Consider the following 57,671-nt stretch of genomic DNA (forward strand, 5'->3'; position numbering starts at 1 on the left):
GGCGGAGCGCTCCTGGCGGCGCGCGGCCGACCGGCTGGACGGCCTGGGCCACGCGCGCGCCGAGGAGGTACGCGCGAAGATCAGCAGCGAAGAGGGGTGGGATCGTTGGTAGGATAACGGTATGCCCAAGGAGAAGATCTCGGCGACCGTCGACGCGAAGGTGCTGACCGACGCCGACGCCGATGCCCGCGAGCTGGGCCTGAACCGGTCGGAGCTGATCGAGCGCGCGCTGCGGAACGAGCATCTGCGGCTCGCGCTGGCGGCGTACACCGCGCGCAGCGTACCGGCGCTCGGCATCGACGACTATGCCGCGAAGGTCTACGAGGCGAACCGGACGTCCGGCCTGTGATCCGGCCCGGCGACGTCATGCCCCGGGCCGACACTCCCAGCGAGCTGATGGTGGCGGTGCTGTCCAACTCGATGCACCTGCAGGCGCGTACGGCGCGGGTCGTGTGCTGCCCTTATGTCCCCGGCACCGTCGTCGACGACACGTTGCCGCTGGTCGTCGCGGTGGCGGACCCGCCCGGGACGCTGCTTCCCGAACTCGTCCAGTGGCTTCCGGTCGCCGCGCTCGGCGATCCGTTCGGCAACGTCGGGCCGGAGGCGCTCGACCAGGCGACCGCCATCGTCGGAGCGTTGATAGCGAACTGAATCCGGCCGCACCCCTCGCGGGGTGCGGCCGGGCCGGGCTGCGTACGTGGGAGAACTCAGGCCAGGTCGAACCGGTCGAGCTCCATCACCTTCGTCCACGCCGCGACGAAGTCGGTCACGAACTTCTCCCGGGCGTCCTGGCCGGCGTACACCTCGGCGAGGGCACGCAACTGCGAGTTGGAGCCGAAGATCAGGTCGACCGGGGTGGCCGTCCACTTCACCTGGTCGGTGCTGACGTCACGGACCTCGTAGACCTGCTCGTCGGACTCCGACGCCTTCCACCGGGTGCCGGGCGACAGCAGGTTGACGAAGAAGTCGTTGGTGAGCACACCGGGCCGGTCGGTGAAGACGCCGTGCGCGCTGCCACCGAAGTTCGCGCCCAGCGTACGCAGGCCGCCCAGCAGCACGGTCATCTCCGGCGCCGTCAGGTTCAGCATGTACGCCCGGTCGATGAGCAGGACCTCCGGCATCGTCTTCTCGCCCGGCCGCAGGTAGTTGCGGAAGCCGTCGGCCCGCGGTTCGAGCACTGAGAACGACTCGACGTCGGTCTGTTCCTGGGTGGCGTCGGTGCGCCCCGGCCGGAACGGCACGGTCACGGGGACTCCGGCGTCCTTGGCCGCCTTCTCCACGGCCGCCGACCCGGCCAGCACGATCAGGTCGGCCAGCGAGATCTTCGCCCCGCCGGCCCGGTTGAACTCGTCCCGAAGTCCCTCCAACGTGGACAGCACCGGCGCGAGCTCGGCGGGCTGGTTGACCTCCCAGTTCCGCTGCGGTTCGAGTCGCAGCCGCGCGCCGTTCGCCCCGCCCCGCTTGTCGGTCGAGCGGAAGCTCGCGGCGGACGCCCACGCGGTCGAGATCAGCTGCGCGGTGGTGAGGCCGGAGTCGAGGATTTTCGCCTTGAGCGCCGCGATGTCCGCGTCGCCGACCAGCTCGTGGTCGACCGCCGGCACCGGGTCCTGCCACAGCTGCGCCTCGGGCACCCACGGGCCGAGGAAGCGGCTCACCGGGCCCATGTCCCGGTGCAACAGCTTGTACCAGGCCTTGGCGAAGGCCAGCGCGAACTCGTCCGGGTTCGCGAGGAAACGGCGGGAGATCTGCTCGTACGCCGGATCGAAGCGCAGCGACAAATCGGTGGTGAGCATCGTCGGCAAGTGCTTCTTCGCCGGGTCGTACGCGTCCGGGATGATCGCGTCGGTGGTCTTCGCGACCCACTGCTTCGCCCCGCCGGGGCTCGTCGCGGGCTCCCACTCGTACGCGAAGAGGATCTCGAAGAAGCGGTTGCTCCACTGGGTCGGCCGGTCCGTCCAGGTCACCTCGAGACCGCTGGTGATCGTGTCGGCGCCCTTGCCGGTGCCGTGCGTGCTCAGCCAGCCGAGGCCCTGGTTCGCCAGTGGTGCACCTTCCGGCTCGGGGCCGACGTGGTCGGCCGCGACTCCGGCCCCGTGGGTCTTGCCGAAGGTGTGGCCGCCCGCGATCAGGGCCACCGTCTCCTCGTCGTTCATCGCCATCCGGCGGAACGTCTCGCGGATGAACGCGGCCGCCGCGAGCGGATCGCCGTTGCCCTGCGGTCCTTCGGGGTTGACGTAGATGAGGCCCATCTCGGTCGCGCCGACGCCGCCGATCATCTCCTTCTCGGAGACGTAGCGCTCGTCGCCGAGCCAGGCGTCCTCCGGCCCCCAGAAGATCTCCTCGGGCTCCCAGACGTCCTCGCGGCCGAAGCCGAAGCCGAACGTCTGGAACCCCATCGACTCCAACGCGACGTTGCCGGCGAGCACCAACAGGTCGGCCCAGGAGATCTGCTGGCCGTACTTCTGCTTCACCGGCCACAGCAGCCGCCGGGCCTTGTCGAGGTTGGCGTTGTCCGGCCAGCTGTTCAGCGGTGCGAACCGCTGACCGCCGTCGCCGGCCCCGCCCCGGCCGTCCTGGATGCGGTACGTGCCCGCGGCGTGCCAGCTCATCCGGATCATCAGGCCGCCGTAATGGCCGAAGTCGGCCGGCCACCAGTCCTGCGACGTGGTGAGCACCTCGACGATGTCCCGCTTGAGCGCTTCGACGTCGAGCTTGGCGAACTCCTGGGCGTAACTGAAGCTCGTCCCGAGGGGGTTGCTCTTGGACGAGTGGGCGTGGAGAACCGAGAGATCGAGCTGGTTGGGCCACCAGTCACGGTTGGTACGCGGACGGCCGCCGGTCTTGGGGGTCGGCGAATCGATCGCGGGGTTCTCGCTCTCGCTGCCTTGTGCGGTCACCGAATCGGACGCGACCTTGCCGGGGCGTTGGGTGTCGCTCATTGCTTCCTCCGCGAAACGGAATTAACTGGAACAAGTCAACTTAACGCACAAAGCTCACCGGCGCGCGTACTCCACGGGACTAGCCGCTCTTCGCGTCCAGGTACTGCAGCAATTCGTGCGCGGCCAGCTCGACGTCCTTGTGCCGGAACTCCGAGGCCCGGTAGACGCACGCGATCAACCCGGTCCGGTGGAGGCGGCGGAAGTCGCCGTAGACGAAGGCGTACCGGGCCTTGGTCTCGTCGTTCGTGCCGACGGTCAGCCCGAGATGCCAGGCGGCGTACTCGTCCCAGCCGTGTTTGTCCAGGTAGGCGTTCTGCGCGTCGGCCTTCGGCTGGACTTCGCCCCAGTCGCTGTCGAGCACGTACCGGCGGGAGTCGATCAGCTCGCGGGCGAAGGTCACCGCGTCCGGATTCAGCTCGTACTTGTTGGCCATGCTGCTCCGCTTACCCGGGATCGGCCGCGCACTCACGCCGCCGCCCGCGGCAAAGATGATGATCGACAGGTCTTCGTCGGCCCGCTAGTCTGATTACGGCCAGGGCCGTAATGGCGATTCAACGCACAGATCGCCTGCGGCCGGCTCCGTACGGCAGATATCGGAAACGCCCTCAACCCGAGCCGACGGCATTGCCGACGGCCCTACCGGCAGGAAGCAGGCAGCCCCATGTCCCTCGTTCGCCGGTTCACCGCATATGTGGCGGTGGCAGCGACAGCCCTCACCCTCAGCGGCCCACCGGCCGCGCAAGCCGAAACAATGACCACTTCGGTCACCGTCGACGAACTCGGCATCCCGTTGCGCGACGTGCTGATGATCGGCGGCATCGTCGCGCCCGGCCCGGACGGACGGCCGGTGCTGTGGTCGGCGGTCTCCGGCGAACCGGCTCACCTCGCCGCGATCGATCCGGCGACCGGCAAGACCGTGTCCGTGCAGGAACTGACCGGAGCACCCGGCTCGTACGCAGTGGCGGCCACACCGGACGGCACGATCTACGTCGGCGCGTACGGCACCGGCGATCTTTACCGGCGTAAGCCCGGCAAGGACAGCCCGATCGAGAACCTCGGCCGCCCGTTGCCGTCCGAGACCTACATCTGGCGGCTGTCCGTCGACGCCGCCGGGATCGTCTATGGCGGGACCTATCCGGGTGGGCGCGTGTTCGCGTACGACCCGGCGACCGGGAACACCCGGGATTACGGCCAGGTGCTTCCGGGTGTGCAGTACGTCCGCAGCATCGCGGTCGCGAACGGCAAGATCTACGCCGGTACGCAGCCCGACGCGCATCTGTTCGAGATCGACGCGGCCACCGGCGTACGCCGGGAGCTGCCGTTGCCGGACGGGCTGAGCAGCGGCACCGGGCTGACCGTGTACGACCTCAACGCGTACGACGGCCGGGTGTACGCCCGGTACGGCTCGGCCATCAACGGCAAGCTGGGCGTCTACGACACGGTCGCCGGGCGTTGGACCGATCTCATCGCCGACGTCGCCGGGCTCGACGTGTCTCAGCCGGGTCCGAAGGGGATGGTCTACCTCACCCGGGCCGGTCACCTCACCGGATACCAGCCGGAGACAAGGCAGTTCGTCGACACTGGACTGTCCTTCGCCGGCCGGGTGGTCAACAACCGCGGCATCGGCTGGGTGAGCCTGGCCGACCGGGACTGGCCGGGGCGTACGCTCGTCGGCCTGCTCTGGCGGGGCGAGATGTTCCGTTACAACCCGCTGACCGGCAAGTCGGACGTGGTGCGGACGGACGTGCCGGGCGAGCCGATCCCGCTCGCCGCCCTGAGCACGGGGGCGTCCGGCACGGTGTACGCCGGTGGCTACCTCAACGGCGGCCTGGCCAGGATCGACCCGAACTCCGGTAAAGCCGACTTCCAACGGTTCTCCCAGGTGGAAAGCGTGCTGGAGGTGGGCGACCAGGTGTATCTGGGGGCATACCCGGACTCGCGGCTCTACCGCTACGACCTCGGGAAGGCGTGGAGCAGCTCCGAATACTCGCCCGGCCCGGCCGGCACGCCGGAGAACCCGGTGAAGCTCGTCGACCTCAAGTCCTACGACCAGGTACGCGCCCGAGCGCTGACCGACGCTGGAGACAAGGTGGCGTACGGGACGATGCCGAACACCACCCTCGGCGGTGCGCTCGCCATCGTCGACAAGGCGACCGGTGCATCCACAGTGCACCGTCCAGTGGTGACCGACTCCTCGATCGTCAGTCTGGCGTACCAGTCGGGCTTGATCGTGGGTGGCACCTCGAAGGACGGTGGGTACAGCGTGCCGCCGCCCACCCAGACCGAGGCGAGGCTGTTCGGCTGGGACGTCGCGAGCGACAGCAAGGCGTTCGAGTTCGTGCCGGTGCCCGGCGCGACCGCGATCCCGGCGCTGGCCCTCGACGGCAGCGGGAAGCTGTGGGGCCTGGCGGGCGGGCAGCTGTTCGCCGTCGACGTCGCGTCGCGGACGGTCGTCCAGCGCATCCAGCTCGCACCCGGCGTGGCGGACAGCCGAGGCCGGCTCGGTTACGACGCCACCCGCAACGTCCTGTACGCCCTGGTCAACGGCCACCTGCTGGTCCAGGTGGACCTCGCCACCGGTACGCCGACCCAGCTGCTCGACCGCCGGGCGGAGTTCCTCGCCGTGCACCCGGACGGGCGGCTGTTCCTCGGTGACGGCCCGAATGTCTTCCGGGTCACCGTGAGCTGACGCGTTCCATCCGTCGGCGACGCGCTAGGCGCCAGATCAAGGAAATGCAGCCTTCCCAAGCTCGGGAAGGCTGCATTTCCCTGATCTGGCTGGAAGGACCTCAGAGCTGGATGCGGACTAGGTTCCGCCCGCGCAACGTGTACAGGGCGGAACCGTCGGGAGCGGCGGCGAGCAGAGCAGATCCGCCGTACCACTGGTTGTTCAGGCCGGTGACGAACGTGCTGACGGTCATCGTCGCCGGATCGAGCCGCCAGACGTCTTTGCCGGTGGTGCCGTAGACGACATCGCCGACCCGCACCATCCGCCCCTGCCCGGCGATCACCGAAACGGTCGCGACGACCGCCCGCCGAGCCGGGTCGACGGCGAACAGGACGCCGGTCTCGGTGAGACCGATGACGCGGTCGCCCGTCGCGGTGAGGCTGACGATCTGGGTCGCGCCGGGCACCGGGACGATGTCCCAGGTCTTCGTCCGGGTGGCGAGATCGAAGCCCGCGAGGTGTGCCTGCGTCGTACGCGGTGTCGTGCCGAGTCCGTTGTTGATGCTCCCGCCCAGGTACGCCGTACCGTGTTTGACGGCGACGGAACGGATCGACTGATCGGGGATGACGTCCCGGTACGCGTCGAGCGCGCCGGTCCGTGGATCGAAGAGAGCCACCGCTCCGCCATACCGGCCGTACTCGGGTTCGGTGCCGACGACGAGGAGCTTGTCGGCGGGGGAGTAGACGGCGTCGAGCGGCCGGGTCTGGTCGTGCCCGATGGTCGCCACCCGCTCGGGATCGCCGTCGGGTGACATCTTGAACAAGTACGCCAAGGTGTAGACCGACAGCCAGATGTCCCCGCCGACGGGCGTCATCGCCTTGGCCTCACCGGGCAGGAAACGGCGCTCGGAGGTCCCGGCGACGAGGTCGTGCACCTGTACGCCGGCCTTGCCGGACACGTACACCCGCGGACCGTCCGTCGTGATCGCCATCGCCAGTTCCGGCGCGGGCGGCATACCCGCCTCGGTCAGGTCGACTCCGCTGAGCGCCCCGGTGGTCAGGTCGTAGGTGACGATCGTGTTGGTGACGACGCCCCGCAGTCGGTCGCCGGTGACGAAGATCCGGCCGAAGGCCGCGCCGTCGTAAGGAACGGCCAGCGTGCTGAGTTCGCCGGTGTCCCGGTCGTACTTGCGCAAGGTGCCCGACGGCCGGGTGCCGAAGTACACGTCGTTGCGAGCCGAGTCGATCGCGATCGCGGTGACGTAGTTGTCGTTGGTCTGCACGACTTCGTAGCGAGTCGGGTCGGCGGTGTCGATCAGGAGCATCGTGCCGGTCGCGGACAGCCCGGCGGCGAGGATGCCGTCCTTCAGTTCCAAAGTGGCGACGAACGTGCGATCGGCGTACGCGGGCGGCAGGATCTCGCGGCGGGCCCCGGTCGCCCGGTCGATCGCGATGAGGTGCGCGTGCGAGCCGACGCCCGCGTAGATCGTGGTGGCGTCCACCGCGATGCTTCGTACGTACTGCTCGCCGGGCACGGCCGCGCCGTAGTCCCGTTTCACGCCGGTGGCGGGGTCGTATTCGAAGACCCGGCCGCCCGGGTAAGTCCCGCCGTACAGCTTGCCGTCCGGCGAGGCGGCCAGCGCCCAGATGAACGAGTCGGGCGAGACACTTGCGACCTTGGTGACGGCGGTCGACACCGTGGCCGACGTCGTGTCGATGCGGTAGAGATCGCCCGGCGTGTAGGTGCCCACGTACAGGTCGGTGCCGACCGAGGCGGTCGCCCACGCGCCGCCGCCCGTCGGAAGTTCGTACCGCCGGTCGACGCGCTGATCGGCGAGGGCGTACGCACCGACGACGGTCGGGGAGACCCCGCCGGTGGCGGTGTAGATGGTGCCGTCGATGAGTTCCGCGCCGTTGACGGAGGTGACCTCAGACGCGGGCCCGAGGTCGGTGATCGTGCCAGGGGCGAGATCGTCGGCCGCCGAGGCGAGGCCGGCCGGCCAGGTCGCGGCGAGCGGAGCGGCGAGGGTGGTCAGGAGCAGGGTTCGACGTCGCAACGGGTTCTCTCCAATACGGTGAGGTAGTTTCGGGCCGATCCGTAATGAACCATAAGCTCATCACATTCAGGGACTGACGTCGAGAGGTTGAGTTTCGGGCGTACCCGTAATAGATCGTTTGACGGGCCGGCGGAACGGGGTAGGTAGCCTCGGACCGGTCTGGAGGTGATCGCATGCGGACCGGAGCCGCGGCCGGGCACACCGGGTACTTCCACGAGGCCGCCGTGTACCGGTCCGACCGGGAGTTCCTCGACATCGCGGTGCCGTTCCTCCGGGACGGGGTCGCGGCGGGAGAGCCGACCCTGGTGGCGCTCGGTGGACCGCATGCCGACCTCGTCCGGCGGGCCACGGCCGGCGACCGCGAGATCAGCTACCTGACCTCCGACTTGTACGCCCGCCCGGCCGCGGCGATCGCGGAGTACCGCCGGATCCTGACCCGTCTCGCGGAGCAGGGCGCGCAGCAGGTCCGGATCCTCGGCGAACTGGCCTCCTCGGCGTTCGGCGCGACCTGGGACTGGTGGGCCCGCTACGAATCGGCCATCAACCACGCGTACGCCGAATTTCCGTTGTGGAGCATCTGCGCGTACGGGACTCCGGCGACGCCGCCCGCCGTGCTGGCCGACGTCCGGCGTACGCACCCCCGGACCGCCGGGCCGAACGGCGAGCACACCTCGAACGACACCTATCTCGATCCGGCGACCTACTTGGCGGAACCACGCGTCGTCACGGCCGACCCGTTGCTGCGCCGGACTCCGGTGTGGACGCTGGTGGACCCGACCCCGGCGGCCGTCCGGTCGGCGGTGCGCTCCGTCGTCCCCCACGGTCTGACGTGGGCCGGAGCGAAGCTGGGTGGGTTCATGGTCGCCGTCAGCGAGGGCGTGACCAACGCGATCCGGCACGGGCGCGGGCCGGTCCGCGTACGCCTGTGGATCTCGTCACATCGCCTGGTACTGACCGTCACCGACCAGGGCGCCGGACCCGAGGACCCGTACGCCGGGCTGCTCCCGCTGCCGGACGCCGATCCCGGTGGTCTTGGCCTGTGGCTGAGCCACCAGTTGTGCGACCACGTCGCCATGGATCGGGACGCGACCGGCTACACCCTCCGGCTCACAGCGGGTGACCCCGACGCGGATCGTTGACGACGCAACCGTTCCGGAAAGGTTGACATACAGACAGCTCAATGGTCCTATGTGTCCTTACGTTGGCCGGGCGCAGTCATCCGGCCCGACGGAAGGACGCTCGGTGAAGCGGCACACCTCACCTGAACTACCCGGCGAAGGCGACACCGACTACGCGCGCTACATGCGCCTCGACACTCTGCTCAGCCTGCAGCGGCACCCCGACGACGTGGTTCACCGGGACGAGTTGCTCTTCCAAGTAGTGCATCAATCCAGCGAACTCTGGCTCAAGCTCGCGGTCGCCGAGATCGACGAGGCGGCCGTGCTGGTCGGCAAGGACGATCCGATCGGCGCGGAGCTGCTGCTCGGCCGGGCGTCCCTGGCGATCCGGCTGGTGACCGATCAGCTCGAGATGTTCCGGTTCCTCAAACCGGCCGACTTCGAGGCGATGAAACCGGCGCTGGGCAACGGCTCCGGCGCGGAGTCGCCCGGGTGGCGCGACGCGCAGAAGGCCAGCCGCCGGCTCGGTCAGGCGTTCCAGGCGTACCTCGGCCGCCAGGAGGTCGACCCGGCGACGCTGTATCCGGGCGTCGACACCGATCCGGCGTACCGGCTCGCCGAGGCGATGGTGGACTGGGACGAGCGAGTGGCCCTGTGGCGCGTACGCCACTACACGATCGCCATCCGCATCGGCGGCCACGGCATGACCGGTACGCCGAACAGCCCGGCGGACTGGCTGGCGAAGCTGATCGACTACCGCTTCTTCCCGGAACTCTGGCAGCTCCGGGTTCTCGGCGGCCACGCCGGTGCGTGAGCTCGCATCGTGGCTGTCCGGCGACCGCCGTCCGGACACGTTCCCGTACGACGCCGTCGGGGCGGAGTTCCGGCGTACCGGTAAGCACTTCGTGGCCAAAGAGCTACTGGTCCAGCTCGATCAGGCCCGGCGGACGGCATTGGCGCCGGCCCGAGCCCCGGCCGCCGACCGCTTCCTGCGGGACTTCCTGGACGTGGTGCTCGACAAGTTCGACGGGCGCTACGACTACCAGACCTATCTCGGGCTGAGCCTGCTGCGGCTGCCCGACGACGTCGACTCCGTACGCCGCCGGCACGACGAGCTGACCGTGCAGTTGATCGCCGACGCCCTCCAGTTCGAGCTGGCCGCCGCGTCCGGGGCGACCGAGCTGCTGCCCCGGCAAAGGCCCGGCCTGAAGCTCGTGACCAAGCGCTATCGGCTGGGCGTACGCGCCTTCGCCCCGGCGCTGAGCCGGCTCGGTCTGCTGACGACGGCGGCTCCCGATCCGGCGGCTGCGGCGGCTCAGCTCTCCGAAGCTGCGCTGACCCGGCAGGAAGCCACCGAACGCCGGGCGCTTTCGGCGAGCATGCTGCCGGTCGACCAGGTGCACGACGAGTACCTGTTCATCCGGGTGTTGCAGGGTTACGAGACGACGTTCGCCGCGTTGGCCGTCGAACTCGGCCAGGCCGTTGCCGACGTGACCGCCGGACGTCCGGACGAGGCGGCCGAGCGGCTCGCGTACGCCCGGAAGCTGCTCGACGGGGCGGCGCCGTTGTTCTCGTTGATGGCCACGGTGCAACCGGAGTCGTTCCGGGCGTTCCGCGTCCACACCGAAGGGGCGAGCGCCATCCAGTCCCGGTCCTACAAACGGGTCGAGTCGTTGTGCCGGCCTCCTGACCAGTCCCGGTTGGACTCCGCGGCGTACCGGTCGGTGCCGGAGGTTCGCGACACCGTACTCGCCGGGCAGCCCTCGCTGGCCGAGGCGTACCGGGCGGCGGTCCTCGGTGGAACGCAGGAACGGCTGCTGGAACGCCGGATGGCGGAGTTCAGCGCCGCGCTGCTGCAGTGGCGGCAGACCCACTATCGGATCGCCGTGCGGATGCTCGGTACGCGACCAGGCACCGGTTACACCGAAGGCACGCCGTATCTGGCCGCCGTCCGGGATCTGCCGGTGTTCAGCTCGGAACGGGAGGGCACGTGACTCTGCGTCAGGAGTTTCCGCTGCTGGCGGACTGCGTCTACCTCAACAGCAACTCGACCGGGGCGGTGCCGCGAGGGGCTCAAGCGGTGCTGGAACAGTATTGGGAGACCCTGAGCACTTGGCGCGACGACGTGTGGTTCGGCTGGCACGAGCAGCTCGACGCGTATGTGTCCACTCTGGAGCGTTTCATCGGGGCCGCACCTGGCAGCGTCGTCACCGACGCCAACCTCAGTACGCTGCTCTCCCGAGTGGCTTCGTGCCTCACCTTCCAACCGCCCCGCAATAGGGTGGTCATCACCGACCGGGAGTTCCCGACGATTCCGTTCGTCTGGCAGGCCCAGAAGCGGCTCGGGGCGGAGGTCGACATCGTCGGCGACGGCGGTCCCGCGATCGATCAGGACGAACTGGAACGACGGATCGACGAGCGGACGCTCGTGGTATGCGTACCACATGCGAGCTTCTCGTCCGGCGCGACGCTGGACCTGCCGCGGCTGATCCGCCGGGCGCGCGAGATGGGCGCGCTGGTCATCCTCGACGCGTTCCAGAGCGTCGGGGTGATGCCACTGGACGTGACCGCGCTCGGGGTGGACTTCGTGCTGGGCGGTTCGCACAAGTGGATGTGCGGGGTCGGGACCGCGTTCCTTTACGTACGCCCGGAGCTGGCCGACGGGCTGGAGCCGGCCGCGACCGGCTGGCAGGCCGGCGAGCACGCGCTGTCCTTCCGGCCCGCCACCGCCTGGGCGGCCGGGGCGCAGCGGTTCGCCGGCGGCACCCCGTTCCCGCTGACCGCCATGATTTCGCGGGTCGGCCTGGATCTACTGGCCGGCGTCGGCATCGAACAGATCCGGGCGCATTCGCTCGCCTTGACCGCCCGGATTCTGGACCGCGCGGCATCGGCGGGGATTCCGGTCGTCAGCCCGAGCGGACCGGACCGGGGCGGCGTCGTCTGCCTGGACGTCCCCGACGGGGAAGCGGTCAAACACCGGCTCGCGAAGCGGAACCTGATCTGCAGCTGGCGCGGCTACCTGCGGCTCGGCCCGCACATCTACAACACGCCCGACGAGGTCGACGAGTTCATGGACGCCCTGGAACAGGAGTGGCACCGATGACCGAGGTTTCCCCGCGCGCCCTGATGAGCCTGCTGTTCAACGGAGCCAAGGCGGTCGACGTCCTGGAGACCGCGCTGGACCTGGGATTGCTGGACGAGCTCGAACCCGGCCCGGTACGCCTGGCCGACCTCGCCGAGCGCCATGGGCTGAAACCGTTGCGGCTCTACAAGTTCCTCGACTGCCTGGAGAGCCTCGGGCTGCTCCAGCGGGCCGACGACGGTGACGACATCGCCGACACCGAGTATCGGGCGGTCCCCGGATTGCGGGACGCGGCGGTGGCCGCGCTCGGGCCGGACGCGATCGAACGGGACCGGGATCGGTACCCGTGGCGGGTGCTGCACGGACGGCTCGCCGACAGCCTGCGCGGCGAGGTCGGGATGACCGACGAGGATTTCGCCTGGCCGCCGAAGACCGACGAGCAGACCGCCTCGTTCGAGAGCAGCATGTCGCTCGGGCTCGGCCCGGTCCTCGAAGTCTTCCACCGGTACGCCGACCGCCTGTGGGACGGGCGTACACGGTTCCTCGACATCGGCGGAGGCGCGGGCACGTTGGCAGCAAGCGTCGTCGCCGACGCGCCCCACCTGCACGTCGACGTCTTCAACCTGCCCGCCGTCGGCCTGCTCGTCGAGCAGACGCGTACGCGGTGCGCCGATCCGGCGCGGCTCGGTTTCGTGGCGGGGGACTTCTTCGCCGAACCGCTGCCGGGCGGCTACGACGCGATGGCGTTCGTCCGCGTACTGCACGACTGGCCGGCCGACGTCGCCCGCCAGCTCGTGGAGTCGGCGTACGCCGCCCTCGAACCCGGCGGCCGCCTGCTGATCTGCGAGGAGTTCCGGACGCCGGACCGCCTGGCGATGCAGTTCTTCTGGTCGTACTTCCTGATCGGGGTGGACAGCTGCGTCAGCCGCCTCCGCGAGGTCTCCTTCTACACCGCGCTGCTGGAGAAGACCGGCTTCGACCAGATCGAGGTCCTGCCGTCGGCCTGGGAACTGGTGGTGGCCCGGAAACCCGGTTGAGTGCGGATCTCCGGGCCACTGCTCATCACGTCGAATAGTAGTGCTCGGCGAGATATCGGCGATACCAGTCCGCGTACGGGTGATCCGTCGCGGCGAACGTCGGCATGGGGAGCTTTGCGTCGGCTGCGGCGAAACCCCAGACGCGTACGGGCTTGCCCGAGGCGCGCATGTTCTTCACCCAGGTCCGGACCGAGTCGTCCGTGCCGGCCCTGGTGCCGAACGAGAAGCAGTAGGGCAGCAACTCGGTCCAGTCGGCGCGGCTGTCGGACCGGTCGCATTCCACCCCGGCGACCTGCGGATAGGTGACGCGCTGGACCGGTCCCGCGCCGCTGCCGACCCGTTGCAGCCGGTAGGCGAGACCTTTGCGGCTCGAGCCGTTGTCGAGCCAACCAGCGGTGACGCTGATGTGCCACGTGGCCGACGACGCGATGTGGTTGTCGAAGTAGCCGATGTCGGTGTCCGCCTCGTCGTGCCAGGTGACCGAGGTCGGCCCGATGCTGCCGAACTGCAGCTCGTACTCGGGCTTGGCGCTGTCGCGGCGATGGACCTCCGCGACCGTCGACGAGTCGAGGAGCTTCAGCGTCGGGTGGATGCCGTCGTCGAACGGCTTCTTCTGGCCCGTACGCCAGGCGACTCGCCCGTGATCATCGATCTTGCCCAGGCGGTACCAGAGTGTGTTGTGGTTCTCCGACTGATGAACTTCCAGCACGGTGTTGTCGTCGGTCAAGACGACCGCAGGGCTCTGCCCGGTGTCGTACTTGCCGTGGCTGAGCCAGGTGACCGAACCCGCGCTCTCGTCGACGCGCCCGGTCCAGTACCACAACGTGTCCTGCGGGCCTTCCTCCACCGTGATCACGAGGCCGGACTTGTTGATGCCGACTGTCGGATCAGTGGCGAGGTCGTGGGTGTAGGCAAGCCGCGCGTTCGCGTCCCCGGCGAGGATCGGAATCACTCGGCCGTACAGATCGCTGACGGGTATGCCGCCGAGGTCGCCGGTGAGCATCCGGTCGCCGAAGGCGGTATGCAGCGCCGAGTTGAGCCGGAACAGGTCGGCGGGGGAGAAGGTGGTGCGCAGATCGAGCACCAGCGTGATCGGTGCGGCGTACGCGTTGGCGGGATCGGCCATCCAGGACGCGACGACACCCAGCCAGGACGCCAGGTCGAACACCTTCGGATTTCGTCCGCTCGTGTCGACGCCCGACCCCGGCTTGCCGTTGCCGACCTTCAGCGTTCCGTTGTCGGCGACGACGTCCAATTCGAGCTGGCGTACGCCGGATTCGAGCTGGGAGCGGATGCCGTCGCGCTCGGCGCCGCCGAGGTTCCCACCGAAGCTGTCCTGGGTCGCGGCGAACAGCGTCGTCGCATACATGGGTGGGCTGGTGGGGGTGAAGGTCATGTTCGGCTCCTTCACCGCGTTGAGCCCTCCCGCGGTCATCCGCGTGCAGGTCCCGCTTCGCGGTTTGCCCTCGCCGTACGCCTGACGCAGGCAGTTGCGCAGCGCGAGCTGGCCCCAGTAGTTCGGATGCAGCGACTCCTGTTGGTGGTCGCCCCGAGCGTGGATCGCGTAGATCCATTCGAGCTGGTCCGCGCCCTTGTCGGCGGAGCCCTTGGGCAGCTTCGTGTCCTCGAACAACTTGACGGTCTTCTCGCATAGGCGGCGATCGGCGAAGGCGTGGGTGAGATCCAGCGTCCGGATGCCGGGCACCTTGGACAGGACGACCGCGCGGGCGACCGCGCCCCGGACGACGCTGAGGAAGTCGGAGGTCGCCCAGTCGGAGTCGTCGTTGTACAGGCCGCAGCCGCCGGAGTTCAACCGGCTGTAGTCCTCCTTGTACCGGTAATTCGCGGCGGCGTCGGGCGGCAACGCCTGGGGATAGTTCTGCACCATGATGGTGTAGGAGCCGGGGGCGTACCCGGCCTGCCGCATGGCGTCGCGGACGTTGCGGTACGCCGTCACGATCGCCTTGGTGACCTTGTCGACGGCATCCGCGTCGAGCTTGGCCTTCACCGACGTCTTCGCGTGGCAGTGGGGGACCCCGGGCACCAGGTAGACGAGGAAGCATGAGGTGATCACGTCGCTGAATCCGAAGTCGTTGCCACCGATGGACACCACGACCATGGTCACCTTGTGCCCGGCTGCGAACTCCTTCAGCAGCTGTGCCTGTCCTTTGTTTCCGCGACTGTCCTGGTAGAAGTCCAGACCCGGCTTGAAGAGACGACCGCTCAACAGCGAGCTGAACGCCGAGCTGGTGGTGGCACCGGAGCAGGCCAGGTTCATGCTGTTCACGGTTCGCCGAAGGGTGTCGCGGCCGAAATGGATCTCGGCGGACTTGCTGCGATGGCAACCCTCGATGAGCTCACCGGTGCCGTCGGGATTGTCGTCGTACGCGGTCTTGCCCAATGCGTCGACCTTGTCGAGGTCGACCACGGCCTTCTTGGCGGTGTTGCCGGCCCACCGGCCGGCCTCGCCGGAGATGTACGAGTCGCCGACCGAGACGACCCACGGGGCGTCCGCTGCTCGGATCGTGGGAACGGCCGCGGCCGGGAGTGTCATGGCGAGCGCCGATCCGGTGAGCGCGGCCATGGCGGTCAGGGTGACGCGTTTTCGCACACTGTCCTCCCAAGGGGTGATGAAGTGGGTGAACAGCACCGTACGGTCGGAAACGCGTTTAAAGCGCAAAACAGCCACGAAAAGGTGGAAATCGTGGTGGTCCGCTCGCCCGCCGGGTGACGCGTCTTGTCGCCCGCCGGAGTGACGAAGAGCTGGCTGCCTAGGGGCTAGCGAAACGGCTCCGGCCAGCGGAAACGCGGGTTTAACCAGTCCAGGCGGGGTACATCGCGTGATCATGCCGTCACATTGAGTGAAGGAGCGCAGGGCGATGACCCAGACAGTGGAACGGCCGTCGGCTCGGCCGGCCGAGACGGGCAAGCAGAGCACACCCGGCACCGATCGCCTCACCACCCAGGAAGGCAAGATCAGTGTGGCGCAGGGCGTAGTGCAGAAGATCGCCGGAATGGCCTGCCGCGAGGTCTCCGGGGTGTACTCCATGGGCAGCGGCGCGACGAGGGCGTTCGCGGCTCTCCGGGAACGCATTCCCGGGAGTTCCGGGCCGAACGTGTCGCAAGGCGTCGGCGTGGAGGTAGGCGAGACTCAGGCAGCGGTCGATCTCGACATCGTGGTCGACTACGGGGCGAGCATCGCTGAACTCGGCCACAGCGTGCAGCGCAACGTGAAGCAGTCGGTCGAGCGGATGACCGGGCTGGAAGTGGTCGAGGTCAACGTCAACGTGGACGACGTGCACCTGCCCGACGACGAGCAGAGTGCGCCCAACCGGGTCTCGTGATGGCGGCTCCGGCCGATCTGACCGGCGGCGTGGACGTCGACGCGATCGCGGCGGCGGTGAGCCGATGCCCGGGTGTCGTCGACCTGTACGGCGGTTCACCGGGAGAGGTGGCGACCTACCTGCCCGGCCGCCGGGTCGCGGGCGTACGCATCGGCGACACCGCGATCGAGGTGCAGATCCGGACGTCGTGGGGCAGTCCCGTGCCGGAGGTCGGTGCGGTCGTGCGAGCGGCGGTCGCCCCGTTGGCGGGCGGACGTCGGGTCGACGTGCTGGTGGCCGACCTCGTCGGCGAACCGTCGGCTGACCGTGCTGCCGACGCTGAGGCCAACGGCGACGCAGTAGGCAAGAGGCCGGCAGCCAAGGGGCCAGTGGCGAAGGGGCCAGTGGGCAAGGGGAAGGGATCATCATGACCAGAACCATCGTCGGCACGTCCGTCGGCCTGATCCTGGGTCTCGTGGTCGTCCTGGTCGGGTTCGGCCAGATGCTGATCGTGGCGCTCTTCGCGCTCGGCGGCTGGGCGGTCGCCAAGGCGCTCGGCGGCGAGCTCGATCTCGGCGCGCTGGGCAGCTTCGGGCAGCAACGGCGGAGTCCGCGGTGACGGCCGCCCTCGCGCCGGAGAAGCAAGACACGTTGAGCGAGCTGGCGGACGCGGTCCCCGTCGGCGGGGCCGTCCACATCAAAGACGACGTCGTGGCGAAGCTGGCGGCGTACTTGGCGACCGAGGTGCCCGACGTCGGTGGCCCGGCTCGGGGTTTGAGCCGCCTGCCCTTAGGCGGTCAGGGGGCGGACTTGAACCGGCGGCCGTTGGTGTCGGCCCATGTCGACGGCGGCCGGGCGTACCTCGACGTGACGGCGAGCGTCCGCTGGCCGGCATCGGTCGCCGAGGTCACCACCGAGGTACGCCGGCACCTGCGAGAACGCATCCATGAGCTGACCGGGCTCGAGGTGGGCGAGGTGCGGATCGAGGTCACCGATCTGATCACCGAGACCCCGCACGCACGAGTGTCCTAGGTGGAGGAAGCACGATGAGGAAAGCCGTCAACCGGCTGCTGGCCGTGATCGTCGCGCTGGCGCTGATCGCCCTGTCCGTGGTGGTGATCGTCGAGGTGATCGCGGCCGCCGTCGGCGCTCGCCCGGTCCTGATCGACTGGCCGGACGCGCTGGCCTGGGCACGGCGTACGCGCTGGGACGATTCGGCGCTGAAGGTCACCGGGCTGCTGCTCGCCCTGGGCGGGCTCGGGTTGCTGGTGTTCGAGTTCTGGCCGTCCCGCGTACGCCGATTGCCGGTGAGTAGCACCGACCCGAATCTGGACGTCGCCGTGACCCGGCGCGGTCTGGCACAGGACATGACGGCGGCGACCGAGGAGGTGGACGGGGTGACGCCGACTCGGGTCAAGGTCGGCCGCAACCGCATTCGGGTGCTGGCCACGGCTAGGGACGCCGCGCCGGACGCGGCCGGGTTGACCGAAGAGGTGGCCGCCTCGGCGGGTACGCATCTCGACCGGCTCCGGCTGGCCCGCCGCCCGAGGCTGTCGGTCAACGTCGCGAGGAGGGCCTGATGCACGCCGATCGAACGAACCGCACCGTCCTGACGATCCTCGGATTCCTCCTGCTCGCGACCGGCCTGAGCCTCGCGGTCACCGCCTTCGGCGGCCTCGACGATGCAAGGGCCGGGCGATTCCTGGCCGCCAACCGAGTCTGGTCGTACGCCGGTGACAACGGGCGTTGGCTGTGGCCGGTGGTGGCGGTCGTCGCGTTGATCGTGCTCATCCTCGCCGTACGCTGGCTGGTGGCGATCTTGTTCAGCACCGATCGCGTGAAGAACCTGCCGTTGCGGACCGAGGGCGGCCGGGACCGGGTGACCCTGGCCGCGCCCGCCGTCAGCGACGCGGTGGAGGCCGAAGTCGAGACCTATCGCGGCGTCCGGTCGGCTCGCGCCCGGGTGATCGGCCGCCCCGAGCGCCTCGAACTGGCGCTCCAGGTCGACACCGAACTCGACGCCGACCTGGCCGCCATTCGTGACCGGATCGAGCGCGACGCCGTGGCCCACGCCCGGCGGGCGCTCGACGCGCCGGATCTGCCGGTCCGGCTCGACCTGACCGTCAAACACCAGGCCGGCGCGAGAGTCCACTGAGAACTTCCGGGCACCCCAGGCCCGCCGACCTCAGCGGTCCTCGATTTGGCGGGCGACGCGGTCGATGCGGCGGTCGGGGACGATCCACATGATGGCGACGGCGACGAAACAGGCCAGCGCGATGACGACGCCGAGTCCGCCGTGCGGGTCGATGAGGAGCGCGCTGAAGATGCCGGCGAGGTAGAAGATCGGGGAGAGTTTGCCCTTGATGTCGCGGCCGACGGCCTTGCGTAGAGGCGACTGGGAGCCTTGGTGCCGGATGATCACCGACTGCAGTACGAAATACGCGATCGCGGCGCCGAGCAGGTTGACGCCGTAGATCACGACCGGCGTGTGGGCGAAGTCCGACTCGTCCATCCACGCCGTCGTGAACGGCAGCAGGGACAGGCAGAACAGCAGCGCCAGGTTGGCCCACAGGATCGCGCCGGTGACCCGTTGGACCAGGTGGAACATGTGATGGTGGTTGTTCCAGTAGATCCCGACGTAGACGAAGCTGAGCAGGTAGGTCAGCAGACCGACGCCGGAAGTGTGGATGAGGTCGGACAGTTCGTGCCCGGCCGGTGGCTTGAGTTCCAGCACCATGATCGTGATGATGATCGCCAGCACACCGTCGCTGAACGCCTCAAGCCGACTGGTTCGCATGTCTTGCCCTTTCCGGCGACGCCGGATGGAGTGACGCGCCTTCTTCAGCAACGACGCCGAGCGACGACCGTCACATGTCCGGCTGTCACAGAACGGGGTGCTACCTGGTCTAGAGGGTGACACGCGACGCGGCATCGTGGGAGGACCGAATGCGTACGATTCTGGTGGTCGGCGGTGGGTACGCCGGTTTCTACACCGCCTGGAAGCTGGAGAAGAAGCTCCGGCGGGACGAGGCTCGGATCGTCGTGGTCGACCCCCGGCCGTACATGACCTATCAGCCGTTCCTGCCCGAGGTGATCGCCGGTGCGGTCGAGGCCCGACACGCCGCGGTGTCCTTGCGGCGGCACCTGCGTAAGACCCGGCTCGTCGCCGGTTCGGTGACAAAGGTCGATCATGCTCACCGGACCGTCATCGTGCAGCCGGCCGACGGCGAGCCCTTCGAACTGGGTTACGACATCATCGTCGTCACGGCCGGCGCGGTGACCCGCAAGTTCGCCATTCCCGGGGTGGCCGAGCAGGCGATCGGCATGAAGCACGTCGAGGAGGCGGTCGCGATCCGGGATCGGCTGCTCACCGCGTTCGACCGGGCGTCGGTCCTGCCGCCGGGGCCGCGACGGCAGCGTCTGCTCACGGTCACGTTCGTCGGTGGCGGGTTCTCGGGAGTCGAAGGGTTCGGCGAACTGCTTTCCCTGGCCACGTCGCTGCTCAAGGCGTATCCCGAGATTGACCGGAGCGAGTTGGCCTTCCACCTGGTGGAGGCCCGCGGCCGGATTCTCCCGGAGGTCACCGATGGGCCGGGGCAGTGGGTCGTCCGCGCGCTCGAGCGGCGCGGCGGCCGGGTCCACCTGAACGCGCAGGTGCTTTCGGCGGCGGACGGACACGTGGTCCTGTCGACCGGCGAGGAGTTCGACTCGGACCTGATCGTGTGGACCGCCGGCAACGACGCGAATCCGTTGGTGCACAACCACACCGATCTGCCGGTCAATGAACGCGGCCTGCTGGTCGTGCGCGCGGACCTGCGCGTGGGCACGGACGCCGAGGCGATCCCGGACGCCTGGGGCGCGGGCGACGACGCGGCGGTTCCGGATCTGGCCATGGGCCCGGGCGCGGTCACCGTCCCCAACGCGCAACATGCGGTCCGGCAGGGCAAACTACTGGCCAAGAACATCGTCGCGAGCCTGCGCGGTGGCCGGATCAAGCCTTATGCGCACAACAGCCTGGGCACGATCGCGACCCTGGGGCTCGGCCGCGGCATCTTCCAATACCGCCGCATCGTCATCAAAGGCCTGCTGGCCTGGCTCATGCATCGCGGCTACCACGTGCTCGCCGTGCCGAGCTGGGAGCGCAAGGTCCGGGTCGCGGCGATCTGGCTGACCGCCGTTGCTTACGGCCGCGACATCGTCTCGCTCGCCTCGGTGCAGCACCCGCGCCGCGCGTTCGTCACCGGTGGTGAGCTTCAGCCGGTACGCGAAGATGCGGCGGTCTGAGTTCGCGACTCTCCGTTCGGCGGAGCCGCCATGATGGCGGTGAGCTGCTTCGGGGTAAGCGCGGGAGCGGGCAGGGGATGGGCGGCTCCCGCCCGCAGGCCGTCGAGGAAGTAGGCGAGAGTCCGCCGCCACGCCAGCGGCGCGACGCCGGTCGATTCGCGGATGACCTGTGACATGGCCCAGATGAGCGTCGCGTAGTCGGCCGCCTCGAAGTCCTCGCGGAGTTGGCCGTCCTCCTTCGCCCGGACGATGAGCCGTTCGATGTATCGGAAGGTCCGGTGGCAGGCCTCGACGATTCCGGGCGAGAGCGGTACGCGTTGCGCCAGCGCGTCATTCAGGCCGCGGTCCTCGGCGTGCAACGCGAACAGGGTCTCGGTGAAGGCGACGAACCCGGTCCAGGCGTTCGGCTCCGCGAGCGCCTGTTCCGCTCCGGTGTGCAGGACGGCGATCCGCGTCGGCATGATCGCGTCGAACAGGGCGTCGCGGGTTGGGAAGTGGTTGTAGAGCGTGCCGATGCTCACCCCGGCTCGGCGGGCGATCTCCTCCAGCGGGGCGTCCAGGCCGCGTTCGGCGAACAGATCGCTCGCGGCGGCGAGAAGCCGGTCGCGATTGCGCGCGGCGTCGGCCCGGAGCGGCTTGGTTCCCGTGGTCACGCCTACCATCCTACAAAGTTGAGGTAGCCCTCAGGTTCGTGCTACGGTCGAGCCTAACCTGAGGGTTACCTCAACTTGGGAGGAATCGTGGGAACACTCGCTGTCTTCGGTGCCGGACCCGGACTCGGGCTGTCCATCGCGCATCGCTTCGGCCGGGAAGGTCATCGCGTCGCGCTCGTGTCGCGTACGCCGGACCGGCACGCCGGCTATCGCAGCGCACTCGCCGACGCCGGCATCGAGGCGGACACGTTCGTCGCCGACGTCCGCGACCGCGCCCAGCTCGACGCCGCCGTCGATGCCATCGGCGCTCGGTTCGGGGCGATCGACATCGCCTATTACGGCCCGGGCGCGCTCGACCCGGCCGACCGGCCGAAGCCCGTCACGCAGGCCGACAGTGACTCGGTACGGACCGCCATGACCTGGGTGTACGCGGCGGTCGACCTCGTCGGCGCGGTCCTGCCCGGCATGGTCGCCCGGGGCGACGGCGGTCTCCTGTTCGCGGGCGGGCTCAGTTCGGTGGTGCCGATGCCCGCGTTGGGCAATCTCGCGCTCTCCTCGGCGGCGCTGCGGAATTACGCCGTGACCTTGAACGCCGGGCTCGCCGACCAAGGCGTGTACGCCGGCACCCTGACGATCGGCGGTCTGATCGAACGCGGCGACATCCATCGGTTCATGAGTGCCGAGTCCAACGGCGCGATTCCGGTCCTCGACCCCGACGAGCTCGCCGACGCCGCGTGGCAGCTCTATTCCAAGCGCGACCGCGCCGAAGCCGTCTTCAACGCGTTGGGCTGACCTGTCTTCGTTCTGCACGGACTTCCTTGATCGGCACCTCCTTGATCAGCGGAAGTTTCGTGGGGTTATGGCACCGCGAATCTTCCGCTGATCATGGTGCGCCATGGGGCGCCGCACGGGCGCCGCGCCCGGCGGGGCGGCCGCGTGGGCGCGGCTAGGCGAGCAGCGCGAGCTGGTCGGCGTACACCCGGCCGAGAAGCGGCTCCCCGGCGAGGAGGCGTTCGACTTCGGCGACGGCGTACTCGCCGAGGCGGCGTACCTCCCGGCCCTGGACGCCGGCCATGTGCGGAGTGATCCAGACGTTGTCGAGCTGGAAGAGCGGATGGCCGGGCGGCAGCGGCTCCGGGTCGGTGACGTCGAGGCAGGCGTCGATCCGGCCATTGGCGCATTCGCGGGCGAGCGCATCAGTGTCCACAAGTGACCCACGGGCGGTGTTGATCAGGATCGCCCCATCTGGCAGCAGCGCAAGACGGCGTTCGTCGAGGAGATGACGCGTCGAAGGCAACTGCGGTGCGTGGACGGTGACGACGTCGCACGCTTGGCACAGCTCGTCCAGTTCGGTGAGCTCGGCCCCGAGCCCGGCAGCGTCGACCACGTCGAGGTACGGGTCGGAGATGAGGACTCGATATCCGGCGGCGATCAGGCGGGTGATGACTCGGCGGCCGATCCGGGACGCGCCGATCACGCCGATGACGCGGCCGTCGTTGCCCCGGCGCTCGTCGAACGACGGAACCTTGCCCGCGGCGTACGCCTTGGCGTGCCGGAAGCCGCGCTTGCCCGCGAGCGTGATGACGGCGACGGTGAAGTCGGCGACCGGATCGGCGTTCGCGTCGGCCGCCGACGAGACCAGTACGCCGCGCGTGAAGACTTCGGGGTCGACGTGAGCCTTCACCGATCCGGCGGCGTGGACGACGGCGCGCAGTCGGGGAGCGGCGTCGAGCACCCGGGCGTCGATGCGGGGGCAGGACCAGCTGGTGAGCAGAACCTCAACGGGGGCAAGGCTTGCGAGCGTCTGGTCGTCGAATCGCTCCACCGGGTCGGTCTGAGGTAGGCGCAGTGATCGGGCGAGCCGGTCAAGCAGATCCTCGGGCAGCACGCCGGGTGCCACCTTCGGCGACATCGCGATCATTCCCACCGGTTGCACTTTATGCCTCCCGCACTTGACGTGGCCGCCGATAGAAAACGTCTCCTATGGCAGTTCCGCACGATAATCCACGGTTGTGGACGGGGCAACCGCCATAAAACGGCCAGGAGTTCATCTGCCCTTGACAGGCCAGTAGAAAAGCTTTTACTTTCTCCGCGTGGTGAAGGAAGTCCCGTCGACGAAGGCCCGTCGTTGGCGGCGCGATCGCATCTTGCTCGCGTTCGTCCTCCCCGGGCTGCTCTACTACCTGGTCTTCCAGTACGGCGCGATGTTCGGCAGTTCCCTGGCGTTCCTCGACTACGTGCCGTTCCTGGGACTCAAAGACAGCCGCTGGGTCGGGCTGGACAACTTCGAACGGCTGCTCGGCGACGCCGACTTCTGGCGCGCGACGCTGAACACCGTCGAGATCTCGTTGTTGCAGCTCGTGTTCTTCTTCCCGGCGCCGCTGGCGCTCGCGATGCTGCTGCACAGCATCATGCACGTACGCATCAAGCGGTTCGTGCAAAGCGTCGTCTACCTCCCGCACTTCATCTCGTGGGTCATCGTCGTCGCGCTGTTCCACCAGATGCTCGGCGCGACCGGCGTACTGAACGGGTTGCTCGCCGACGGCGGCCTGCACACCGTGCAGATCCTCGGCAACCCCGACGCGTTCAAACCGATGCTGGTGGCCCAGGTCATCTGGAAGGACACCGGCTGGGGCACGATCATCTTCCTGGCCGCACTGATGCAAGTGGACGAACAGCTCTACGAGGCGTCCGCGATCGACGGTGCCGGGCCGTGGCGACGCTTCTGGCACGTCACGCTGCCGGGAATCCGGACCGTCGTCGTGTTGCTGCTGGTGCTCCGGCTCGGCGAGATCCTGTCGGTCGGCTTCGAGCAGATCCTCCTGCAACGCGATTCCGTCGGGGCGAAGGCCGGCGAGATCATCGACACCTTCGTCTATTACCGCGGCGTCCAGGCCGGAGATTTCGGGTACGCCGCGGCGGCGGGCCTGTTCAAGGGAGTGGTCGGGGCGATCCTCGTCTACGCCGCGAACAAGATCTCCCATCGGCTGGGCGAGTCGGGGGTGTACCAGTGACCGCCGTCCGTCCGAAGTGGCAAGAGCCGCCCCGCCCGGTGACGAGCTTCGCCAAGGCGGTGACGGTCGTCGTCGTCCTGGCCCTGGTGACCGTGCCGTTCCTCGTGGTGGTCTCGACCAGCCTGGCCGATCCCCGGGACGTCGTCGCGAACGGCGGCTGGGTGATCTGGCCGGAGCGACCCAGTCTCGCGGCGTACCGGGAGATCCTGAACGGCGGCATCGTCGGGCGGGCGACCCTGGTCAGCCTGGCCGTGACGATCGTCGGCACCGCACTGAGCCTGACCTGCACCGTGCTGCTGGCGTACGCGCTGAGCCGTCCGGGCGTCTACGGCGGCAAGCCGTTGATGCTGCTAGTCCTGTTCACCTTCCTGTTCCCGCCCGGCATCATCCCCGCCTACCTGGTCGTCAAGGAGACGGGCCTGCTCAACGCGTACGCCGCGCTCATCGCCCCGGTCCTAGTGAACACCTTCAACCTGGTCGTGATGCGCGGGTTCTTCCAATCCCTGCCGTCGGAGCTCTACGAGGCCGCCCGCCTCGACGGAGCGTCCGAGTGGAAGATGCTGTGGCGCATCACGATCCCGTTGTCGCGGGCGGTGCTCGCCGTCATCGGCCTCTTCTACGCCGTCTCGTACTGGAACTCGTGGTTCCACGCCCTGCTCTACCTCGACGATCCGGCCAAGTGGCCACTGCAACTCGTGTTGCGTACCTATGTGCTGGCCGGCGGGCAGCTCGCCGACCCGTCGGCGGGCGAAGCCGGCCTGATGTCGGCCCCCCAGACGGTGCAGATGGCCGTCGTCGTCCTCGCCACCATCCCCATCGTGCTCGTCTACCCGTTCCTGCAGCGGTTCTTCGTCCGCGGCGTACTGGCCGGCGCGATCAAGACCTGAGCCTCAGCGAAAGGACCCCTCCCATGACCCAGTTGTCCCGGCGTGCCGTCCTGCTCGGCGCGACTGCCGCGGCCGTCTCCTCGGCGGTCGGCGCGTGCGGCGACGGAAGCCCCGGCTCCGTCGGCAACGCCGGCGCCGAGAAGGTGCCGTGGCCCACCTACGTCCCGTTCGCCGGTCCGCCGGCCGACCTGCCCGGCACCGCCGAGGGAGTGCAGCCCGGCTACACCGTCTACCCCCAGAACCTGGTCAGCGCCAGCAAGGCCAAGCCCGGCGACGGCTCGAAGGTACGCGCGGTCGCCGTCACCTACGGCACTCCGCCGACGCCGAAGGAGCAGAACAAGCTGTGGCAGGCGATCAACGACGCGCTCGGGATCGACCTGGAGCTGACGCTGATCCCCGACGCCGACTTCGACGCCAAGATGGCGACCCTGACCGCCGGTGACGACCTGCCGGACATCATCAGCATCGGCGGCGGCCACCGGCTGCCCCGGGAGCAGGACTTCGTCCTGGCCAAGTGCGCGGATCTGTCCGACTTCCTCGCCGGGGACAAGGTGAAGGCGTACCCGAACCTCGCCAATCTCCCGGCGTACGCCTGGCAGGGGATGGGCCGGGTGAAGGGGCGGCTCTACGGCATCCCGCTGGAGCGGCCGCTGCCCGGCTGGGGGATGTTCATCAACCGCGACGCGTTCACCTCGGTCGGCGCGAACGACCAGTCGTGGTCCAAGGACGACTTCGCGACCGCGGTCAAGGCCCTGAGCAAGAACAAGCAGTACGGCATGGGGGCCAACAAGGGCAACCAGTTCGGCATCCGGCAGTTCCACCTCGGCGCCTTCGGCTCGCCCAACGACTGGAAGCTCGACGGCGGCAAGTTCGTCAAAGCCGAGACGCTGCCCGAGTTCAAGGCGGCCCTCGGGTTCGCCCGCGACTTGTTCGCGGCGGGGGCGTATTACCCGGACACCATGTCCATCAGCACGGTCGACATGAAGACCTACTTTTACAACGGCACACTCAAGAGCATGACCGACGGGCTCGCCGCCTTCGCCCCCGCCGTCACCAGCGTCAAGGGTGCGTACGCCGTCGATCTGGCGCTGCCGTTCAAGGGCGGCTCGGCGGCTCCGACGATCATGGCCGGCTCCGGCGTCTTCGGGTACACCGTGCTGAAGAAGGCGTCGCCGGAGCGCGTGCAGATGTTGCTGCGGGTGCTGGACTTCCTCGCCGCGCCGTTCGGCACCAAGGAGTACGAGCTGACCCACTTCGGCGTGGAAGGCACGCACTTCACCCGGGCCGCCGACGGCACCCCCAAGCCGACCGAGCTGTGGAAGGCGGGGGAGAACGTCACCAACTTCCCGATCGGCTATCTGGCCGAGGCCCCGCGGGTGCTGTTCTTCAGCGGGGTCGACCCGGACTCGGTCAAGCGCCTGCACAAGTGGGAGACGCTCGCCGTGCCCCGGGCGGTGAAGAACCCGGCCGTCGGATTGGTCTCGGACACCTCGAACCGCAACGGCGTGGCCATCAACAAGGCGCTGAACGACGGGATCAACGCGATCGTCACCGGCCGCGAACCGATGGACGCCTGGGAAGGCGTCGTCAAGAAGTGGCGCGAGAGCGGCGGCGACAAGATCGCGGAGGAGTTCGCCAAGGAATACGCCGGCTAATGCAGTGGCCGCACCGACTTCCGCACCACCAGGTGGGTGCCGAGCATGACGTGCTCGCGCCGGGAGCCGCTGGAACGCTGGGTCGCGAGCTTCACCGCTGTGCGGCCCAGCTCCTCCTGCGGCACCAGGACGGAGGTCAGCGGCGGATCGAAGTCCCGGGCGCTGGGGGTGTCGTCGTACCCGACGAGCGAGAAGTCCTCGGGTACGCGCTTGCCGTCCTCCCGCAGCGCCTCCAGCACCCCGGCCGCCACCCCGTCGTTGCCCGCGAAGATGCCCGTGAAGTCGAGCGTGCCCTGGTCGAGGATCGCCCGCATGCGGCGGTAGCCGCCCTCGCGATCCCAGGGGCCGTGGCTGACCAAGGCCGGATCGAACGGGACTCCGTAACCCGCGAGCGCGCTGCGGTAGCCGGTGACACGGTGATCGGAGGTCGTCAGCCGATCCGGTCCGGCGATCATCAGGATGCGCCGGTGCCCGGCGGTCAGCAAGTGGGTGACGGCCGCGTGCGCGCCGCCGGTGTTCTCGTAGTCGACGGTGATGCCCGGGAAGTCCGGGCCCAGCGACGGGCGCGCGCACAACACAAGGCAGCTACCGGCGTCTTCGAGACCCTTGGCGTACTGGCGCATCCGCTCGCGGTAGTCGTCGTTCTCCACCACCCCACCGGCGAGGATCACGGCGTCGGCGCGCTGCTCGCGCATCAGGCGCACGACTTCGAGCTCGCGGTCGGGGTCGGCGTGGGTGGTGCAGATGAGGCACAGTCGATGGGTCTGGCTGGCCATCTCCTCGACTCCGGCCGCGATCCGGGCGAAGAACGGCGTGGTGACCTCGGCGACCACCAGTGCCACCACCTTGGCGGTCACGCCGTGCAAGGCTCGGGCGTGCGCGTTGACGACGTAGTCCAGTTCCCGCACCGCCTTCTCGACCCGTTCGCGGGTCTGCGCCGAGACCGGGTAGTCGCCGGACAGCACCCGGGACACGGTGGCCATCGAGACTCCGGCGCGGGCCGCCACATCTTTGATGCTCGGCCTCTTACTCACCACCACAAGCGCACCTCGTCCACGACTCTCTAGAAAAGCGATGGGAAAGCTTTACCATGAATCTACCGGACCACTTCCGCTGGGGCGTCGCGACCTCCGCGTACCAGATCGAGGGAGCCGTCGCCGAGGACGGCCGGACCGACTCGATCTGGGACACCTTCTGCCGGGTGCCGTCGGCCGTCGTCAACGGTGAGACCGGCGAGGTAGCCTGCGATCACTACCACCGGATGCCGTCGGACGTGGCGCTCATGCGTGATCTCGGCGTGGGCCTTTACCGCTTCTCCGTCTCGTGGCCGCGGGTGCAGCCCGGTGGGCGTGGCCCGGCCAACCGGCGCGGGCTCGACTTCTACGACCGGCTCGTCGACGAGTTGCAGGCGGCCGGGATCGAGCCGTGGCTCACGCTCTACCACTGGGACCTGCCGCAGGAGCTGGAAGACGCGGGCGGGTGGCCGGTACGCGACACCGCGTTGCGGTTCGCCGACTACGCGTCGCTCGTCTACGACCGGCTCGGAGATCGCATCCCGACCTGGACGACGCTGAACGAGCCGTGGTGCTCCGCCATGCTGGGGTACGCCTACGGCCGGCACGCGCCGGGCCGCACGTCGCTCGCCGACGGGTACGCCGCCGCACACCACTTGTTGCTCGGCCACGGCCTCGCCGCGCAGCGACTGCGTACGGCGGGCGCGAAGTCGCTGGGGATCACGCTGAACCTCGGCGGGCACGAACCAGCCACCGCCGCGGCGGCCGACGTCGACGCGGCTCGGCGGGCCGAAGGCTCGACTCTGCGGCTGTATCTGGACTCGCTCGTGCGCGGGGCGTACCCGGAGGACGTGGTCGCCGACCTTGCCGCACAAGGGATTCGGCTGCCGATCCAGGAGGGCGACCTCGAGGTCATCTCGACGCCGCTGGACCTGATCGGGGTGAACTACTACTCGAGCCGCGTCCACTCCGGCGAGGAGATCCTGGCGACCGGTCGTCCGGTGACGGCCATGGGCTGGGAGATCGTCCCAGAGGGCCTCACCAGACTCCTCGTACGCCTGACCCGGGACTATCCCGGTGTCCCGTGGTGGGTGACGGAGAACGGGGCCGCCTTCGACGACAAGCCCGACGCGGAAGGCTTCGTCGACGACCAGGACCGGGTGGCGTACTTCGCGTCCCACATCGACGCGATCGCCGAGGCCTGCCGGCAGGGAGCCGACGTACGCGGCTACTTCGCCTGGTCACTCCTGGACAACTTCGAATGGGCCGAGGGGTACGCCAAGCGCTTCGGCATCGTGCGGGTCGATTACGAGACGCAGCAACGGATTCCCAAGCAGAGCGCGCTGTACTACCGCGACGTGATCACCCGGTAGAGCAAGGGCGCTGGATCAGGGATCTCGGTCGAAAACGCGCCAAGATTCGACCCGGATCCCTGATCCAGCGCCCAACAGTGCAAGTGGGCTCAGCCGCGGCGAGGAGCGACCGGCGCGGACAGCCCCGCGCCGAAGAGCCGCACGTCCACCTCGGTGAGCGAGAGTTTGAGCGCACCGAGGGCGACCGACTCCGCGCCGAGGGTCGATGCGCGTACCTCGGGCATCCGGAGGCACAGCCGCTGCAGCTCGGCCCGCAATGGGTCGAGCACCAGGTCGGCTGATCGGGAGAAGCCACCGCCGAAGATGACGACCTGCGGGTCGAGGGTGAGGACGAGGGCGGCTGCGCCGATCGCGAGGTCCTTGACGTAGCGGCTCACGGCGGTGCGGGCCGCCTTGTTGCCTTCCCGCGCCGCGTTGAAGACCCAGGCCGCCGCGTCGTCCGGGCTCACCGTGTCCGGTACGCCGGGGCAGTTCTCCAGATGCGACGGTGCGGTGAGCCACTTGACCTGTTTGAGCGCGCCGATCTCGCCGGCTGCCCCGCCGAAGCCCCGGCGTAGGACGCCGTCGATGATCAGTCCTGCCCCGTTACGCATACCGGCGAGCAGGTAGACGATGTCGTCGGCGTCGCTGGCCGCACCCTGCCAGCGTTCGGCGACGGCGGCGAGCTTGCAGTCGTTCTCCACCACGATCGGGCAGGAGAACCGGCCGCCCAACTCCGCGGGGAGGTCGACCGACTTCCACCCCGGCAGCGGGGTGAAGAAGCTGGTACGCCCGCTGGCGTCGACCGCGCCGGTGACTCCGATCGTCACGGCCCAGATGTCGGCGGGGCTCATGCCGGCCTCGGTCAGGCACGTCTCGATGACCTCGTCGAGTTCGGCCAGCCGGACCGCGGGGTCGGCGTCGGCCGCCACACTTCTGCGTACCGTATGGGTGATGTTGCCGTCGAGGTCGGACAGCAAGGCGAGGATCTTGTGGACGCCGACGTCGATGCCGAGCACGTGGCCGGCGGTCCCGCGGAACTGGTAGCGGCGGGCCGGGCGGCCGACGGCGCTGTTGGCCCCGGGCTCCAGAACGGTGGCCCACCCGTCGGCGACCAGGCCTTGGGCGATCACGTCGACCGCGGGCCGGGACAGCCCGGTGCGCTGGGAGAGTTCGGTGACCGTGGACGGCGGGTTGCCGCGCAGCGCCCGCACGATGGTCAGCGAATTGAGCTCGCGCAGGCGCGGCAGATCGGTCCCGGTGGTGGCCAGATCTGTCACGATTCGCCCCTTGATTCCGCGCGGAGACGCCGCCTAATAACGCTACGATGTTTACAAAATAAGCGGCGAATGGCAAGTCGAGTCATGAGATCGGGTACGCCTGAGCCGCCGGCGTGATCACCGGAGTGAAGTCGACGGCACGCCCGCCGACGGCGAAGCGATACCGCCCGAGCCGCCGGATCTCCGGCCGCGCCGCCAGGTATGCGGTCAGGTCGTCCAGCTCGGCGGCGGTCAGCCAGCTCGGCGGATCCGACACGGCGCGGAACCCGCAGATGTCGGCGAGGTCCCGCAACCACCCGAGTTGCTGATCCGTCAGCAGGTTGAGCCGGCTGCGGAAGTAGACGACGTCGGGGTCGACCTCGGCGAGCGGCTGTTGCCACAACCGGTGCAGCGTGTTGACGACCGCATTGCGGGCCATCGCGTCCGAGGGGTCGTCGCTGGCGTAGTTCTGCCACATCGGCGCGACGTCGGGGCCGCTGCGCATGCCGTCGAGGATGCCCAGTGACGGCAGGAGAATCGCACCGCTGCCCAGCAGGTACGCGTCGTCTCCGGCGACCTGCCGGATCAGCTGCAACGCCGACCGGTACGCCGCCTCCCGCTCGCCGCCGTCCGATCGGGAGCCGACCACGGCACCGGCGTTGATGAAGTCGAGCTTGAGGTACTTGAAGCCCCATTCGTGCACGACGCGATGGGTCAGTTCGGCGAGGTACTCGCGAGCGTCGTCAGTGGACAGATCGAGGGCGTGATAGCCGGTGCCCCAGTTGTGCCCGGCGATCACCTTGTCCCCGTACGCGTCCCGCAGCAACAGCTCGGGTCGCCGCCGGGCGAGGTCCGACGTCGGCAAGGCGATGAACGGGGCCAGCCACAGCCCCGGCGTCAGCCCGGCGTCGGCGATGCGGTCGGCCAGCGCCTTCATCCCCGAGGGGAACTTGTGGTTGGGCTGCCAGTCGCCGACCGCCACCTCCCAGCCGTCGTCGACCTGGACGACGTCGAACGGCAGCCCGCGCAGCGTGTCCACGTCCTTGACGAGCTGCTGTTCGGTGATGTTCTCGTAGTAGGCGTACCAGGAGCACCAGACGTTGCCCGCGCGGGTGTTCCGCGAACCGAGCCCGTCGGCGAGCTGCCGGGCATAGGCGGCGAACACCTCCTCCTCCGGCCCGTACGCCGTGAACCAGGGCTGCGCGTCGCGCTCGTACCACCCGGCGAGGGTGTCCTGGTCGGCCGACAACCTCGGTACGCCCAACCCGAGCCCGCCGAGCAGCAGGACGTTGCCGTCCCCGCCGTCCAGCGCCGCGACGGCGGAGGAGTGGTGCCGCGCCGGATCGTCCCACGGATCGTCGTCGGCGGTGACGCGCCGAACCGGGTTCTCGATCCGCAACGGGGCCTCGGACAAGCGCCGCCAGCCGCAGGGGCTCCAGGAGTTGTAGCCGTGCCGGTAAAACGCGGCGTCGCCGAGTCCGTGCAGCAGGGCGACACGCCCCGGCGGAAGGATCAGGCCCCCGTCAGCTGCCTGCGGGCGGCCGGGCCCGTCGTGTTCGAGGGCGAAGGTGCGCCCGGCCAGCTCGATGAGCAGTGCCATGGTTCTCCAATACAGCGATGGCGTGGCGGGCCGGGGGCTGTCCCGGCCCGCCGTCTTGCAGGGTCTGGCGGTGCCTACTTGAACAGGGCGTTGACCTGGTCGTTCGCCTTCTTCAGCGAGGTGGCCGAATCGGACTGACCGAGGATCGACGCCTGGATCGCGTCCTGCACGATCTGGCTGATCTCGTTGCCGTGCTCGGTGATCGGCAGGAGGAAGGTGCCGCCGGGTGCGAGTGCCTCGTCGACGAAGACCTGGACGTCGTGGCCCTTGCTCTTGTGCGCGGCCAATGCCTTGTCACTGGCGGTCTTGATGGCCGGGAACACCACGCCGTTGCCGCCGACGACGTTCTGGCAGTCGGCCGAGCCGAGGAACTTGACCCACTTCCAGGCCTCGTCCTTGTGCTTGGTGCCGGCCCAGATCGCGTCGGACAGGCCGTTGATCGCCGTCTTGCGGCCCTGCGGCCCGGCCGGCAGCGGAGCGAACGCGAACTTCGCCTTGGCGTCCGCGCCCAGGTAGCTGTTGATCGTCCAGGAGCCGGCGAAGGTCAGCGCGCCCTTGCCCGCGTTCATCAGCGCGTCCCGGCTGAGCGTCGACTGCTTGTCCAGGGCCGGGCTGTATCCCTTGGCGATCAGCCGCTTGAACCAGTCGATCGTCTCGGCCAGCTTCGGGTCGTCGTACTTGTACTGCGTACCCCAGGGGTTCTTGTCCAGGTAGGTGAACCCGTTGCTGACGGCCAGATCGCCCCAGCCGTTCTGGCCCTGCGAGCCGTCGCCCCACTCGGCCAGGAAGCCGTACGTCTTCACGTGGGACTTGTCGAACGCAGGGTCGAGTCCGTTGCGGCCCTTGTCGTCGACGGTGGCCTTCGCGATGAGCTGCTCGAAGGTCCCGCCGTCGGCCGGGTTCCAGGTGAGGTCTTTCAGCGCGGCGGCGTCCAGCCCCTGCGCCTTGAGGAGATCGGTGTTGTAGACGAGCGCCATCGTGTCCCAGTCCTTCGGCAGGCCGTATCGCTTGCCGTCCTTCGTGAACAGATCGGCCAGCCCGGCCTGGTACTGGCTCAGGTCGACCTTGTCGGCGTCGACGTAGGGCTGGATGTCCAGGATCTGGCCCGAGGATACGAACTGCGGGTAGTAGGAGCCCTGGTTCGTCCACACGTCGGGGGCGTCGCCCGCGGCGAGCTGCGTGGTGAGGTTCTGCCAGTACTGGTTCCACGCCGACTGGGTGATCTCGACGGTGATGTTGGGATTGGCGGTGTGGAACGCGTCGGCGCACTGCTGGTACGACGCCTTCTGGTTGTCGTCCCAGAGCCAGTACTTCAGGGTGACGGCGGAGCCGTCGTCGTCACCGGACTGGCCGCACGCGGCCAACCCGGTCACCAGGGCCAGGGACAATAACGCGGCTCCGGCCCGAAAACTGCGGTTCATCGGATCCTTCTCTCTGGTGGGGGCGGGGACTACTTGTTGCCGGTGAAGTTGAGGGACTGGACCAGCCGCTTGCCCATGAGGATCAGCAGGACGAGCACCGGCAGGACGGACAGCGTCGAAGCCGCCATCAGTCCGGTCCAGTCGGGTTGGGTGTTGGGCGACTGCTGGAGGAACACCCCGAGGGCCACGGTGACCAGGCGGTTGTCCTCACCCCGGCCGACCAGCAGCGGCCAGAGGTAGTCCTTCCAGGCCCAGACGGTGGTGGTGATGCCGATCGTGATCAGCGGTCCACGGCTCATCGGCAGGGCGACCCGCCAGAAGATGCCCCAGGGTCCGGAGCCGTCGAGGATCGCCGCCTCCTCCACCTCGCGGGGCAGCGAGAGGAAGAACTGGCGCAGGAAGAACACGGCGAACGGGGTCATCAGCACCGTCGGCGCGACCATTCCGGCCATCGTGTTGATCAGGCCCAGGTCCTTCACGAGGATGAAGTTGGGCAGCAGGGTGAAGATCGGCGGCACCATGAGCGCCGCGATGACGATCCCGAAGACGAGGTCGCGGCCGGGGAATCGCAGGCGGGCGAAGGCGTACCCGGCCATGGCGCAGAACAGCGTCTGCACGACGGCGATCACTCCACAGTAGATGACCGAGTTCAGCAGGTACCCGGCGAAGTCGATCCGGGCCCCGGAACCACCGGCCGCCCGGGCGCGCTCCTCGGAGACCAGACCCAGGATGCGGCTGAAGTTGATGAGCGTCGGGTGGCGGGGCAGGAGACCGGCGTTGTCGGTGTAGATGTCGGCCGCCGGAGTCAGCGCCGTGCGTACCATCCACCAGAACGGGAACAACGTGATCAGGATGAACGCGGCCAGGGCCAGCCAGGCGAGGACGCGGCCGGGGCGCAGTCTGCTCTTCATGGTGATCGGTCCTCTCACGCCAGGTCCGAGCGGGACGCCCGCAGCAGGCGCATCTGGACGGCGGTGAGCACGCCGAGGATCAAGGCCAGGCAGATGGCGGCCGCGGCGGCGTACCCCATGTGGAAGTAGGTGAATGCCTGCTGGTAGATGTAGTAGTAGATGACCCGGGTGGCGGAGACCGGGCCGCCCTTGGTGGTCACCGCGACGGTGTCGAAGATCTGGAACGAGCCGATCAGCGAGACCACGAGCACCAGTGCCAGCACCGGGCGGAGCAGCGGCAACGTGATGCCCCGGAACATCCGCCATTCCCCGGCCCCGTCGATGGCCGCGCCTTCGTAGAGGTACTGCGGGATCTGGAGCATGCCGGCGTACAGCAGCAGCGCGGTGTAGCCGGTGTAGGCCCAGGTGTTGATCGCCGCGATCGACGGCATCGCCCAGGTCTGGTCGGTGAAGAAGCCGACCGGCCCGGCGTCGAAGACCGCCAGCAGGTGGTTGACGAACCCGAGGTTGGTGTCGAGCAACCACATCCACAGCAGGCCGACGGTGACGTTCGGGACGAGCCACGGCAGCAGCAGGGTCGCCCGCAGGACGACCGAGCGGGTCAGGCGGTGCAGCAGCGTCGCGACCCCTAACGCCAGCAGCGTCTGGGAGCCGATGTTGAGCACCACGTACCACGCCGTGACCAGCAGCGCGTTCCAGAACTGGCCGTCGGAGGCGAGCTTGGCGTAGTTCTCCGCGCCCACATAGGACGGTGTGTTGAGCATGCTGTAGTCGGTGAGGGAGTACCAGACGCCCCGCGCCGCCGGGTAGCCGTAGAACACGGCGAACCCGAGCAGCACCGGTGCCAGGAACCACCACGCCGCCCGGCGATCGTCGCGCCGTCTCTTCACCCTCATCTCGCCGCCATCTCCGCCTCTGATCTGCATCGTTCGATGCCTCTGATCTGCTCGATCGATCTGCGTCAGGTTGGCTCTTGCCAGCCGGCCCGCTCTCGAATAATGATGTAGACCTTCGAAATTTTGTCAACACCTCTTCGTATTGGTTCGGCAACAAGATCCCCCGCACCGGAGAGCAGACATGACTTCAAGACCAGGTCACCGGGCATTCCCGGCCCTCTTCCGCGCCGCCGCCGTCGGTCTCGCCTTGGCGTTGACTGTGGGAACCACGTCGGCTGCGGCCACTCCGACCCCGGCTTCGGCGAACTGGACAGCGTTGCCCTACGCCCCGGCGCCGGCCGACAATCCGCTCAAAGGCTTCCTGCCGTACGCCGGGAGCTATCAGACCTTCCCGTACAGCATGGAGTGGTTCTACCTGCCACTTCGCGATGTCATGACGGGACCGCGCCACTTCGACTGGACCGCGCTGGAACGCCGGCTCAACGACATCGCCGGTCGTGGGCATCAGGCGGTGTTCCGCTTCTACCTCGACTACCCCGGCCAGCCCACCGGCATCCCGCAGTACCTGCTGGACCAGGGGCTCGTCACACACGCGTACGACGATTTCGGGAACAACGGCGTGAGCGTCTCGCCCGACTACGACGATCCCCGGCTGGTCACCGCGCTGGAGGAGTTCATCGCAGCGTTCGGCCGGCGATACGACGGCGATCCCCGGATCGGCTTCATCACCCTCGGGCTCATCGGCTTCTGGGGCGAATGGCATACCTGGCCGCATGACGGCTGGACGCTGCCCGAGAACTGGATGCCCGACACCGCCGTGCTCACCAAGGTGCTGACCGGCTACGACAACGCGTTCGACCGGACCCGGCTGCTCGCCCGCTATCCGAGTCCGCAGAACAAAGACCTGGCGATGGGGTACCACGACGACTCGTTCGCCTTCGAGACGCTGCCCCCGACCTCGTGGCACTTCGTCCAGCGGCTGATCGACGAGGGCGTCACCGGCAAGTGGCGTACCGAGCCGATCGGCGGCGAGCTGCGCCCGGAGATCCAGTCCTGCCTGTGGGACGAACCGGTCAGCTGCGCGCAGTACGAGGACTTCACCGAGTCGGTCGCGCAGACCCACGCGTCGTGGCTCCTCAATCAGGCCGCGTTCGCCGGTGCCGGGTACACCGGCGACAAGTACTTCCGCGCTCTCGAGGCCAGTAAGTCGCTGGGCTACGAGCTGACCGTCACCGAGGCCGCCGTCGGTCCGGGCCGGGTCTCGGTGCGCATCGCCAACCGGGGGACCGCCCCGTTCTACTACCCCTGGCAGGGTGAACTCGCCGCCGTCGATCGGCAGGGCCGGATCGTGGCCCGATGGCGTACCGGGTGGACCGTCGACGGCATCCAGCCTGGTGCCACGCCCGTCGAACTGTCGACCGACATCGGCCTCCGGGGTCTCCGCCCGGGGAGCTACGACCTCGTCCTGCGGGTCGCCAACCCCTTGCCGCAGGGCCTCCCGCTGCGCTTCGCCAACACCGGCCAGGACACCCACTCCGGCTGGTTGCGCCTGGGTGCCGTCACCACCCGCTGACCGCCCGCAGTTCCTCCCTCGTCCCTGAAAGGAACAACCATGCCCGCGTTACGCAAGCTCCTCGTGACCACGGCGGCCGCGCTGGTCGTGCTGCTGCCCGTCACGGCCTCGGCGGCACCGGCCGGTCCGCCCACTCGCCCGGCGGCCGGTCCCGGTCCGGACACCAGCCTCACCACGCACACCTACGGGTACGCCGATGCACCGGTCGGTCAGCCGTTGAAGGGCATCGCACCCTACTTGTTCCCCGGCGACAACCTGTCGACGAAGTACCCGGGCGGGCTCGTCTGGAGCTACTTCGCCCTCAACGAAGTCATGAAGGACCCCACCCGCTGCGACGTCTTCGACTGGACCGTCTTCGAGAAGGCGCTGGACGAGGCGGCGGTCTGGAGCCGTCAGGTGGCCTTCCGGTTCTACCTGGAGTACCCGGGCGGCAGCGGCACCCATCCCGGCAACGGCATACCACCGTGTCTCAACGGCAAGGTCGCGTTGCGTACCAATGGATTCTGGGGGACGGTCAGCCCGGACTACGACGATCCCGACCTGATCTCCGCGCTCACCTCGTTCATCAACGCCTTCGCGCAGCGCTATGACCACGCCGGTCCGGGTGGCACCGCCGACCCGCGCATCGGCTTCATGACGTTGGGCCTGGTCGGCCTGTGGGGTGAGTGGCACACCTGGCCTTACGACCGGGACACCGCCGACGGCTATCCCGACCTGATGCCGACCGACGCGACCATCAGCACGATCATCGGCGCGGCCGACGCCGCCTTCTCGAACATCCAGGTCGAGGTCCGTTATCCGCTCGCGGGCACGCAGACGGCGAACATCGGTTTCCACGACGACTCGTGGCCCTACATGGAGTACCGCAACGGTCAGTTGAAGGGGATGACCCTGCCTTCCTCGATGAACGGGTGGGATGACGCGTTCCTCCAGCTCCAGCTCAACACCGGCACCGAGAACCGGTGGGTCACCCAGTCCATCGGCGGCGAGGCGCGTCCGGAGATCCAGGGCAGCCTGTACGCCAACTGGCCGGCCGGAGGCGGGCAGGTCGACAACGTCCTCGCCGCGACCGAGCTGACCCACATCAGCTGGATGATCAACCAGACGGGCTCCGGCGGCTACAGCACGAGCGATGCCAAGGTCTCGGCCGGCATGCGGAAGATGGGCTACAACCTGCACATTCCGCAGGCGAACTTCAACTCCGTCGCGTCGGGCAGCATGAAGGTCGGCGTCACGGTGCAGAACGACGGCGTCGCCCCGTTCTATTACCCGTGGACAGTCGTGCTCGGCCTGCGCGACAGCTCCGGCAACGTCGTCAAGACCTGGGACACCTCCTGGGACCTGCGTCAGGTGCAGCCGTTGCAGATCCGGGCCTTCCCGGACTGGAACGTCGGGGCCGATCCCAAGTACCTCGACTTCGGCCGCCCGGTGAACTACTCGACGACGGTCAGCACGGCGGGCGTACCGGCGGGGAACTACAGCCTGGTCCTGAAGGTGCGCAACCCGCTGGAGGCGGTGACCGCCGACGTCTTGCGGGCGCGTCCCGCCGAGACGAGGCTCACCGACTGGATCATCGACCAGTGGCGGCCGCGCCTGCCGTTGTCGTTCGCCAACGCCAACCAGGGCGCCGACGGCTGGGTCAACCTGGGCGCGGTCAGCATGAACGCGTGCACGGGCGACTGCACGGCACCGTCGGCTCCGGCCGGGCTCGCCGTCACCGGGCTGACCGACACGAGCGTGTCGCTGTCCTGGTCGGCGTCGACCGACAACGTCGGCGTGACGGGGTACCAGGTGCTCCGGGACGGCGTCGTGGCCGGTACGCCGACCGGAACCTCGTTCACCGACACCGGTCGCGCAGCGGGTCACACCTACCAGTACGCCGTCCGTGCGCTGGACGCCGCCGGCAACGTGTCCGCATCGTCGGCCACCGTCTCGGCGACGACGACGGGCTGCTCCGGTGACTGCACCTCGCCCACCGTCCCGAGTGGACTGGCGGTGACCGGCAAGACCGACACCACGGTGAGTCTCTCCTGGTCGGCGTCGACGGACAGCGTCGGCGTCACCGGGTACGAGGTGTTCCGTGGATCGACGCTGGTCGGCAGCCCGACGGGGACTTCGTTCACCGACACCGGCCTGACGGCGGCGACGAGCTACAGCTACACGGTGAAGGCCCGGGACGCCGCGGGCAACCGGTCGGCCGCGAGCACTGCCGTCGCGGTGACCACTGCCAATCCGCCGCAACCACCCGTCGGGCTGGTGCTCGACGACTTCGACGGTACTCCGGCGTACCCCTCGTCGAACCTCAACGACCTGGGCAAATGGACCGGCGGCAACTGCTTCCTCGACGGCGGCGGCTCCGGCGTAGTCAGCGGGGGAGCGCTGAGCCTCCGCTACGACAACTGCGGCTGGTTCGGCTCGGACGTCGGGGTGAACCTCAGCTCCTACACCTACCTGGTCGTCCGCATCAAGGGCGCGGCCGGTGGCGAGCAGACCCACTTCAACCTGGGGCTCGGCGGCACGACGAAGGTGTTCGGGGACTTCACTCTCGACGGCGGCGGGCACCCCGTCATCACCACGGCGTACCAGGACATCCGCATTCCGATGGCGGCCAACGGCATCAGCCGGAACTCGCCGTCGCAGCTCGCGATGGGCTTCTGGTACGGCGGCAACTCGACCATAACCATCGACAGCATCTCGTTTAGCTGAGCCGGCCGGGGTTATCCGGGGGTGGAGACATCACCACCCCCGGAGGCCTCTCATGACGGCGGTCAACACCCCCGATGCCGGCATCCTCGGCACCCTCGACTCGCGTACGCCGACGCGTTTCTACTGGTCGCTGACGTTGCTCGCGACGATCGGCGGTTTCCTGTTCGGGTTCGACACCTCGAACATCGGCTCGGTCCTCGGTTTCATCCCGTACGAGCTGAACGACTTCTGGACCGGGTACCTCGTCGCCGGGGCGTCGCTGGGAGCCGCGGCCGGTGCGCTCGCGGCCGGGCCGCTCACCGACCGGTTCGGCCGGAAAGCCCTGCTCGTCGTGGACGCCGCCATCTATGCCGGTGGTGCGTTGCTGTCGGCATTCGCTCCCAACGCGGCGGTGCTGATCTTCGCGCGTACGCTCATCGGCCTGGCGATCGGCGCCGACTCCGCGATCGCGACCGCCTATATCGCCGAGTACGCCCCGGCGAAGCGACGTGGTTCGCTGGCGATGTTGCAGCAATGGATGATCACGGTCGGCATCCTGGCGGCCTACCTGATCGCCTGGCTCATCTATGCGACCCTCCCGGATCAAGCCGCCACCTTGGATTGGCGGCTGATCCTCGGACTCGGCGCGGTTCCCGCCCTGGTCGGCTTCGTTCTGCGTACCCGTATGCCCGAATCGCCGAGATGGTTGATGCGCAAGGGCCGCAGTGAGGACGCGCGCCGCTCGCTCGCGGCTCTGGGGGTGGAGGTGAGCACGGAGCAGGTGACGTCGGCGAGCCGTGAGCTGACCGAGGCGGAGGAGAACGCGGCGCCGAGCCGCTGGCGGAACTGGACCCCGGGAGTACGCCGCGCGCTGCTGGTCGTGTGCCTGTTCTTCACGTTCCAGCAGATCACGGGCATCAACGTGCCGTTCTACTACGGGCCCAAGGTGCTCGGGCCGCTGTTCCAGACCGGTGACAGCAAGCTCGACGAGGTCATCGCCGGCGTGCAGGCTACGACGATCCTGACGCTGGTCAACGTCGCCGCGACGTACTTCGCGTTCCGCTGGATCGACCGAGCCGGCCGTCGTCCGCTGGCGATCGGCGGGTTCGCGGGGATGGCCGTGTTCGCGCTGGTGGCAGGGGCGGGGCTGAGCTGGTTCACCGGCTCGGCGAGCACCGCCGTCGTGATCGTCAGCCTGAGCCTGTTCATCGCCAGTTTCGCGATCGGCGTCGGCGGCACCGGCTGGCTGATCCAGGGCGAGGTGTTCCCGACCGCGATCCGGGGTCAGGCGGCGGCGATCGCGGCCACAGTGGACTGGCTCGCCAACTTCGCCCTCATCGAGGCGTTTCCCGCGCTGGAATCCGGGCTGGGACTGGCCTGGGTCATGACGATCTTCGCCGCGTTGTCAGTGGTCGCGATCGTCTTCGTGCTGCGGTTCCTGCCCGAGACCAAGCACCATTCGGTGGAGGAGATCACAGCGATCTTCGAGCGGCAGGCCTCAAGTAAGGTTCAGGTCTGATGCTACGGTCGGTGGCATGCCGAGGGCGCGTACCGAGTCCCATGAACTGACCGTCGGCCAGGTGGCCGAGCGCAGCGGCGTCGCCGTGTCCGCGCTCCACTTCTACGAGCGCAAGGGCCTGATCAGCAGTACGCGGACGGCGAGCAACCAACGCCGCTACCATCGGGACATCCTGCGCCGGGTCGCCTTCATCCGGGCGTCGCAGACCGTCGGCATCTCACTCACGGCGATCCGGGAAGCGCTCGACCAGCTGCCCAGTGAGCGTACGCCGACCCGGGAGGACTGGGCGCGGCTGTCGAACGGCTGGCGGGCCCACCTCGACGAGCGGATCGCGCAGCTCCAGCGGTTGCGTGACGACCTCACCGGCTGCATCGGGTGCGGCTGCCTGTCGATGCGGACCTGCCAGCTCGCCAATCCCGGTGACGTCCTCGGCCGCACCGGCCCCGGAGCCCGCCGCTGGGCCTAGAGCGCTTGCGGCTTCCAGTTCTCGGCCAGCAACCCGAGCAGCACCTCGTCGAGGAACTCGCCCAGCACCCAGGCCGACGAGCGCAGGAGTCCCTCACGGACGAAGCCGTTGCGCTCGGCCGCCCGCAGCATCGCGGTGTTGTCGGCCAGCGTGTCGACCTGCAGGCGGTGCAGTCCGCGTACGACGAATCCGTAGTGGCAGAGCGTCGCGACGACATCGGTCCCATAGCCCTTGCCGCGAGCCGACGGCAGCAGGCCCATGCCGATGTGTGCGGATCGATGGTGGTTGTCGATGCCCCACACGCTCGCCGCGCCGATCAGGGTGCCGCCGGCCAGCTCGACCACGGAGAACTGGACGTTCGAGGGATCCTGGTCGTCGATCTGGACCTTCGGGTCGTTCGAGCTGGGCGACAGCGGACGCCACGGGCGGCCGTCCGCGCGGGCGGCGTTCACGACGTCGTTGAACAACTCGGTCCGCAGAATCGGGATGTCGTCCTCGTGCCGGGCCCGGAGCCCGACCTTGCTGCCCTGCAACATGTGGCCTTCCTACCCAACCGGGCTGCTCGTAGCAAACCGATATCTCCGGCCGGCCTGAGCTGTGAGCCTGTTGGCAAGGCATGCGCGGTCATGATCGTCGGTTCCCGACATTCTTGTGGGATCGTGCGGAGATCATCGTCGGCTTCCGGCGTTCTTGGTGGAGATCAACGGAGAAAATGTGGGGCTATGGCACCGCGAATCTTCCGCTGATCATGGCCGCCCATGATCATGGTCAAATCTGCGTTGCTATCACAGCCCAGAATTGACCGTGATCATGGAACTCGGACAATTCGGCAACGGCGACCCCCGGCCTCCACCCTGTTCGGTGCGATTTCGGACAGCGCTCACCCGAAAACCGCAGCCTTCACCCGGGCGACGAAGCAGGTGGCAATGTCGGTAGGTGTCGATGTGCACCTCGGACCGGGCGACGTCGAACTGCGATTTTCCGGCTTGGTCGATTAGGAAGGAGTGTGTACCGTTCCTGCGACCTTCATGTGCCTGGCCCGCCGGTCCAGCTCCCGGTGGTCGATCTTGCCGTTCGGCAGCGTCGGCAGCTCGTCGACCTGGATCAGCTGAGTCGGCAGAGCTGCGGCGGGCAACGCGGCCAAGAGGTGACGGCGTACGCCGGGGCGGTCGAGCGATGCGGCGATCAGGAACGCCACCAGGCGGCCGTTTGCGACCCCCACGGCGGCGTACGCGATGCCGGGCGCACTGGCCAGCGCGTGCTCGACCTCGGCTCGCTCGATCCGCATCCCGCCGAGTTTCAGCTGGTCGTCGCCGCGACCGTGGTACAGCAGTGCGCCGTCGGGCCGCCGGGCCACCAGATCGCCGGTGCGGTAATAGGGCTCACCGTCCAGTGTGGTCAGTTCCACGGTATTCGGCTCGGCCAGGCCCGGGCTGCTGACGTGGAGCACGCCGTTGACGAGGGCGATGTGCGTACCGGGGATGGGGTGGCCGATCGGCACCGAGCGCTGCGTCGCGTCGCCGGGCTCGCATTCGTGGACGGTGCACCAGACGGTGCACTCCGTCGGGCCGTACTCGTTGAACATCCGGGTGCCGGGCAGTCGTGCGAAGTGGTCGCCGACCAGACCGGGCGGGCAGGCTTCGCCCGCCACGATCGCGGCACGCAAGCTCGACAACTCGAGTCCGCCACGTAGGGCGACGGCGTACAGGGACGGCACGAGCAGCAGATGCGTCGGGTGGTACGCCCGCGCGGCGCGGCCGAGGGCGACGAGGTCGCCGGGCCGATCGCTCGGGATGTGGACGGTGCCGCCGCAGGCGAGCGTCCAGTAGATCCCCGCCACTGAGCTGTCGAACGAGATCGACGAACACAACAGGAAACCGCCGACCGGCTCGCGATAGTAGGCCAGCCGAGCGGCCGTCGAGTACGCCAATGCCGCCGACGAGATGGTCACCGGCTTCGGCGTACCAGTGGAACCGCTGGTGAAACAGGTGTAGGCGAGCCGGCCGCGGCGTGTCGTCCGTCCTTCATAAAGCGAGGGCAGCGCGGTCAGGTCGATCGAAAGCAGGTCCGGCCGCAACGAGGGCAGTCCCGGTTCGGTGAGCACGACGCGAGCACCGGCGGCGTCGGCGTACTGCCGTTGCCGGGCGGGTGGAAAGGCGGCGTCGACCGGAACGTAGCGAGCTCCGGCTCGCAATGCGCCCAGCATGGCCACGATCGCCCAGCGCGACAGTCGAGTGTGGACTAGCACGGGATCGCCTGCTGTCACCCCGTTTGCCACCAAGGCATGCGCGGCACGGGCGCTCAGATCGTTCAGCTCGGTGTAGGTCAGCTGCCCGCCGCGATCGGTCACCGCCACCGTGGGGCCGGGCAGGTGTGGCTCGACGAGGTCGAGGATGTGCTCGGGCCACATCAGCGGACTCCCGCGAAGAGCGGCAACTGCCGCAGGTACGCCGAGATCAGCTCGTCGATCGTGTCGGCGGTGTACGCACCGGTGTCGTAGGTGACGATTCCGGCGCCACCGGGATGGACGGTGAACAGCATCGGACAGCCCAGAACCACCGACGGCGGCGTCTCAGGCCCGGCCGGCACAGCAGTCCATTGTGGCTGGACGACCGGCGGGGTCATCGACGGCCGGGCGACGAGCCGGAAGGCCGGGGCGGCTCGCGTACCGGCCAGCACGTCGAGCAGTCCGGGAACCTCGCCCAGCACCGGCACGAGCGGGATGTCGTCCGCGTACGCCTGACGGCAGGCCGCGTCCACCCGCCGGAGCAGCTCGGCGGGGTCGGCCGCGGTGGGGATCGACACCCGCATCGTCAGCACGTTGAGGAGGAAGCCGACGGTGTCCCACTCGGACGGGATCCGGCCCGGGGTGACGACCGGCAGCAGCGCCTCGGCGAAATGCCCGGCCGGATACAGCATCGCGGCATACGCCGAAAGCAGCACGGTGAACGGGGTGCTGCGCGCTCGCCGGGCGCTGCCGACCACCGCCTGCCAGAGGTCGTCGCCGAGGCGGAACGGGGTTTCGGCGTACCTGCCGCTGACCGGATCGCACCCCGGGCGCTCGACCTCGTCGAGCCCGGCCAGCCGCGTACGCCATCGCGGGAGCACTTCCGCGATGCGCTCTTGCCATTGCGGCGAACGATCGTCGTTCGCGATGTCTGCGTACTGCATGATTTTGGTGGAGAGCCGGTCCCCCCGAAGCCGAGCGTGGTATGCCGTGGCGATGTCCCGGGCGATCACCGCGACCGACCACGGATCGGCGGCGCTGTGGTGCGCGGCGAGATCGAGCCGGTCGTCGCGCAACCGAGCGCGCAGCGTGGGCAGCTCGGTGGCCGGGAAGGGATCGGCGTAGCCGTCGAAGCGCACGGGCTCGGGCGGCTGGACCCGGCTGCCGCCGGGCTCCCGGAGGCTGCGCAACGCCTCGTGCCGGGCCACGACGTCGCCGAGCGCGGCCCGCAGCAACTCCTCGTCGATCGCACCCGCGACCTGGAAGGACTGCTCGACGACGAACCGGTCGCCGGTGGTCCGGCCCGGAGCGTGCCGTTCCAGCAGATCGAGGAGGTCCTGGGCGTAGGTGAGCGGGTTCATGCGACGACCACCATCGGAAGGTGCTTCAGTCCGGAGAGGAACGCCGAGCGGACCCGAACCGGCGGCCCGGCCAGTTCGAGGTCGGACACCTCGGCGAGCAGTCGGCCGAACAGCAGCCGCAATGTGCGGCGCGCTATGTGCGAGCCGATGCAGTAATGCCGTCCACTGCCGAAAGCGAGATGCCGATTGGGCCGCCGACCAGGATGGAACCGGTCCGGCGCGTCGAACACCGCCGGATCGCGGTTGGCGGCGCTCAGCCAGGCCACGACCGGCTGGCCCGCGTCGATCTCCTGCCGGCCCAGCCGCACCGGACGGCGCGTGTGCCGCACGAAATGCATGCCGGGAGTGGCGAATCGCAACGCCTCCTCCACTCCGCTGTCGAGCAGGTCGGGCCGCTGCGCCCAGGCCCGGTACGAGCCGGTCGCCGCGAGGTGGGCCAGCACCGCACCGGGCACGCCGGGCAGCGTCACCGTCGCTCCGAGCAGCAGACTGTACGCGTTCGCGACGATCGCGCCGGCGGGCAGCGGAGCACCTTCGAACCGCATCGTCACTAGTACGCTCACCAGGTCGTCCCCGGGTTGCCGCATACGTTGGCGAACCAGATCGGCGAAGTACGCGAACAGCTCCCGATGGCCTCGCCGCAACGTGGCGGTCACCCCGTCGGGCAGTCGGACGTCGGGATCGTCCTCGGCGGCACACATCTCGGCGAACTGCGTCAGCCGGGCCCGGTCCGACTCCGGTACGCCGAGCAGCGGGCCGACGGCGGCGAGCGGCAACTCACGGAACACTGCGGCCAGGTCGACGACCGATCCGGCCGAGCGTCGCACGGGTTCGAGGACGGCGTTCACCGCTTCGTCCACTGCGGACATGTGCAGGTCGACCGCCCGCGCATTCAGCGCCTGCTGCACCGGTGCCCGCATGTGGTCGTGCCTCGGCGGATCGGTCGCGGCCAGCTGCCGCCCGGCGGCGGGATCGGGCCTTCCCAGGAGGTTGAGGAGCGTACCGCGCTCGCTGGTGAACGTCTCGTAGTCCGAGAGCACCCGGTTGACGTCGGCGTACTTGGTAACCGACCAGAACCCGGGCCGGTCGGGCGTCGGCGGCTGCCAATGCACCGGGTCGGTCTCGCGCAAGTCGTGGAACACCGCGTGCGCCCGGCCTGACGCGTACAGGTCGGGGTCGGCGAGGTCGAGGAGGTCGTTCACGCCGACGCCAGCTCGGCGACGATGGTGGCGGCGAGTTCGGCGACGGTCGGCGTGAGGAACAGCGTCCAGGTGGGAACCTCGACCCCGAACAGCTGGTCGATCGCCAGTTGCAGCTCGGCCGCGAGCAGCGAGTCGCCGCCCAGCTCGAAGAAGTCGTCGTGTACGCCGATCGGCGCCACCTCCAGCCGGGCGGTCCACAACTCGGCGAGCTGTTGTTCGACCGGATCCCGAGGAGCGACATACTCCGTGCTCAGGTCCAGCGCCTGGCGGTTCATCGGCGTACCCCCATCTCGTCCATCAGTAGGTCCGCGAGGAGTGTGTCGGGCGCAGTGACGAGCCGGTCGGCGGTCGCGCGGAACCGGGCCGCAATCCGCTCCACCGTGGCGACCTCGAACATCGCGGGGTCGTAGGTCACCCGGACGACGAACGAGGCGTACGGCTCCATGACCCAGAGGAAGTCCACCGGCATCACCGGCGTCTCCCGCACCACCGCCGGCGGTAACCCCAGTCGTCGATAGTGGACGGTGGCGTCCGGATCCTCGGACCGGGGGATGGGCCGGCACAGCTGCATCGGCGCGGGCACGACGTCGCGCGCTTCGAACGCCGCCTCGGCCAGCTCCGGCAGCTCCTCCAGAATCCGGATGAGCGGCACGTCGTGGCGCAGCGCTTCGGTGTTCACGTGGTGGACGTGCGCCGCCGCTTCGGCCACCGTCATCGTGCCGGACAAGTCCAGCCGCAACACGTGGCCGTTGAGGTAGAAGCCGATGCCGTCCCAGTCGCCCGCACCTCGCCCGGCCGACAGCACCGGGACGGCGATGCGGGTCTGACCCGCGGGCCCGGCGTGCTCGGCGTGCTCGGCGTGGCCGGCTAGGGCGACGGCGTACGCGGTCAGCAGGAGAGTGAACTCGGTGGTCCGCAGCGTTCTCGCCCGCGAACGCAGGCCCGCCACGACCCCATCCGGCAGCTCGAACGTGTGCAGCGCCTTCTCCCCGACGGCTGCTTTCGGGGAAAGCGGGCGCGGGCGGTCGGCCGGGATGCCCACTCGGCGTACGCCGGAAAGCTGTTCGCGCCAATACGGCAGCGCCTCCTGGATGCGCTTCTCCCGTTCGGGCGCAGCCTCGGCGGTGGCGTGATCGGCGTACTGCGGAACGGGGGCGACCGAGGCCGACGTCCCCCGCCGCCGACGTTCGTACGCCGCGACGACGTCACGGATCGCGACCTGCATGGTCCAGCCGTCGGCGACCGTCCGGTGGATGAGCAGGATGAGGCTCGACACGTCCGGGCCGAACCGGACGAGGTCGGCGGCCATCAGCGGAACCCGGTCCGGCGGCAGCGGCCGGGTCAGCGCCTCGGCCGTGATCTCGGCGGTGATGCGCAGCCGTTCGTCGACCGTGGACGCAGTGGCGTCGTGAATGCGCAATGGCACCGGCGCGGGTTCGGCGACTCGCTGGAACGGGAAGCCCTCGTCCCGCACGACCAGCGTACGCAGTCCGCTGTGCCGCACGACCAGCTCGTCCAGCGCCTCCTGGAGGAGGTCCGGCGCGACCGGCCCGGTCAGCTCGTGCGCGCACCAGTTGACGAACCCGCCGCCGAAGACGCTGCCGCCGTCGTGCACGGCGAACGCGGCGAGCAGCTGCTGAGCGTAGGACAGGGGTGCTTCGGTGGTCATCGGCAACTCCAAACTGCGTGTTTCGGGGCGCTGCGGTCGGGCGGTCTCGCGCTGGCGTTTCGGGCGGTCTCGCGCTGGATCACGGATCTGGGTCGTATTCCGGTCAAGATTCGGCCCGGAACCCTGATCCAGCACCAAGAAAGCCGGCTCAAAAGAGGGTCAGGCTGCCAGCAGCCCACGGCTGGCGGCGAGGTAGTCGACGGTGGCTACGAACGCCTCCTCGAGCCGCCGGGTCGGCGGCGGATCGGCCAGCGTGGTCGGGAACGGGGGCACGTTGTCGAACAGCGATGCGAGTGCCATCAGGTTGGCGAACTTGCGACGCTGCGGTGCGGGCAGCGGATCGATGTACGCCGGACGTACGACCCGGTCGACCAGCGCCGGGCGGACGAACCGCGGTGGGTGCACGGTGCGGCCGAGGTGGGGTGCGAGCTCGGCGACCAGCTCGACCATGCGCCCGATCGTGAGCGCGGCCGGTCCGGCGGTGAGCCAGTGGTCGGTGACCCCGTCGCCGGTGCGAAACGCCAGGCCGAGCAGTTCGTCGGCGACGACGTCGCGGGGCAGGGCGTCGATGACGGCGTCCTGCGCGAACGGCAGCACGGGCAGGAGGTTGCGCAGAACAGCATCCACTGTGGAGTGGAGGCCCTGAAATCGGCTCATCCGGCCGGTGCGGGCGTCGCCCATGACCACACCGATCCGGGCGATCGCGGCCGGAAGTCCGGCGGTGCGGACGAGCTCTTCGGCGGCGAGTTTCGTCTCCAGATACGCCTGCGCAAGTGGGGCGGCGGTGTCCCGGCGTACGACGAACGCCGTCGAGGCGAACACGACCCGGGCTCCGGCATCGGCGGCGAACTCCAGGACGTGCCGGGTGCCGTCCACGTTGAGCGCGCGGAGCACCTCGGCGGACGCGGTGAACTCGGTCGCCCCGGCGCAGTGCACGACCGTGCCGACTTCGCGGGTGAGCTGCGCGTACTGGTCGGGGGCGAGGCCCAGGCGGGGTGCGGTGATGTCGCCGGCGACGGCTGCCGCGGCGACACCACCGCGATGCACCAATGCGACGATCCGCTGCGCCGGCCGCCCAACCGGCACCGTCCCCAGCACGGCCGCGCCCACGGCCCCGCTGCCCCCGGTCAGCAAAATCGTCATCGTGTGTGCACCCCCGATCGTGGGGCTCGCCGGCCGGCGGTCCCCGGGGTCGATTGTTAGCCGCGGCAGTTGATCGAGGTCAACGCCGAACGCGTTCGGCATCGTTCGAAAGCGTTCGAGGTCCGCGTTCGGGCAGGTGAACTGGGGTGTGCGCGATCAGATGCGATCGACTGCGAACAGCTGCGCGGGGTCGTCGGCCGAGCAGGCCGCGAAGACGACGGCGCGGGCTCCGGCCTCGGGGCGTACCGCGAGGCACTGTCCGAGTTCGACATTGCGGAGCAGATGCCCGCCGCCCGCCTCGCTCAGCGTGAAGAGCTGATGCTTGACGTCCGTGCAGTAGCCGTCCGACGGCCGGTCGTCGTCCGCGACCGGATCCACGCCCATGCAGCCCTCCCCGAACTCCGGGTGGGAGGTGCGGAATCGGACCGCGCCCCCGGCCACGGACTCGACTTTCAAGGTCGGGAACGCCTGCTCGCACGGCTCGATGAACAGATATCCGGTACTCCCGGTGTGTTCGCTCAGGCAGCCGGGGCCGGTCAGGGGGCGTACCCGGACGGTCGCGTTGGAGTCGGTGGGCACGGCGGCGGGCTTCTCCGGCGCCCGGTCCGTGGCCCACCAGGTCACGCCCGCGCCGGCGACTACGATCGCCGCCACAAGCGCCCATATGGATACGCGATTGAGTGGCAGGCGGTTCCAGCGACCAGCGACCGGGGCGTCCGGCGTGTCCGGGGAAGTCTCCGGCGACTCCGTCTCGTCCGCAGTGGACGGCGTGCTGGTGACGATCCGGCGGCGGGCGGCGAGCCAGACCGCGAGCTCCTCCCGGCTGCATCCGCAGGCCAGCAGCATCGCCGTCACGACCTCCTGGCGCGGCATGGTGTCCCGGTTGAGGGCGGTCGCCAGCGTGCTGATCGGCAGCGCGACGCCCTGCGCCCGGGCCCGTTGGGCGATCTGCCGATAGCTGAGCTCGGAGGCGACGCGTACGCGGCGGAGCAGGTCGACGAACTGGGCGGCGGAATTGGCGGAGGCGGGATCGATCCCGAGGTCGGTCATGCCCATGGCCCCTCACGATATCCGGCAGGTCGCGTGTGGACGAATCGGTCGTGGGTGGACGGACGCGAAGGGAGCCGCCGACGTCGCCAGGCCGACGCCGACGGCTCCGTTCTTCTCGCGGTCCGCCTCCCCAGGTCAGATCGTCAGACTCGCCGCCACAGTGCGGGCGTGTTCGGCGGCTCCCAGCCCGGCAGCGAGGTGTGCGCGATCTGGCAGACGTAGCTCAACCCGGCATAGGTGACCTGCGCGCCGAGGGCGTACGCCACATAAGGCGCCCACGTGCCGCCCGATGGCGGAGTCGGGCTGGGACTGGTGGTCTTCGTCGGAGTGGGCGACGGCGACGGCGGCGTGCCCTGGATGTTGAGGACGAAGTCGAAGGTGGCCTGCCGGCCCGAGCCGACGATCTGCACGTTCATCAGCAGGGCCGGATCGAAGATGGTGTCGGTCGAGTTGCGGGGCTCGTTCGGGAAGTACAGCTGAGTGGTCAGGATCGGCTTGCCCGGAGCCTGCACCTTCACGTGGATGTGCCGCGTACGCCCGGGGTACAGCCCCGGCACGATGCTGGTCAGGAAGTACTTGCCCTGCGTGTCGGTGAGCTGATGACCCCGGAAGCGGGTGCCGACGTTGTCGTAGTTGCCGCCGTTGTCGCACTGCCAGAAGTCCAGCAGCGCCCCGGCAATGGGCTGGCAGGACAGCCCGACGACGTAGCCGGTCACCGTCAACGCCGTCCCCGGTCCGTCGGCGATCGACGTACGCAGCGGCGAACCCGGCTTGAAGTACGGGCCCTCGGTCTGCGGCGGCGTCAGGTCGTCGGCGTCGCAGTTCTCGGGCGTCGCCGCCAACGGCTGGCCGGACGGCGTACGGGCAAGAGCAGGCACACTGGCCAGCAGTGGCACGGCGGGCACGATCATCGCCGCGCGGAGGATGGTCTTGCGGGACACACCGTTGGCCCGCTTCTCTTCTTCTCGGTCGCTCATGGCGACTCCTCTCTGGACGGACCGGGGACGGCGGCTGATGGCCACCGTCCCCGGGTGTTTCAGCAGGAACCCTGGTCGGACCAGACCGCCCAGGACCCGGGCGCGCCCGGCTCGGCGCCGGTCGACCACCAGGTCGACTTCCACCGGTGGCCGTTGTAGGACACGAGGTCGTCCGGTGCGTACGGCGTGGTGGCGCTCCACGCGGGCAGGCCGCCACAGCCGCCGCCCCCACCACCGCTGACCGTCAACGTGAAGGTCGCGGTGTGCGTCGCCGACGTCCCGGTGCCGGTCACGGTCAGGTTGTAGGTGCCCGCCGTCGTCCCGGTCGCGACCGAGACCGTCAACGTGGAGCTGTTACCCGAGGTCACCGTGCTGGGGCTGACCGAGGCGGTCACCCCGGTCGGCGCGCCGGACACGGTCAGCGAGATCGACTGAGCGCTGCCCGACGTGGTGGTCGTCGAGATCTTCGGGCTGGTGGACTCGCCCGGTGCCACGGTGGCCGACGTCGGCGACAGGCTGACCGAGAAGTCGTCGCCGGTCGGCTGAGTCGTCACCGTCAGGGCGTACGAGGCGGTGTGCGTACCGCTCGCCGCACTGCCGGTGACCGTGACCGTCGCCGATCCGGTCGCCGCCGACGCGTTCGCCGTCAAGGTGAGCGTGCTCGAACCGCCGGAGGTGACGGTCGCCGGGCTGAACGTCGCGGTCACACCGGACGGCAGGCCGCTCGCCGACAGCGTCACGGTCTGGGCGTTTCCCGAGGTGGTGGCGGTCGCGACGGTCGTCGTGACGCTCGAACCCCGCTGGACGGTGCCGCCGGTCGGGCTGACGGACACCGAGAAGTCGTTGCCCGGCGCGACCGTGCACTGCGCCTCACCGGACTGGGCCGGCACGCTGACCGCGTCCCAGGCCGCCTTGACCGTGCGGCATTCCTGAGAGGACGCGCCGAACAGGTTGACCGCCGCGCGCAGCGTGGCGGTACGCACGTTGACGTAGCGCCAGCTCGACGTCTTCAGGTTCAGCGCGCCCATGTAGATCTGGCCGGCCTTCTGGATGCCGATGCCGGTGACGCTTCCGCCGTTGCAGGTCGGGCTCGACGGGTTGCCGCCGCTTCCGGCCGAGCCGATCGCGGTCAGGTAGAACCAGTGGTTGTTCGGCCCGGCCGCCGAGTGGACCTCGGTGTTCGGGATCGCCGACGAGTAGCAGTTCGGGTCGCCGAGTGCCTGCGGGTTGTACATGTTGCGGATCGGGCCCTGGCCGACGAGGTTGACCTCTTCGCCGACGAGGAAGTCCGGCGGGTCGTTCGGGTTGTTGGCGTATGCCTCGGTCAGCGCGCCGAAGATGTCCCCGGTGGACTCGTTGATGCCGCCGTTCTCGTTGCCGGAACCGGCGCCGCCCGGGGTGGTCTGGAAGATGGCGTGGCCGAACTCGTGCGCCACGACGTCGATCGAGGTCGCCTGTCCGGTGTTCGCCTGGTTGTGGCCGAAGCTGGTGTAGCTGCCGTTCCAGAACGCGTTGACGTCGTTCAGCCCGACGCGGGCGGGGTAACCGCCGCCGCTGCCGTTGATGCCGCTGCGGCCGAGCCAAGCGCCGAGCATGTCCCATTCGCGCTGCACGGCGTACAACGCGTCGACGCAGGCGGTCTCCAGGTTCGTCCCGCTTCCGTTGCCCCAGGAGTCGTCGGTGCCCGTGTACGCACCACCGCTCTGGCCACCGCACTGGAGACCCGGCCGGGTGTTGTCGGTCATCGAGTAGGAGCCGCCGGAGCCGCTCGTGCCCAGGGTCACCTGGCCGTTGTAGTAGCCGTTGCCGGAGCCTTCACGGACGTCGTCGCGCAGGTCGAGGACGTGCGCGTCGGCGGCGTCCACCACGACGTGCAGACGGCTCGGCGCGTTGGCGCGTACGCCTTCCAGCACGACCTCGTAGGCGAGCTTGTCACCACCGGGGGTGGCGAAGACGACCAGCTGAGGCGCGCCGGCCCGCTCGATCCGGCTGAGCTGCTTGCGGGCGACCGAAGCAGCCTTGGCCGCCGAAACCTTCGGCGTGACCGACGTGAGGCGTACGCCCCGGCCGAGCGCCGAAACGGTGTCCCGCACGGTGCCGGCTTTGTCGGTCACGACGACGGCGTCGCCGCCGAGCACCGGCAGACCGCGGAAGGTGCGTTCGTACGCGACGTACTGGAAGCCGCCGGAACCGGCGACGACGTCTCGGCGTACGAATGCTTCGTTGGGGCCTTTCGCCAGCGCGTCGACGCCGCCGTCGGCGATCCGGTCGGCGGCGGCTGCGGCCAGCGCGGCCGGATTGGCCGCCGGAGCGGGTGGGGCGTCCGGTCTGGCGCTGGCGAGCGAGACGCCCGGCATCACCAAGGCCAGACCCGCCACCGCGGCGCTGGCCGCGATGGTGATCCGAAGTCGGATGGGCTTCACGGGGTTGTTCTCCTTCTCGGGGGTTCTGGAGGGTTCTCCAGGGTGGGGAGGGAAGGCGCCGGCCTGGGCGCTGGTGGACGCCCAGGCCGGCAGGGGAGGAAACCGTGAGGTCTGTGTTTTTCAGCAGGAGCCGCGGTCGGCCCAGGCGGCCCAGGAGCCGGGCGCGCCCGGTTCGGCGCCGGTGGACCACCAGGTGGACTCCCAGCGGTGGCCGTTGTAGGAGACGTCGTCGCCGGGGGCGTACGCCGTGCTGGAGCTCCAGGCGGGCAGGCCGCCGCAGCCCTGGGGCGGGCCGCTGGTGGGGCCGGTGGTCGGCGACGTCGTCGGGGGAGTCGTGCCGCTGACCGTCAGCGTGAGCCCGTACGCCTGCAGGATCTCGTTGACCGGCTGGAAGTAGGTGGTGCCGCCGGAGGTGCAGTCGCCCGAACCGCCGGAGGTGACGCCCTGTGCCTGGTCACCGGCGATGAGCGAGCCGCCGGAGTCGCCGGGTTCGGCGCAGACGTTGGTGCGGATCAGGCCGGACACCGTGCCCTGGGAGTAGGTCACGGAGGCGTTGAGGGCGTTGATGGTGCCGCAGTGCCAGCCGGTCGTGGACCCCGACCGGCAGACCGTCGCGCCGACCCCGGCCGCCTGCGATCCGGCTACCGGCACGGTGCCGGGGTACCGGTTGACCAGCGCCCGGGAGGTGTTTCCCGCTGCGGTACGCACGAAGGAGTAGTCGTTGCCGGGGAAGCTCGATCCGGCGAACGTGCCGCTGGGCTGCGTCGTCGTGGCGCCGGTCGTCCCGCAGTGGCCGGCCGACACGAAGCCGCCGGTGACGGCGAATCCGACCGAGCATCGGGTGCCCGCGCCGATGTAGTACGCGTTGCCGCCGATGACGTCGATCAGTGGGCGCGGTTGCTCCACACTGGACTCGAACCGTACGCCGTCCGCCGCCACACCGCTCGTCGCCGCCCAGACCCGGGCCGCGGCGAGACCGCCGTCGCGGTAGAGGACGACGACGCGGTTCGACCGCACGTCGGCGTACCAGCCGGGAACCTGCCGAGGCGCGGACGCCGCGTGGCCGGTGAGCCGCCCGGTGTCGGCGAGGAGCCGGTCCTCGCTGCGGTCGACCTTGACCGGGACCGCGCCGGCCCCGCGAACGCGTGCGCTGTCGGCGGTGTTCGTCACCCCGACCGTCAGCGCCGAGGCGTCCTCGTTGAGGTACGCGCCGCCGAACCGATCGGCGAGGTCGTGACGCAGGCGCTCTTCCGTACGCGCGAACGCCGCCTGCCGGCCGAGCCGGGCGAGCGCCTGATCGGGAGTGACGCCCAGGGTGCGGGCCAGCTCCTCGACCATGCCCCGATCGGCGGCGACCGGGACGGTGGCGGGCGCACCCGAACCGGCGGAAGCCGTCGACGTGATCACCATCGCGGCGACTACCGCCGCCGTGGCGATCAGACAAGTTGTCAGCTTTGATCTGTTGACCATTCCTGGAATCTAGGAACGAAACTGATAACTTTATATTTCCAAATAGGTTATATTCTTAACGGTAAGGCTGGGTGATCATCCGCCACTGTGACGCTGCGCAGGTATCAGCGTGGCGGAGACCTGCGCAGCGTCACAGTGAGGGTGTGCAGCTGTCAGGACAGGGCGAACTTCTGGGCCGCGGAGCCGTTGCAGTCCCAGATCTGCAGCCGGGTCCCGTTCGCCGTGGCACCGCTGGGCGAGTCCAGGCACCGGCCCGATTGCGGATTACGCAACGACCCGTCCGCCTGCTGCTGCCACACCTGCGCCCCGGTGCCGTTGCAGTCGTACAACTGCACCTGAACACCGTTGCCCGTGCCCCCGGCGACCACATCCAGACACCGGCCCAACGTGCGTACCCCACCGTTGGCCAGCCGATACCAATGCTGATCCACCGCACCGGCCTGACAATCCCACAACTGCACCGCGGCGTTGTTCACCCCGATGTCATCCCCGGCCACATCCACACACTTGCCACCCGGGCCCACCACCGGCCCACCACCGTCGACCGAGAACTTCTGCGCCGCACTGCCGTTGCAATCCCAGATCTGCAACCGGGTCCCGTTCGCCGTCGAGCCACTGGGCGAGTCCAGACACCGGCCCGACTGCGGATTACGCAACGACCCGTCCGCCTGCTGCACCCACTTCTGCCCGCCGACACCGTTGCAATCCCACAACTGCACCTGAACACCCTGCCCGGTCCCGTTGCCCACGATGTCCAAGCACCGGCCCAACGTCGACAACGACAAATCCGCGTTGTGCCGCCAATGCTGATCCACCGCAGACCCCTGGCAGTCCCACAGATCCACCGCCGTACCCGCACCACCGTTGTCATCACCGATCACGTCCACACACTTGCCACCCGGACCCGTGACCGTCCCCGACGCCGCCGGAATCGAACCACCGCCACCGGTGCTCGTCGCGTACGCCGCGACGTAGTCGACGATCATCGGCACGCCCGACTGGGTGGCGGCCGTCGGCCCACCGCCGAACGCGGCCGGGAAGGAACCGCCGATCGCCACGTTGAGGATCATGAAGAATCCGTGATGCGTGGCGTTGTTCCAGGTAGTGGCGTCGACCTGGTTCGAGTAGACGGTGAAGAAGTTGTTCCCGTCGAGATACCAGCGGATCTGTTCGGGTGACACGCTGCGGTCGAGCTCCATGGCGTACGTGTGGAAGCCGGTCTGGCAGCCGCCGCAGGCCCGCTCGCCGCTGCCCAGGCCGGTGTACTCGTTGCACGGGCCACCCGGCGCGACACCACAGTGGAGGGTCGCGAACTCCGAGCTGCGGCCGTTGATGTCCTCCATGAGGTCGATCTCGCCGATGCCCGGCCAGCCCGTCGCGCCGGTCCCGCGGGCGGCCGCGCCGAGGGACCAGAACGCGGGCCAGTACCCGGCCGCGGCCGCGCCACTGACGTTGGGCTGCTGAAGCGACGCCTCGAAGCGCAGCTTGCCACCGGCCGGAGCGGCGAAGTCGGTACGCTGGGTCTCGATCCGGCCGCTGGTCCAGTTGCCCGCGCCGTCGCGGATCGGCTTGATGACGAGGTGGCCCGCGCCGTCCTGGTAGACGTTCTGCGTGCTGTTCGTCATGTACTCGATCTCGCCGGTGCCCCAGTTGGCCGCGCCGCCCGGGTAGCCGGTGCCGATGTCATAGAGCCAGTTCGCCGTGTTGACGCCGGTGTTGGCGCCGCCGCCGAAGTCGTCGGCGAACAGCTGGGTCCAGCCGGCGGGCGCCGGGGGAGCAGCCGTCGCGGTACCGGCCGAACTCGCGACGAGACTCGCGGCGGCCAGCGCGAGGACGGCCGCGCCGGCCCGTGCGCGAGAAACCTGTGTGGCCATGAAGGCGCCTCTCTGAAGTGTAGGGACGGGGCGTGAGAGCGCTCTCACGGGCATCGTGCCGCACTGAAAAGAGACTTGTCAATACACGGCTGACCTAGGCCCTCCCATGGGATGTGCCGTCCCGTGTCGGATGCGCGATTTCGCCCGCAGGCCCATGGACAGCGCCGAGCGACCCCGTACGCCGTCCCCCCATCAGGGGCCTGAGCCGAGCGTCCGGGCGTACCGCCGTCCTCAAAGGAGTTCCACACTCGGGGCATGATGCGAGCGGCGGCTCTCTGGCTGGTCCAGCGAATCTTCCCGATCATGGCGACCTTGCTGGTCGGTGTGACGGCTCTGCTGTGGCTGCCGTTCTGGCTGGATCTCCTGCGGCTGGTGTTCCCCGCCCGGGGCATCGGCCTGGTGCTGGACTGGGTGAGCGATCTCGGCCCGATCGGGCTGGCCGCCGGAACCTTCGTCCAGCTGGAGCGTTGGCGCCGAGCGTACGACCGGCGGCAGGCCCTGGCGGTCCAGCCGGATGTTCAGTCGACCGTCGAGCGCCCCGACGAGTTGGAGGCGATCGTTGCGGGAGTCGTCGGCCCGTCGCCCAGCGGGAAGGTCGCGACCACCGTCGGTCTGACCACCGGCGTACACGGGGCGGGTGGCTTCGGGAAGACGACATTGGCCCGGATGGTGTGCGCCGACCCACGCATCCGTACGCGGTTCGCCGGGAACGTCACGTGGGTGACGTTGGGCCGCGACGTCGTCGGCAACGCCGACCTCGCCGCGAAGGTGAACGAAGTCATCGTCCAGGTCGGACCGCCCGACGTGGTCGCCGCCTCGACCGATGCGGCCGAGGCCGGTCGGCATCTGGCCGCCGTTCTGTCG

The 57,671-nt window shown here is 69.1% G+C and carries 50 protein-coding genes (1 of these 50 running past the window's edge); 25 read left to right on the forward strand and 25 right to left on the reverse strand.

What is annotated here, in order from left to right; genetic code table 11:
• Positions 1-121: 121 nt before the first annotated feature.
• Together HOV77_RS15150 and HOV77_RS15155 are read left to right on the forward strand one after the other, a co-directional pair.
• Positions 122-349 (forward strand): ribbon-helix-helix protein, CopG family, encoded by a 228-nt coding sequence (locus HOV77_RS15150; RefSeq protein ID WP_290862668.1) that lies wholly within the window; start codon positions 122-124, stop codon positions 347-349.
• Positions 346-651 (forward strand): hypothetical protein, encoded by a 306-nt coding sequence (locus HOV77_RS15155; RefSeq protein ID WP_290862670.1) that lies wholly within the window; start codon positions 346-348, stop codon positions 649-651. The genes HOV77_RS15150 and HOV77_RS15155 overlap by 4 nt, the downstream gene beginning before the upstream one ends.
• 56 nt (positions 652-707) lie before the next feature.
• Here the strand turns inward: HOV77_RS15155 and katG are convergent, their stop codons facing one another.
• Together katG and HOV77_RS15165 are read right to left on the reverse strand one after the other, a co-directional pair.
• Positions 708-2,939 carry a catalase/peroxidase HPI gene (gene katG / locus HOV77_RS15160; protein WP_290862672.1) on the reverse strand — a complete coding sequence of 744 codons (2,232 nt, stop codon included), beginning with the start codon at positions 2,937-2,939 and terminating at the stop codon, positions 708-710.
• 79 nt (positions 2,940-3,018) lie between these two features.
• A complete protein-coding gene (locus HOV77_RS15165) occupies positions 3,019-3,372 on the reverse strand; it encodes a hypothetical protein (protein ID WP_290862674.1) in 354 nt (117 codons plus the stop codon).
• 228 nt (positions 3,373-3,600) lie between these two features.
• Between HOV77_RS15165 and HOV77_RS15170 the strand changes: the two genes are divergently transcribed.
• Positions 3,601-5,628: a hypothetical protein gene (locus HOV77_RS15170; RefSeq protein ID WP_290862676.1), complete on the forward strand. Its 2,028-nt coding sequence runs from the start codon at positions 3,601-3,603 to the stop codon at positions 5,626-5,628.
• Positions 5,629-5,728: 100 nt separating this feature from the next.
• On the opposite strand, the gene HOV77_RS15175 is transcribed toward HOV77_RS15170, so the two are convergent.
• Entirely contained in the window at positions 5,729-7,663 is a 1,935-nt protein-coding gene (locus HOV77_RS15175) for a hypothetical protein (protein ID WP_290862678.1), read from the reverse strand.
• A gap of 173 nt (positions 7,664-7,836) precedes the next feature.
• Between HOV77_RS15175 and HOV77_RS15180 the strand changes: the two genes are divergently transcribed.
• The 5 genes from HOV77_RS15180 (at position 7,837) to HOV77_RS15200 (ending at position 12,900) form a co-directional block, all read left to right on the forward strand.
• Complete coding sequence (locus HOV77_RS15180; protein ID WP_290862680.1) at positions 7,837-8,802, forward strand: anti-sigma factor RsbA family regulatory protein; 966 nt, start codon at positions 7,837-7,839, stop codon at positions 8,800-8,802.
• 103 nt (positions 8,803-8,905) lie between these two features.
• Positions 8,906-9,595: a tryptophan 2,3-dioxygenase family protein gene (locus tag HOV77_RS15185; RefSeq protein WP_290862682.1), complete on the forward strand. Its 690-nt coding sequence runs from the start codon at positions 8,906-8,908 to the stop codon at positions 9,593-9,595.
• Positions 9,588-10,775 carry a hypothetical protein gene (locus HOV77_RS15190; protein WP_290862684.1) on the forward strand — a complete coding sequence of 396 codons (1,188 nt, stop codon included), beginning with the start codon at positions 9,588-9,590 and terminating at the stop codon, positions 10,773-10,775. The genes HOV77_RS15185 and HOV77_RS15190 overlap by 8 nt, the downstream gene beginning before the upstream one ends.
• Entirely contained in the window at positions 10,772-11,884 is a 1,113-nt protein-coding gene (locus HOV77_RS15195; RefSeq protein WP_290862687.1) for an aminotransferase class V-fold PLP-dependent enzyme, read from the forward strand. The genes HOV77_RS15190 and HOV77_RS15195 overlap by 4 nt, the downstream gene beginning before the upstream one ends.
• Entirely contained in the window at positions 11,881-12,900 is a 1,020-nt protein-coding gene (locus tag HOV77_RS15200; protein WP_290862688.1) for a methyltransferase, read from the forward strand. Before HOV77_RS15195 ends, HOV77_RS15200 begins: the two co-directional genes overlap by 4 nt.
• A gap of 25 nt (positions 12,901-12,925) precedes the next feature.
• Here the strand turns inward: HOV77_RS15200 and HOV77_RS15205 are convergent, their stop codons facing one another.
• Positions 12,926-15,511, reverse strand: a complete 2,586-nt coding sequence (locus HOV77_RS15205) for a hypothetical protein (protein ID WP_290862690.1) — start codon at positions 15,509-15,511, stop codon at positions 12,926-12,928.
• A gap of 268 nt (positions 15,512-15,779) precedes the next feature.
• On the opposite strand from HOV77_RS15205, the gene HOV77_RS15210 reads away from it, so the two are divergent.
• The 6 genes from HOV77_RS15210 to amaP are packed head-to-tail and all read left to right on the forward strand — an operon-like array spanning position 15,780 to position 18,378.
• Complete coding sequence (locus tag HOV77_RS15210) at positions 15,780-16,244, forward strand: Asp23/Gls24 family envelope stress response protein (RefSeq protein WP_290862692.1); 465 nt, start codon at positions 15,780-15,782, stop codon at positions 16,242-16,244.
• Positions 16,244-16,654 carry a hypothetical protein gene (locus tag HOV77_RS15215; protein ID WP_290862694.1) on the forward strand — a complete coding sequence of 137 codons (411 nt, stop codon included), beginning with the start codon at positions 16,244-16,246 and terminating at the stop codon, positions 16,652-16,654. The genes HOV77_RS15210 and HOV77_RS15215 overlap by 1 nt, the downstream gene beginning before the upstream one ends.
• Positions 16,651-16,842: a hypothetical protein gene (locus tag HOV77_RS15220; protein ID WP_290862696.1), complete on the forward strand. Its 192-nt coding sequence runs from the start codon at positions 16,651-16,653 to the stop codon at positions 16,840-16,842. The genes HOV77_RS15215 and HOV77_RS15220 overlap by 4 nt, the downstream gene beginning before the upstream one ends.
• Positions 16,839-17,255 carry an Asp23/Gls24 family envelope stress response protein gene (locus HOV77_RS15225; protein ID WP_290862698.1) on the forward strand — a complete coding sequence of 139 codons (417 nt, stop codon included), beginning with the start codon at positions 16,839-16,841 and terminating at the stop codon, positions 17,253-17,255. Before HOV77_RS15220 ends, HOV77_RS15225 begins: the two co-directional genes overlap by 4 nt.
• A 14-nt stretch (positions 17,256-17,269) precedes the next feature.
• A complete protein-coding gene (locus tag HOV77_RS15230) occupies positions 17,270-17,803 on the forward strand; it encodes a DUF6286 domain-containing protein (RefSeq protein ID WP_290862700.1) in 534 nt (177 codons plus the stop codon).
• A complete protein-coding gene (gene amaP, locus HOV77_RS15235; RefSeq protein WP_290862702.1) occupies positions 17,803-18,378 on the forward strand; it encodes an alkaline shock response membrane anchor protein AmaP in 576 nt (191 codons plus the stop codon). The genes HOV77_RS15230 and amaP overlap by 1 nt, the downstream gene beginning before the upstream one ends.
• Positions 18,379-18,408: 30 nt before the next feature.
• On the opposite strand, the gene HOV77_RS15240 is transcribed toward amaP, so the two are convergent.
• The gene (locus HOV77_RS15240) at positions 18,409-19,020 is read right to left on the reverse strand and encodes a TMEM175 family protein (protein ID WP_290862704.1); all 612 of its coding nucleotides are present in this window, start codon (positions 19,018-19,020) and stop codon (positions 18,409-18,411) included.
• Positions 19,021-19,169: 149 nt separating this feature from the next.
• On the opposite strand from HOV77_RS15240, the gene HOV77_RS15245 reads away from it, so the two are divergent.
• Positions 19,170-20,507 carry an NAD(P)/FAD-dependent oxidoreductase gene (locus HOV77_RS15245; RefSeq protein WP_290862706.1) on the forward strand — a complete coding sequence of 446 codons (1,338 nt, stop codon included), beginning with the start codon at positions 19,170-19,172 and terminating at the stop codon, positions 20,505-20,507.
• On the opposite strand, the gene HOV77_RS15250 is transcribed toward HOV77_RS15245, so the two are convergent.
• The gene (locus HOV77_RS15250; protein WP_290862708.1) at positions 20,477-21,160 is read right to left on the reverse strand and encodes a TetR/AcrR family transcriptional regulator; all 684 of its coding nucleotides are present in this window, start codon (positions 21,158-21,160) and stop codon (positions 20,477-20,479) included. The two genes, HOV77_RS15245 and HOV77_RS15250, sit on opposite strands and share 31 nt — an antisense overlap.
• A gap of 87 nt (positions 21,161-21,247) precedes the next feature.
• Between HOV77_RS15250 and HOV77_RS15255 the strand changes: the two genes are divergently transcribed.
• The gene (locus HOV77_RS15255) at positions 21,248-21,952 is read left to right on the forward strand and encodes an SDR family NAD(P)-dependent oxidoreductase (protein ID WP_290862710.1); all 705 of its coding nucleotides are present in this window, start codon (positions 21,248-21,250) and stop codon (positions 21,950-21,952) included.
• A gap of 154 nt (positions 21,953-22,106) precedes the next feature.
• On the opposite strand, the gene HOV77_RS15260 is transcribed toward HOV77_RS15255, so the two are convergent.
• On the reverse strand, positions 22,107-23,081 hold the full coding sequence (locus HOV77_RS15260; RefSeq protein WP_290862799.1) for a hydroxyacid dehydrogenase: 975 nt from the start codon (positions 23,079-23,081) through the stop codon (positions 22,107-22,109).
• A 172-nt stretch (positions 23,082-23,253) separates the two neighbouring features.
• Between HOV77_RS15260 and HOV77_RS15265 the strand changes: the two genes are divergently transcribed.
• The 3 genes from HOV77_RS15265 to HOV77_RS15275 are packed head-to-tail and all read left to right on the forward strand — an operon-like array spanning position 23,254 to position 26,716.
• On the forward strand, positions 23,254-24,174 hold the full coding sequence (locus HOV77_RS15265; protein WP_290862712.1) for an ABC transporter permease subunit: 921 nt from the start codon (positions 23,254-23,256) through the stop codon (positions 24,172-24,174).
• On the forward strand, positions 24,171-25,061 hold the full coding sequence (locus HOV77_RS15270; protein ID WP_290862714.1) for a carbohydrate ABC transporter permease: 891 nt from the start codon (positions 24,171-24,173) through the stop codon (positions 25,059-25,061). Before HOV77_RS15265 ends, HOV77_RS15270 begins: the two co-directional genes overlap by 4 nt.
• 23 nt (positions 25,062-25,084) lie before the next feature.
• The gene (locus HOV77_RS15275; RefSeq protein ID WP_290862716.1) at positions 25,085-26,716 is read left to right on the forward strand and encodes a hypothetical protein; all 1,632 of its coding nucleotides are present in this window, start codon (positions 25,085-25,087) and stop codon (positions 26,714-26,716) included.
• Here HOV77_RS15275 and HOV77_RS15280 read toward each other — a convergent pair.
• Positions 26,713-27,750 carry a LacI family DNA-binding transcriptional regulator gene (locus HOV77_RS15280; RefSeq protein WP_290862718.1) on the reverse strand — a complete coding sequence of 346 codons (1,038 nt, stop codon included), beginning with the start codon at positions 27,748-27,750 and terminating at the stop codon, positions 26,713-26,715. The two genes, HOV77_RS15275 and HOV77_RS15280, sit on opposite strands and share 4 nt — an antisense overlap.
• 56 nt (positions 27,751-27,806) lie before the next feature.
• Here HOV77_RS15280 and HOV77_RS15285 point away from each other — a divergent pair, with 56 nt between their 5' ends.
• Entirely contained in the window at positions 27,807-29,102 is a 1,296-nt protein-coding gene (locus tag HOV77_RS15285) for a GH1 family beta-glucosidase (RefSeq protein WP_290862721.1), read from the forward strand.
• An 89-nt stretch (positions 29,103-29,191) separates the two neighbouring features.
• On the opposite strand, the gene HOV77_RS15290 is transcribed toward HOV77_RS15285, so the two are convergent.
• The 5 genes from HOV77_RS15290 to HOV77_RS15310 form a co-directional block, all read right to left on the reverse strand.
• A complete protein-coding gene (locus HOV77_RS15290) occupies positions 29,192-30,361 on the reverse strand; it encodes an ROK family transcriptional regulator (RefSeq protein WP_290862723.1) in 1,170 nt (389 codons plus the stop codon).
• An 82-nt stretch (positions 30,362-30,443) separates the two neighbouring features.
• Complete coding sequence (locus HOV77_RS15295) at positions 30,444-31,940, reverse strand: glycoside hydrolase family 36 protein (RefSeq protein WP_290862725.1); 1,497 nt, start codon at positions 31,938-31,940, stop codon at positions 30,444-30,446.
• Positions 31,941-32,014: 74 nt separating this feature from the next.
• Positions 32,015-33,361: a sugar ABC transporter substrate-binding protein gene (locus tag HOV77_RS15300; RefSeq protein ID WP_290862727.1), complete on the reverse strand. Its 1,347-nt coding sequence runs from the start codon at positions 33,359-33,361 to the stop codon at positions 32,015-32,017.
• Positions 33,362-33,390: 29 nt separating this feature from the next.
• On the reverse strand, positions 33,391-34,272 hold the full coding sequence (locus HOV77_RS15305; RefSeq protein WP_290862729.1) for a carbohydrate ABC transporter permease: 882 nt from the start codon (positions 34,270-34,272) through the stop codon (positions 33,391-33,393).
• Positions 34,273-34,286: 14 nt separating this feature from the next.
• Entirely contained in the window at positions 34,287-35,168 is an 882-nt protein-coding gene (locus tag HOV77_RS15310; protein ID WP_290862731.1) for a sugar ABC transporter permease, read from the reverse strand.
• 181 nt (positions 35,169-35,349) lie between these two features.
• Here HOV77_RS15310 and HOV77_RS15315 point away from each other — a divergent pair, with 181 nt between their 5' ends.
• Genes HOV77_RS15315 through soxR form a run of 4 tightly spaced genes read left to right on the forward strand, consistent with a single transcriptional unit; the run spans position 35,350 to position 41,411 of the window.
• Positions 35,350-36,741: a DUF4832 domain-containing protein gene (locus HOV77_RS15315; protein ID WP_290862733.1), complete on the forward strand. Its 1,392-nt coding sequence runs from the start codon at positions 35,350-35,352 to the stop codon at positions 36,739-36,741.
• Positions 36,742-36,780: 39 nt separating this feature from the next.
• Positions 36,781-39,447 (forward strand): fibronectin type III domain-containing protein, encoded by a 2,667-nt coding sequence (locus tag HOV77_RS15320; RefSeq protein WP_290862736.1) that lies wholly within the window; start codon positions 36,781-36,783, stop codon positions 39,445-39,447.
• Positions 39,448-39,499: 52 nt separating this feature from the next.
• Positions 39,500-40,945 (forward strand): sugar porter family MFS transporter, encoded by a 1,446-nt coding sequence (locus HOV77_RS15325; RefSeq protein WP_290862738.1) that lies wholly within the window; start codon positions 39,500-39,502, stop codon positions 40,943-40,945.
• A 16-nt stretch (positions 40,946-40,961) separates the two neighbouring features.
• Positions 40,962-41,411, forward strand: a complete 450-nt coding sequence (gene soxR / locus HOV77_RS15330) for a redox-sensitive transcriptional activator SoxR (RefSeq protein WP_290862739.1) — start codon at positions 40,962-40,964, stop codon at positions 41,409-41,411.
• On the opposite strand, the gene HOV77_RS15335 is transcribed toward soxR, so the two are convergent.
• From HOV77_RS15335 to HOV77_RS15390, 12 genes are all read right to left on the reverse strand, one after another.
• On the reverse strand, positions 41,408-41,947 hold the full coding sequence (locus HOV77_RS15335) for a GNAT family protein (protein WP_290862740.1): 540 nt from the start codon (positions 41,945-41,947) through the stop codon (positions 41,408-41,410). The genes soxR and HOV77_RS15335 overlap by 4 nt on opposite strands.
• Before the next feature lie 458 nt (positions 41,948-42,405).
• A complete protein-coding gene (locus HOV77_RS15340) occupies positions 42,406-43,821 on the reverse strand; it encodes an amino acid adenylation domain-containing protein (RefSeq protein ID WP_290862741.1) in 1,416 nt (471 codons plus the stop codon).
• A complete protein-coding gene (locus HOV77_RS15345) occupies positions 43,821-44,999 on the reverse strand; it encodes a condensation domain-containing protein (RefSeq protein ID WP_290862742.1) in 1,179 nt (392 codons plus the stop codon). The genes HOV77_RS15340 and HOV77_RS15345 overlap by 1 nt, the downstream gene beginning before the upstream one ends.
• A complete protein-coding gene (locus tag HOV77_RS15350; RefSeq protein WP_290862744.1) occupies positions 44,996-46,201 on the reverse strand; it encodes a cytochrome P450 in 1,206 nt (401 codons plus the stop codon). Before HOV77_RS15350 ends, HOV77_RS15345 begins: the two co-directional genes overlap by 4 nt.
• A complete protein-coding gene (locus tag HOV77_RS15355) occupies positions 46,198-46,476 on the reverse strand; it encodes a phosphopantetheine-binding protein (protein WP_290862746.1) in 279 nt (92 codons plus the stop codon). The genes HOV77_RS15350 and HOV77_RS15355 overlap by 4 nt, the downstream gene beginning before the upstream one ends.
• Positions 46,473-47,870 (reverse strand): condensation domain-containing protein, encoded by a 1,398-nt coding sequence (locus HOV77_RS15360; protein WP_290862748.1) that lies wholly within the window; start codon positions 47,868-47,870, stop codon positions 46,473-46,475. The genes HOV77_RS15355 and HOV77_RS15360 overlap by 4 nt, the downstream gene beginning before the upstream one ends.
• A gap of 159 nt (positions 47,871-48,029) precedes the next feature.
• The gene (locus HOV77_RS15365) at positions 48,030-49,013 is read right to left on the reverse strand and encodes an SDR family oxidoreductase (protein WP_290862750.1); all 984 of its coding nucleotides are present in this window, start codon (positions 49,011-49,013) and stop codon (positions 48,030-48,032) included.
• A gap of 156 nt (positions 49,014-49,169) precedes the next feature.
• Positions 49,170-50,069, reverse strand: a complete 900-nt coding sequence (locus HOV77_RS15370) for a helix-turn-helix domain-containing protein (RefSeq protein ID WP_290862752.1) — start codon at positions 50,067-50,069, stop codon at positions 49,170-49,172.
• A 137-nt stretch (positions 50,070-50,206) separates the two neighbouring features.
• Positions 50,207-51,040 (reverse strand): carbohydrate-binding protein, encoded by an 834-nt coding sequence (locus HOV77_RS15375; RefSeq protein WP_290862754.1) that lies wholly within the window; start codon positions 51,038-51,040, stop codon positions 50,207-50,209.
• A 59-nt stretch (positions 51,041-51,099) separates the two neighbouring features.
• Positions 51,100-53,463, reverse strand: coding sequence for a M4 family metallopeptidase (locus HOV77_RS15380; protein WP_290862756.1), 2,364 nt, complete (start codon positions 53,461-53,463; stop codon positions 51,100-51,102).
• 120 nt (positions 53,464-53,583) lie between these two features.
• Complete coding sequence (locus HOV77_RS15385; protein ID WP_290862758.1) at positions 53,584-54,933, reverse strand: alpha-lytic protease prodomain-containing protein; 1,350 nt, start codon at positions 54,931-54,933, stop codon at positions 53,584-53,586.
• A gap of 152 nt (positions 54,934-55,085) precedes the next feature.
• Entirely contained in the window at positions 55,086-56,807 is a 1,722-nt protein-coding gene (locus tag HOV77_RS15390; RefSeq protein ID WP_290862760.1) for a ricin-type beta-trefoil lectin domain protein, read from the reverse strand.
• 255 nt (positions 56,808-57,062) lie between these two features.
• On the opposite strand from HOV77_RS15390, the gene HOV77_RS15395 reads away from it, so the two are divergent.
• On the forward strand, positions 57,063-57,671 hold the beginning of the coding sequence (locus HOV77_RS15395) for an NB-ARC domain-containing protein (RefSeq protein ID WP_290862762.1). The gene runs 3,048 nt beyond the window's last position; only the first 609 of its 3,657 coding nucleotides appear in the window; the start codon lies at positions 57,063-57,065; the stop codon falls past the right edge of the window.

Source organism: Hamadaea sp. (genome assembly GCF_013362815.1).
Lineage (GTDB): Bacteria > Actinomycetota > Actinomycetes > Mycobacteriales > Micromonosporaceae > Hamadaea.

Bases quoted from the DNA above. Each gene is read 5' to 3' on its own strand.
- HOV77_RS15220 (WP_290862696.1), top strand. From the start codon at position 16,651: ATGACCAGAACCATCGTCGGCACGTCCGTCGGCCTGATCCTGGGTCTC.
- HOV77_RS15210 (WP_290862692.1), top strand. From the start codon at position 15,780: ATGACCCAGACAGTGGAACGGCCGTCGGCTCGGCCGGCCGAGACGGGC.
- HOV77_RS15325 (WP_290862738.1), top strand. From the start codon at position 39,500: ATGACGGCGGTCAACACCCCCGATGCCGGCATCCTCGGCACCCTCGAC.
- HOV77_RS15345 (WP_290862742.1), bottom strand. From the start codon at position 44,999: ATGAACCCGCTCACCTACGCCCAGGACCTCCTCGATCTGCTGGAACGG.
- HOV77_RS15285 (WP_290862721.1), top strand. From the start codon at position 27,807: ATGAATCTACCGGACCACTTCCGCTGGGGCGTCGCGACCTCCGCGTAC.
- HOV77_RS15305 (WP_290862729.1), bottom strand. From the start codon at position 34,272: ATGAAGAGCAGACTGCGCCCCGGCCGCGTCCTCGCCTGGCTGGCCCTG.
- HOV77_RS15240 (WP_290862704.1), bottom strand. From the start codon at position 19,020: ATGCGAACCAGTCGGCTTGAGGCGTTCAGCGACGGTGTGCTGGCGATC.
- HOV77_RS15340 (WP_290862741.1), bottom strand. From the start codon at position 43,821: ATGTGGCCCGAGCACATCCTCGACCTCGTCGAGCCACACCTGCCCGGC.
- HOV77_RS15215 (WP_290862694.1), top strand. From the start codon at position 16,244: ATGGCGGCTCCGGCCGATCTGACCGGCGGCGTGGACGTCGACGCGATC.
- HOV77_RS15355 (WP_290862746.1), bottom strand. From the start codon at position 46,476: ATGAACCGCCAGGCGCTGGACCTGAGCACGGAGTATGTCGCTCCTCGG.
- HOV77_RS15275 (WP_290862716.1), top strand. From the start codon at position 25,085: ATGACCCAGTTGTCCCGGCGTGCCGTCCTGCTCGGCGCGACTGCCGCG.
- katG (WP_290862672.1), bottom strand. From the start codon at position 2,939: ATGAGCGACACCCAACGCCCCGGCAAGGTCGCGTCCGATTCGGTGACC.
- soxR (WP_290862739.1), top strand. From the start codon at position 40,962: ATGCCGAGGGCGCGTACCGAGTCCCATGAACTGACCGTCGGCCAGGTG.
- HOV77_RS15150 (WP_290862668.1), top strand. From the start codon at position 122: ATGCCCAAGGAGAAGATCTCGGCGACCGTCGACGCGAAGGTGCTGACC.
- HOV77_RS15375 (WP_290862754.1), bottom strand. From the start codon at position 51,040: ATGAGCGACCGAGAAGAAGAGAAGCGGGCCAACGGTGTGTCCCGCAAG.
- HOV77_RS15170 (WP_290862676.1), top strand. From the start codon at position 3,601: ATGTCCCTCGTTCGCCGGTTCACCGCATATGTGGCGGTGGCAGCGACA.
- amaP (WP_290862702.1), top strand. From the start codon at position 17,803: ATGCACGCCGATCGAACGAACCGCACCGTCCTGACGATCCTCGGATTC.
- HOV77_RS15165 (WP_290862674.1), bottom strand. From the start codon at position 3,372: ATGGCCAACAAGTACGAGCTGAATCCGGACGCGGTGACCTTCGCCCGC.
- HOV77_RS15370 (WP_290862752.1), bottom strand. From the start codon at position 50,069: ATGGGCATGACCGACCTCGGGATCGATCCCGCCTCCGCCAATTCCGCC.
- HOV77_RS15310 (WP_290862731.1), bottom strand. From the start codon at position 35,168: ATGAGGGTGAAGAGACGGCGCGACGATCGCCGGGCGGCGTGGTGGTTC.
- HOV77_RS15360 (WP_290862748.1), bottom strand. From the start codon at position 47,870: ATGACCACCGAAGCACCCCTGTCCTACGCTCAGCAGCTGCTCGCCGCG.
- HOV77_RS15365 (WP_290862750.1), bottom strand. From the start codon at position 49,013: ATGACGATTTTGCTGACCGGGGGCAGCGGGGCCGTGGGCGCGGCCGTG.
- HOV77_RS15315 (WP_290862733.1), top strand. From the start codon at position 35,350: ATGACTTCAAGACCAGGTCACCGGGCATTCCCGGCCCTCTTCCGCGCC.
- HOV77_RS15385 (WP_290862758.1), bottom strand. From the start codon at position 54,933: ATGGTCAACAGATCAAAGCTGACAACTTGTCTGATCGCCACGGCGGCG.
- HOV77_RS15335 (WP_290862740.1), bottom strand. From the start codon at position 41,947: ATGTTGCAGGGCAGCAAGGTCGGGCTCCGGGCCCGGCACGAGGACGAC.
- HOV77_RS15295 (WP_290862725.1), bottom strand. From the start codon at position 31,940: ATGGCACTGCTCATCGAGCTGGCCGGGCGCACCTTCGCCCTCGAACAC.
- HOV77_RS15320 (WP_290862736.1), top strand. From the start codon at position 36,781: ATGCCCGCGTTACGCAAGCTCCTCGTGACCACGGCGGCCGCGCTGGTC.
- HOV77_RS15245 (WP_290862706.1), top strand. From the start codon at position 19,170: ATGCGTACGATTCTGGTGGTCGGCGGTGGGTACGCCGGTTTCTACACC.
- HOV77_RS15300 (WP_290862727.1), bottom strand. From the start codon at position 33,361: ATGAACCGCAGTTTTCGGGCCGGAGCCGCGTTATTGTCCCTGGCCCTG.
- HOV77_RS15180 (WP_290862680.1), top strand. From the start codon at position 7,837: ATGCGGACCGGAGCCGCGGCCGGGCACACCGGGTACTTCCACGAGGCC.
- HOV77_RS15200 (WP_290862688.1), top strand. From the start codon at position 11,881: ATGACCGAGGTTTCCCCGCGCGCCCTGATGAGCCTGCTGTTCAACGGA.
- HOV77_RS15260 (WP_290862799.1), bottom strand. From the start codon at position 23,081: ATGATCGCGATGTCGCCGAAGGTGGCACCCGGCGTGCTGCCCGAGGAT.
- HOV77_RS15230 (WP_290862700.1), top strand. From the start codon at position 17,270: ATGAGGAAAGCCGTCAACCGGCTGCTGGCCGTGATCGTCGCGCTGGCG.
- HOV77_RS15390 (WP_290862760.1), bottom strand. From the start codon at position 56,807: ATGGCCACACAGGTTTCTCGCGCACGGGCCGGCGCGGCCGTCCTCGCG.